Source organism: Caballeronia concitans (assembly GCF_001544615.1).
GTDB classification, from domain to species: domain Bacteria; phylum Pseudomonadota; class Gammaproteobacteria; order Burkholderiales; family Burkholderiaceae; genus Caballeronia; species Caballeronia concitans.
Window position 1 is genome coordinate 170122 of record NZ_FCNV02000006.1, and the last position, 57671, is coordinate 227792.

A 57671-nucleotide genomic window follows, 5' to 3' on the forward strand; every position below is an offset into this window, starting at 1 on the left:
CCGAGCGGCAACAGGCTCCCGCCGATGAACGCCAGATCGGCCGCCGCGTAATACGCGCCGAGTTCGCCCATCGAATCGCCGAGCAGCACCTGCACGTTCGACGCCAAGCGCGCCGGCACATCCGCGCCCGATCCCGCCGCAACGGGCTTCGGCGCCCAGACGGAACGGCGCGCGCCCGTCATGCCCGCCGCCGCGATCAGCGCGGATACTTCATCGAACCGTTGCGGATGACGCGGCACCAGAATCAGCAGCGCGTCCGGCACGTTCAGCGCGGCGAACGCCCGCAGCACGAGCGTCTCCTCGCCTTCGCGCGTGCTCGCCGCGACCCAGACGGGCCGTTCGCCGATGGCCGCGCGCCAGGCCTGCCCGCGCGCCACCAGTTCGGGCGGGGCGGTCATGTCGAACTTGAGATTGCCGAGCACCGCGACATTGCGCGCGCCGAGCGCGGTCAGCCGTTCCGCGTCGGAAGGCGTCTGCGCGAGCACGCGCGTGAAGCCGCCGAACACTTCGCGCACCGCGCGCCCGAACCGTGCCGCGCGCCGGTACGAGCGCTCCGACATCCGCGCGTTCGTCAGCACGAGCGGCACGTCGGCGTGCTTGCATTCGTCGATTAGCGTCGGCCAGACTTCCGTTTCCATCACGATGCCGAGCGACGGCCGCCACGCGCGCAGGAAGCGCCGCACGAGATGCGGCAGGTCGTAGGGAAGATAGCTGCGCAGCACGCGGTCGCCGAACAGGTCGATGCCCGTCGCGCGGCCGCTCGGCGTCATGTGCGTGATGAGCAGCCGCGCGTCGGGATGCGCCTTCATCAGCGCTTCGATGAGCGGCTGCGCGGCGCGCGTTTCGCCCACCGATACCGCGTGCACCCAGATGAGCGGCGCGAGATCGTCGGGGCGGCGCGCGGGGCCGCGTCCGAATCGTTCGCCGATATGCTCGCGATACCCCCGCTCCCTGCGCGACCGGATGTAAAGCCGCAGCACGGCCAGCGGCGCGACGATCCACCACATCGCGCGATAGATCGCCCTCAGCACGACAGCCGAGAACGGCGCCGCCGGCGCGGATGCAGCGCCGCTCAAACGAGCGCCCTGCCCTTCAGGCGCTCGAGAATGCCGAGCGGCGCGTGATCGGGGCGCGCCATCGCCTTGACGGGCAGGAAGAACGTCTGCTCCATCATGAACTGGCCGGACATCACCGCGTGCGACGCCTGATCCGAGAAGCAGATCCACACGCAGCCGGGCGGAAACGGCATCGTCTCCTGCGGCGACGACTTCTGATAATCGAGGTCGGCCTTCATCGCGTCATGCAGATGCAGCATCAGATGGTCATACTCGCTGCGCTTCGTCTTCGTGATGTGCAGCAGGTTCATGAGCCATGCCGATCCCGGCGCCTGCGCCTTGATGGCGGGCAGAAAGCGCTTGGCCATGTCCTCGAACGGCTCGCCCACGCGCCACACGCGCGGCGTGCCGTTCGGGTTCACGTTCGTGAAGACGCGCAGAATGCGCTCGCCGTAGTTCGGGCGCGACGGGAATGCATCGACGTGCAGGCGGCTGTCATCCTTGCGCCACGACGTCTCGCGCGTTTCCACCTGATGCAGCCGCAGGCTCGTGGGCGCGACGCGCAGCTTGCCGTCGTATTCGGGAAATAGGCCGTCGACGAGCGTGCGCGCATTCGTCTGATACCGGCCGATGAGCGAGCGCACCGCCGACTGCATCACGTTGTCGCCCATGACGCCGTTGAGCGCGCCGCCGTTGGGCGCGAGGCTGATGTTTTTGCGCTTCGGGTCGGCGATTTTGGGGTCGAGCAAAGCCTGCTCGCCGCCTTCGATCGCGAAACGCAGATTGGGAAAATAGAGGACCTTGCCGTCTTCCACGGCGGCGAGGAGCGTCTCGCGCGGTACGGACAGGTTCTTGCCCTGCCAGTCGCATGAAGCGACTTCGATGATTTGAGATTCCGTCATGTGCCTTCGAACTTGAGTGGGCTCGCGCACGGCGCTACGCGTCAAGGCATCGAAACATCGAAACGTCGAAGCGCGTCAAAGCAGGCCGAAACCCGCGAGCGCGGCCTTGACTTCGGCGAGCGTCGGATGCCGGCTCGCGTCGCCGAGATTGATCACGTTCGGCGACCAGTAGCCGCCGGTGCGCCATGCGGTCGAGAAATTGTACAACTCGACGGTGGGGCGTTTCAGCGCTGCGGCAATATGCACGAGGCCCGTATCGACGCCGACGGTCGCCGCCGCGCCCTCGATCAATCCGACGACCGCCGGCAGCGAGAGCTTCGGCGGCACGACGGCGGCCGCGCCGAATTCCTTCGCGAGCTTCTCGCTCGTCGCGCGTTCGGCTTCGCTTCCCCACGGCAGCACGATCGATGCCCCGCGCGTGACGAGCGCCTGCCCCAGTTCGATCCACGCGGCTTCTGGCCATTGCTTGTCGGCGCGGGACGTCGCGTGAACGAACACGACATACGGCACCGGCAGATTCAGCCCGAGCGCGGACACGGCGAGCGTCGCGCGGCGCGTGTCGATGCCGAAGTCGATGTCGTCGGTCATCTGCGGGCGCGGCAGATCGAGCGCGGCGGCCACGAGCTGGCGCGTGCGCTCGACGACATGCGTGCGCGGCTCGATCGGCACGCGGCGGTCATAGAAGAAGCGCACGGGCCATTCGAAGCCCGCGCCGTCCGTGCGATTCGCGAGCCCGACGAGCGGCCCGCGCGCCCAGCTCGCGACCCACGCGGTCTTGATGAGCCCCTGGCAGTCGATCACGAGATCGTATTTTTCGGCGGCGAGTTCGCGCCTGAACTTGCCGATCTCACGCCAGTTGGCCGCCGACGCAAAGCCCTTGCGCCAGCGGCGCAGCGAGAACGGAATCGCGCGGCGCACGCCATCGACCAGTTCGACGAGACTCGCGAAGCTCTCTTCGACGAGCCAGTCGATTTGCGCATCGGGATAACGGCGGCGAATGTCGGCGATGGCCGGCATGTTGTGAACGACGTCGCCGAGCGACGACACGCGGACGATCAGGATCTTTTGCACGCTGTGAGGGAAGGCGCGGATCGCGCGTGGAGAAAGAACGGGAAGCGGGGATTTTAGCGCGGCTCGCCGGCGCGCCACGCAATAAAAAACGGCGCGACCTTCCGGTCGCGCCGCTTCTTCACCCGTCAAACCTTAGAACGGCAACTGTGCGTCCGGCTTCTCCGCCAGAATCACGCGGCGGAAATCTTCCTGAATGCGCTTCAGCGCTTCCTCGCTGTCCGCTTCGAAACGCATCACCACGACCGGCGTCGTGTTCGACGAACGCGCGAGACCGAAGCCGTCCGGATACTCCACGCGCAAGCCGTCGATGGTCAGCACGTCGTCCGCGCCTTCGAACTTCGCCGACTTCTGCAGACGCCCGATCAGCTCGAAGTTCTCGCCTTCCTGCAGCTTCAGTTGCAGTTCGGGCGTCGAGAGCGAGTTCGGCAGATCGTTGAGCAGCTTGCTCGGATCGTCCACGCGCGAGAGGATTTCGAGCATGCGCGCGCCCGTGTACAGGCCGTCGTCGAAACCGTACCAGCGGTCCTTGAAGAACACGTGGCCGCTCATTTCGCCCGCGAGCGGCGCGCCCGTCTCGCGCAGCTTCGCCTTCACGAGCGAGTGGCCCGTCTTCCACATGACCGGCTCGCCGCCCTGCTCGCGCACCCACTTCGCGAGATTGCGCGTGCACTTCACGTCATAAATGATCTGGCCGCCCTTGTTGCGCGACAGCACTTCCTGCGCGAACAGCATCAACTGGCGATCCGGATAGATCACCTGCCCGTCCTTCGTCACCACGCCGAGACGGTCGCCGTCGCCATCGAATGCGAAGCCGATTTCCGCGTCCGTTTCCTTCAGCGCCTTGATCACGTCCTGAAGATTCTCGGGATGCGCCGGGTCCGGGTGATGGTTCGGGAAGTTGCCGTCGATGTCCGTGAACAGCTCGACGAGTTCGCAGCCGAGCGCCTTGAACAAACGCGGTGCGAGACCGCCCGCGACGCCGTTGCCCGCATCGACGACGATCTTCATCGGACGCACCGGCTTGATGTCGGAGACGATGCGGTCGAGATAGAGTTGCGACACGTCGAATTCGGTATAGCTGCCTTCGCCCGATTCGAAGTCGTTATTGACGATGCGCTGATACAGGCCCTGGATCTGCTCGCCATAGATGGCCGCGCCGCGCAGCACCATCTTGAAGCCGTTGTAGTCGGGCGGATTGTGGCTGCCCGTCACGACGATGCACGAATCCACGCGACGCTCGCCCGAAGGCAGCGGCAGCGGCACGCTCGCCGCGAAATAGCCGACGGGCGTCGGCACCATGCCGATATCGACCACATCGACGCCCGCTTCGCGCAGGCCGTCCGCCAGCGCGCCGACGAGTTCCGGACCGGACAGGCGGCCATCGCGGGCCACGACGACGGAATCGCCGCCCTGCTTGCGAATCTCGCTGCCGAATGCGCGGCCGATGCTCTTCGCGACATCCTTGTCGACCGTCTTGCCGACGATACCGCGAATGTCATAAGCCTTGAAAATGGACTGGGATACCTGGCTCATAAGATGGCTACCTCTTCTGTATTAATTGATGAATTCTCGGCGATGCAGCCATAAGGGCGTGGCAAGTCGTGGCGAGATGAGCGCGCCCGACTTCGCCAACATGCGCGCGAACGACTGCGAGGCTCATGGGTCGAGCGTCGAACCCTCGCGAACCTGCCAACGAAACGTCGAAGCTCGAGCGAAGGGCGGGCTTCGGTTCGCACTTATAATCGCTGTCTTTCAGCGCTTTCGATGTTGCGCGTCGCGGTTCAAGCCTGCGCATTCAATTCTAATCCAATGCCCAAACGCTCTTTCGCCTCCAGGCCGACGAATGAGTCGCCTTCGCGCGCAACCGCACATAAATCGATCTTTGGCGCGGAATTGTTACGCAACGCGCAGCACGGCGAACAGGTTCCGGTAGCACGCCGCGTGCCCGGCATTGCAATGGGAACGCGCGCATGAAGGTGCTCACGCGATCAGGCAATCCGGACGTCGCCCGCGCGCTCGCGAACATCGTCTGGCTCGGACTCGAACGGCTCACGCAGATTGCCGTGGCCATCGTCATTTCGGGTCTGCTTGCGCGCTATCTCGGCCCCGACGCATTCGGCAAGTGGCAATACGCGAACACGCTGCTGCTCGTCATCGCGCCGATCACATGGGTATGCGGCGCGGAGATTCTCGTGCCCACCATCGTCGATAAACCGCCCGCGCAAACCGGCGCCGTGCTCGGCAGCGCGTTCGTCTTGCGTATGGGCGTGTCGGTCATCGCGCTGCTTCTCACATGGACGTGGATCGGACTCGGCGGCACGGACCCCGTCGTCGGCGCGATGCTCGCGGGGCTTGCCGTCACCATGCTGTTTCGCGAGCCGTTCATCGGCGTGATCAACGCGTGGCTGCAAAGCATGACGTATAGCAAGCCGCAGTTGATCGCGAGCATGACGACGGCCATCGTCAAAGCCGCGCTCGTGTATGCGCTCGTGCGCATGGCGGCGGGCGCGGCGAGCTTCGGCTGGCTGTGGGCGCTCGAAGCAGCGGCCATTGCCGGCGCGCTCGTGCTCTATTACATGCGGCGGCACGGCGGTGCGCTCGGCTGGCGCTTCGACCGCACGCTGTTCAAACACTTCGCGAGCGCGGGCACGGTGTTCTGGATCGGCCTCATCGGCATGTATCTGTTCCTGAAGCTCGACCGTTTGATGCTCGCGCATCGCGTATCGTTCGCCGAACTCGGGCTTTATTCCGCCGCGCAACAGCTCAACGAAAACTGGATCGCGCTTGCGTTGATGCTGTCGCAAACCATCGCGCCCGCGTTCGTTTATCGCGTGACGGAAACCGCGCAACTCAGGCGCAATCTGCTGCGCCTCTTCGCGATGACCGCCGCGCTGATGATCGCGGGCGCGGCCGTGCTCGATGCGCTCGGCGGCTTCATCATCGCGCGCGTGTTCGGGCCGAACTATGCGGGCGCAACGGACATCTTCCGCTGGGCCGTGTGGCTTTCGGTGCCTGCCGGGATAGAGGCGATCGGCAATCTCGTGCTGCTCAAGTATCAAGCGCGCTACGTGCTGCTCTCGAAGTGGCTGCTTGCACTCGCGGTCGCGTTCGCGGTGAACGTGTTCGCCATTCCGCGCTTCAACGGCTATGGCGCATTGATCGGACTGGCGGCGGGCTATGTCGCGGCTGCATCGGTCAACTTCTACTACATTCGTTTCCGGCTGCGCGCATGACTGATCTTTCCGATGTCGCCGTCCTGATGCCCGCGTTCAACGGCCAGGCCGATGTTGAACGCACGCTCGCATCGTTCAGGGAAGCGTCGCGGGTGCGCGTCGTGATCGTCGATGACGGCAGCACGCCGCCGATCGTCGCGCCTTCCATCGACGGCCTCGACATCGAGATCGTGCGCATGGCGAAGAACGGCGGCATCGAGCGTGCATTGCAGGCGGGCATCGACGCGCTCGCCGAACGCGGCGTGCGTTACGCGGCGCGCATCGACGCGGGCGACCTCGCGACGCCCGGCCGTCTCGCGAAGCAGCGCGCGTATCTCGAAGCGCACGCGCGCGTGGCGGTCGTCGGCATGTGGACGCATGTCGTCGCGATGAACGGCGCCCCGCTCTTCGATCTCACGCCGCCCACCGATCCCGCCGCCATTCGCCGCACGATGCTCGCGCGTTCGTGCTTCGCGCATCCTTCGCTGATGCTGCGAGTCGATGCGGTGCGTGAAGTGGGCAACTATCGCGCGCACTATCGCGCGGCCGAAGACCTCGATCTGCTGCTGCGCCTGATGACGCGTTATGACGGCGCGAACCTGCCGGAATTCGGCCTCTATTACGAACTGAACGAAGGCGGCATCAGCGCGACGAAGCGCCGGACGCAAACGCTGTCAACGCTGCGCCTGCAACTGCGTTACTTCCGTGCGGCGAATCCGCTCGACTGGATCGGCGTCGTCAAGAGCATCGCGCATTTGCTGCTGCCGTATCGCGCGCTGAGCGCCGTCAAGGCGAAGCTCTTCAAGGCTGCATCGCGCTAAACGAAAAACACCGGATGAACAACAGACAGTCCAGCCTACGCATCGCCCTCGTGTGCAACACGGCCTGGGCCATTTACACGTACCGGCGCGGCGTCTTGCGCATGCTCACGCGACAAGGCGCGCAAGTGACGATCATCGCGCCGCGCGATCGCACGTTCGAACCGCTCATCGAAATGGGCTGCCGTTGCGTCGAATTGCCGGTGGCGTCGAAAGGAACGAACCCGCGCGAAGACCTGAAGACGATGATGGCGCTCTACCGTGAATATCGCGCGACGCGTCCGCATCTCGTCTTTCACTACACGATCAAGCCGAACATCTACGGCTCGCTCGCCGCGATGCTCGCGCGCGTGCCGTCCATCGCGGTGACGACGGGCCTGGGCTACGTGTTCATTCAGAAGAGCCGCACGGCGCAGGTTGCGAAGCGCCTATATCGTTTCGCGTTCCGTTTTCCGCGCGAAGTGTGGTTCCTGAATCGCGACGACCATCAGGCTTTCGTCGATGAAAACCTGCTCGCGCATCCCGATCGCGCGCGACGCCTGCATGGCGAAGGCGTCGATCTCGATGAATTCGCGCTCGAGCCCTTGCCGCGCCGCGAGGACTTCGTGTTCATCCTGATCGGACGGCTGCTGTGGGACAAGGGCGTGGCCGAATACGTGGAAGCGGCGCGGCGATTGCGCCAGCGCTATCCGCACGCGCGCTTTCAGTTGCTCGGGCCCGTTGGCGTCGATAATCCCAGCGCGATCAGCCGCACGGATGTCGAGCAATGGGAACGTGAGAATATCGTCGAGTATCTGGGCGAAGCGAACGACGTGCGCCCGCTCATAGCCGCCGCGGATTGCGTGGTGCTGCCGTCGTATCGCGAAGGCGTGCCGCGCACGCTGATGGAAGCCTCCGCGATGGGCCGCCCGATCGTCGCCACCGACGTGCCCGGCTGCCGCGAAGTGGTCGAGCACGGCGTCAACGGCTTGCTGTGCGAAGTGAAGAGCGCGGACAGCCTGACCGAGCAACTCGAACGCATGATGACGCTGCCGCTAGAAGCGCGCGAAGCGATGGCGCTGCGCGGCCGCGAGAAAGTCGCCCATGAATTCGACGAGAAGAACGTCGTCGAGCGATACAAGAGCACAATACACGCCATTACCGGCATTTCACTTTGATCTGGGCGTCCCGGAGAACACACGAATGAACGACATTACGAAGGGCAACATCCTCGTCACGGGCGGCGCGGGCTTCATCGGCTCGCACACGTGCGTGGAACTGCTCGATGCAGGCTACGGCGTGGTGGTCGTCGATAACCTCGTCAACAGCCGCGCCGAATCGCTGAAGCGCGTGGAGCGCATCACGGGCAAGCGCGTGACGTTTTATCAGGAAGACGCACGCGACGAAGCCGCGCTCAAGCGCATCTTCGACGCGCACGCGATCACCGGCGTCATCCACTTCGCCGCGCTGAAGGCGGTGGGCGAATCGGTCGCAAAGCCGATCGATTACTACAGCAACAACATCGGCAGCCTGCTCGCGGTGCTCGGCGTCATGCGCGAGCGCAACGTGCGCAACTTCGTGTTCAGCTCGTCGGCGACGGTGTATGGCGTGCCGCAATCGGTGCCGATCGACGAATCGTTCCCGCTGTCGGCCACGAACCCGTATGGCCAGTCGAAGCTCATCGCCGAGCAGATTCTGCGCGATCTCGAAGTGTCCGATCCGTCATGGCGCATCGCGACGCTGCGCTATTTCAACCCGGTGGGCGCGCACGAAAGCGGTCTCATCGGCGAAGATCCGGCGGGCGTGCCGAACAACCTCATGCCTTATGTCGCGCAAGTGGCGGTCGGCAAGCTGGAGCGCCTGCGCGTTTTCGGCAACGATTACGATACGCACGACGGCACCGGCGTGCGCGATTACATTCACGTGGTCGATCTCGCGCGCGGACATATCGCCGCCATTGACGCGCTGAAACGGCTCGATCGCAGCTTCGTCGTCAATCTCGGCACGGGGCAAGGCTATAGTGTGCTGGATGTCGTGAAGGCGTTCGAGCGCGCGTCCGGCAAGCCCGTGCCTTACGAAATCGTGCCGCGCCGTCCGGGCGATGTCGCCGCCTGCTACGCCGATCCGAGCGCCGCTGCATCGCTGATCGGCTGGCTCGCGGAGCACGGCATCGAACGCATGTGCGCCGATCACTGGCGCTGGCAGTCGCAGAATCCGCAAGGGTTCGCTTAAAGTCGCGCCGCGCCCGGCATCGCCGTTCGTTTCGATGAACGCCGGGCGCTGTCATCAACCGGTCCATTTTTCATGCTTAGTTTCGCGCTTGCTTTTCTGGTCTCGCTCGTCGTGACCTTGTTGATCGTGCGTTTTGCACACTTGCAGGAAGGCGTGCTCGGCGACACCGATCTCGCCGGCGTGCAGAAGTTTCACGCGCGGCCCGTGCCGCGTATCGGCGGCGTCGGCATTCTGTGCGGGCTGACCGCATCGGCGGTGCAGTTGCGATGGACTTATCCGCTCGTCGCGGCCGGCATCCTCGGCGTCATCGCGTGCGGCATGCCGGCGTTTCTCTCCGGACTTTTCGAAGACCTGACCAAGCGCGTGACGCCGCTCGTGCGTCTCATCTGCACGATGGCCGCCGCCGGTCTTGCGTATGCGTTATTGGGCATCGCGGTGACGCGCATCAGCGTGCCGCCGCTCGATTTCCTGCTCTCCTACGCGGTCATTTCATGCGCGGTGACGGTGCTTGCGGTCGCGGCGCTGGCCAACGCGGTGAACATCATCGACGGCTTCAACGGCCTCGCATCGATGGTCACGTTCATGATGTTCGCCTCGCTCGCGTATGTCGCGTTCCAGGTGCATGATCCGGTCGTGCTGTCGGGGTCGCTCATCATGATGGGCGCGGTCATGGGCTTCTTCATCTGGAACTTCCCCGCGGGCCTGATCTTTCTCGGCGATGGCGGCGCGTACTTCGTCGGCTTCATGCTGGCCGAATTGTCGATCATGCTCGTGATGCGCAATCGCGATGTCTCCGCGTGGTATCCGGTGCTGCTCTTCATGTATCCGATCTTCGAGACGTGCTTCTCGATCTATCGCAAGAAGTTCATTCGCGGCATGTCGCCCGGCATTCCGGATGGCGTGCATCTGCATATGCTGGTCTACAAGCGGCTGATGCGCTGGGCCGTCGGTGCGCAGAACGCGCGTGAAATCACGCGCCGCAATTCGCTGACGTCGCCCTATCTATGGCTTTTATGCCTGATCGCGGTCATTCCGGCGACGCTGTTCTGGCGGCATACGGTGCATCTCTTCTGCTTCGTCGTGGTCTTCGCGGTCACGTACGTGTGGCTGTACGTGAGCATCGTGCGCTTCAAGGTGCCGCGCTGGATGGTGTTTCGCAGACCGCACACGGTGAAGAAATAACGCGTTCCTTCGCACGACCGACGCCGCCCTTATCAGGCGGCGTTTTCGTTTGGTGCCTTATTTCAGGTGCTTTTCGAAGAAATCGGCGGTGCGGTCATTGGCGAGCTTCGCGGCGGCGGCATCGTAATGCGCGCCGTGATTGCGCGCGAACGCGTGATGGCAGCCGGGATACGTGTACGCCTCGATGTTGCCGCGTCCCTTGATGGCGGACAGCACGCGATTGCGCGCATCGGCATTGATGAACTCGTCTTCCTCGGCGAGATGGATGAGCAACGGAATCTTGATGTTCGGCACCTCGCCCACATGCTGATCCGTGCCGCCGCCGTAATACGATACCGATGCATCGACATCCGTGCGCGCCGCCGTCAGAAACGACAGCAGTCCGCCCAGGCAAAAACCGACCGAGCCGATCTTGCCCTGCACTTGCTGTAGCCCGCGCGCAAAGCCGATGGTCGCCGCGATATCCTCGACGCCCGTGTTCAGATCGAAGGCGTTGTAGTACTTCATCGCCTGCTGCCATTCGCCTTCAGTGCGGTCCGTGAGATTCACGTTCGGCTCGAGCCGCCAGAACAGGTCAGGACATAACGCGACATAGCCCTGACGCGCGTAGGCATCGCTGGTCTCGCGCATGTCCGCGTTGATGCCGAAAATCTCCTGAAGAACGATGACCGCGGGCGCAGGCGTCTGCGCGGGATAGGCCACGTAAGCGTCGAAATCGCCGTCGGGGGTTGAGATGCTGAGCATGTCGGACATGGGGTCTCCTTCCATGAGGGCTGCAGCCTTCTCTTTGATACGCGAAAAACGGCACATGCGCCAGCATTGGTTGGCTGGCGCATGCGATGACAGCCATGTGACGTGTAGAACTTGCCGCTCGATGCTTCAGGCAGGCGCTGGGTCCGGCGCGCCGCGCACCACGTCACGCGCGACGGCAAGATAACGCGCGGCCGTATCGGCGAGCGTGAGGCCGTTGAGCGGCCTGTGCGCGCGCGGTTGCGTGAGCGCGGCGACGAGCGCATCGGCGTAAGCGGCGGTGTCGTCGGGATCGCAGAGATGCACGCCGGGGAAATCCGCTGCGAAAGCGAACGGGCGGATCGTGCTCGCGACCACCGGCACGCCGGACGCCAGCGCTTCCAGAAACGCGATGCTGTGCCCTTCCGAACGCGAAGGCATCGCGAAGACGCTCGACGAGAACAGCAGCTCCGCGACATCCGAACGCGGCCCTTGCAGGCTTACGTTATTCGACAGCCCGAGCTTCTCGACGAGATCGCCCACGGCCGCGTGATACGCCGGATCTTCGATCACGCCGCACAGCAGCAGCCGCGCATCCGGCACGCGCTCTACAACGCGTTGGAAAGCATGCACCGTCGAAAGCTGGTTCTTGACCGACGTATAGCGCCCGATCTGCACGATCTGATTCGACGCATTCATGGCACCGTGCCCCGCACGCATCGAAAAGCGAGACATGTCCACGCCGTTCGGGATCAGCGTCATCGAAGGATGGCGGCCTACCGCGCTCACGTAATCGTCGATATTGGCCGGCGACACCGCGATCACCGCGCGCGCACGACGCGACAGCATGCGTTCGACGCGCCTGAACGTGGCGCTTTCGAAGTCGTTGGTGGCGGAGTGCATCACATAGACGACGGGCGCCGGAAGCGGCAGCATGCGCGCGTAGAACGCGGGGATCGTCGCATGCGCGAAGACCACGTCCGCGCGATAGGCGCTGATGGTGCGATAGAGATTCCACAGCTTGCCGACGCGTCCCGGCTTCCGCTCCGGGAAGAGACACTGCACGCCGTTCGCGACCAGTTCCGCCTGCAACGCGGTGAAGTCGTCGTGCGCGGGCGTGAGCGACGCGATCGCGACCGTCTGCCCGCCACGCTGTTGATGAATCGCCAGGTCTTTCGCCAGCACTTCGGCGCCGGAAAGACGCGGCGCGAGCACGAGATGGATGATGCGCATTACGCCTCCCTGACGCTTTTATAGAGCATCCACGCCGCGGCTGTGCCGAGGCCCGCTGTCATCGCCCATGCAATGCCCGTCACGCCCCACAGATGCGTGGCGATGGGCACCGTGACGCACAGCACGATGGCCTGAAGAATGGACGCGTGCGTCGCGACCTTCGGCATGCCCGCCGCGCGCAGCCACGAGACGAGCACCGCGATGACCGCGCCGATCGCCATGTTGATGACGAAGATCCTGAAGAGCGGCACCGCCGAAAGCCACGCCGGTCCGAGCACGAGATTGAAGAGCGGCTCGGCGGCGAAGCGCAGCACGATCACGAGCACCGTCAGGCCCGCGCCCGCGATCAGCAGATAGCGGCGAAAGAGCTTGCGCGCGCCCGCGACATCACGCCGATGATGCTCGGAGAACGTGGGAAAGAGATACTGCGACATCGCGATGGCCGCATCGGCGAGCAACATCTGCGCGAGCTTCGACGACATCTGATACGCGCCCAGTTGCACCGGTCCGAGCAGCTTCGCGACGACGACCTTGTCGAACTGATTGAGCAGCAGATTGACGACGCTGCCCGCCCAGATCCATCGGCTGAAGTTGACGTAGTGCGAGATGCCCGCGAACGAAAAGCGAATGGGCGGACGCGGCGACATGGCAGTCCACGTGAGCGTGGTCTTGAGCAACTCGCCCGCGACGAGGCCGATCAGCACCGAGTACGCGCCCGCGCCCGAGAGCGCGCATGCAAGGCCCACCGCGCAATCCGTGAACGCCGCCGATGTCTCCACGCCCGCGAGCTTCTGAAAGCCGCGCTGACGCGTGACGATGAAGTACGCGGGCGATGCGATGCCGCGCACGATGGGCAATGCGGCTGCAAGCAGGATCAGGCCGATCGAGCCGCTCATATGGAACTGGCTCGTCATCAACGGCGCGAGCGCGGCAATCAGAAGGCCGATCAACACGCCGCGCATGGCGAGCGTCGCCCATACCGCGCCGAGCTCGTCGTGCGTGGGCGCATTGCGTCCCTGCACGACGGCCTGTGCAAGCCCGGTATCGGACAACGATTCGGCGATCGCCACCGCGAGCAACGCGATGCTGACCGCGCCGATCGCTTCAGGTCCGAGTATGCGGCCGATGGCCAGGAACTTGACGGCGACGAACCCGCGCACCGCCACTTGCTGCAAGAGCACCCAGAACGCCGCGTCGTGCTCGAAGCGCGCGCGTGCTGGCAAGAAAGATAGCCGGACAGATCTCACTCAATTTCCCCGCGCTGCTGTCATTTTCGATTTTCGTGGCACGTCGATAGGTCTATATCGCGCGCGATGCGCCTTGCGTGTCATGCAACGCACCATGCCCGGACGACGGGTGCGCGCACGACGACGCTTGTATTCAGGCGACTGTCGCAAAAGTATCGTGGCCGGCTATGTTCCGGACGACAACGCGTAGTGCATATCGGCCCGGCATGCGCGTTATCGCGGGTTGACGCGTGCTGCAACGTGTCCTCGGCCACATCGCGCGTTGCGAATAAGGGCTGAAATGTGGCCGTTGAATACGCCGACGCGATGTTAGTGTTCATCCGTCCGCGCAACGGACCATGCTTCAATCCACTTCTACATGCCGGGTACGAACTTCATGGCGAAAGAGACCGTCCTCATCATCGAGCCTGATTTCAGCGGCCATCGCTGGCGCTACGCGGAATGGGCCGCGAACGCGTACATGGAAGCGGGCTATCGATGCCTCATCGTGACCACGCCGCGCAATGCCGCGCATCCGCTCGTCAGGAAGATCCATGAAGAAGGCGGCGATGCGCTTCGCATCACGCTCGTTGCGCCGCCCGAGCACGGCGCGCGCAAGGGTCTTTCATCCATCAGCTATATGCGCGCGCATGCGGAGTTCCGTCATGCCTACGCGATGGCGAGCCGCGAGCACAAGGTCGCGCTCGTGGTCGTGCCTTATGTCGATTACTTCCTGCTCGCGCTGCCGTTCCTGCGCTCGCCGTTCGGCACGACGCCGTGGGTCGGCGTCACGATGCGTTCGAACTTTCATCATCATCTCGTCGGCGTGCGCGCGCCGCGCCGGCCGCTCGTCAACGCGGTGAAGTCGAAGCTCTTCGCGCGCGCGGTTCGCGTGGGCGGCATGAAGACGTTGCTGACCATCGACCCGACCTTGCCCGACTGGTGGAAGCGCAACGCGAATCACGCGGGCGGCACGAGCATCGACTATCTCGCCGATCCGTTTCCCGATGCTCACGCGGCGGAGCCATCGGCGGCGAAGCAGAGGCTCGGGTTATCGGACGGCAAGCACGTGCTCGTGTATGGCGCGATCAACGATCGCAAGGGACTGTTCGAACTGATCGATGCGCTCGCCGCGCGCAATGGCGATGCACGCGCGCCCACGCTCGTGATCGCAGGCAAGCAGGACGACGATGCGCGCGACTTGCTGACAGCGGCGGTGAAGAAGCTCGAGCCTGCGCCTATCGTGATGGATCGCTTCATCCCGAGCGAGATGGAGCTGGATCTGTTCTCCGCCTGCGATGTGGTGTGGCTCGGCTATAAAGGCCATTACGGCATGAGCGGCGTGCTCGTGCAGGCGTTCCGCTTCGGCAAGCCGGTTGTCGCGACAGCCGATGGACTTATCGGCTGGTTCTGCCGCACGGGCGACCTGGGGCCTGTCATCGACGATCTCACGCCTCAATCCATCAATCGCGCACTCGACGATGTGCTCGCGCGAAGCACGCAACCTCTCGTTCAAGGGCATCTGCTCGAACGCAATACGCTCACGCAGTTCAAGGAGACGTTGCGCCAGGCGATGGCCTGATCTGGAAACGATAAAAGCCCGTTCCTGCGATAACCGCAGGAACGGGCTTTATTCTTTGTGCATCAAGCCTGCCGGCCTGCCGCCTCCGGCACTTCGGCCTTGCGCTTCGCGGGAAACAACGCATCGCGAATGCGCAGGAACGGGAACTCGATCGCGCGCGTCGTCACATAGCCCACCACGATTGCAATGGCGAACTGCGCCAGCATGATCGCGCCCCACGCGGGAATGGCCGGCAGATGCCACGCGGCCGCCTTGCGGATGAGCATGTCGCCCGGTGCGAGCGCCAGCGAATGCCACAGATAGATGCCATACGAATACACGCCGATCCACCCGATCACGCGATAGAGGATCGACCCGCGAATGCGTCCCGAATACTCGACCGTGAGCACGATCAACGCGCAATAGCCGATGGCCTGCACCGTATAACCGATGCTTTGATCAACCGACGCGTTGCGCGTGCCGAACACGAGCCAGAGCACGAGCCCCGCGACCGCCGCGATCAACAGGCCCTTTCGCTGCGCAATGCCGCGATACACGCCGGGCTTGAGCCAATAGATCGCGGCGAGCATCACGCCGAAGAGCAGGCTGTCGATGCGGTATTGCGTATAGAAGAACGTGCCTTCGAGATCGCCGTTATAAACCGCGACGCTGCGCCCGATCAGCACGGCGACGCAAATGGCGCCGAGGACCGTGAGTATCGTGTTGACGCGCGTTTGCCAGCGCGAGAACAGGATGAGCAAGAGCGGCAGGAACAGATAGAAATGTTCCTCGACCGCAAGACTCCATGTCTGCGCCACCGACGAGCCGAAGTAGTTCTGCATGTGCGTGAGGTTCTGCACGAGGAACGTATCGGTCGGATGACGCCCCACGATCACATGAAACAGAATGAGCGCGTAGTACGCCGGCCATATCTTGAAGATACGGCGCACGATAAAGCGCCCGGCATCGATACGCCCTTCCTGCGCGTATTGCCTGAGCAGCAAGCCGCCGACAAGAAAGCCGCTTAGCGTGAAGAACAGATTCACGCCTTCGTGGCCGAAGTTCTTGAGCGGATACTCGATGGCGGCAATGAAGGCGCTGCCGGTCGGATACGAATGGAAGTGAAACCCCATCACTGCGATGATGGCAAGTCCCCGGATGAAATCGAGCTCAATCGATCGATTGGGTCCTGGCATGCGTGTCACGCCGAAAAGGCTCATGGCCTTCCCCCTGTCTGCGAAGGTCTTGTTTATGTTGGATGCCTCGCCGCCCGGGTTCCTCATATCGGCGCACGCACGCGCATCGCTATTTGTCGTGGTCTCACGCCGGTTCTCCGGCAGTCCAATGTTCGTTGCAGACGGCTGTCGCGGTCCGCCAGAATCACGCGCCTAAACGACACCGCAACACGCGCTGTGCGGCCTTGGCAACACATGCGCGAACCGTTCGATGCGAGCGTGGTGAGGCGCACATGGCCATCCGTCGATTCGCGCCGAAGGCTAGTCGCTAAACGCCGCCGCTTTCGCGAGCGCTTTTGGCCGCTGATATATTCGACTCACAAATACGGGGTACCCGGGGACCATCGCACGAGCTTCAGCCGAAGCTCACGACACGCGAATCCAGGCTTCCAGGGCACGCAGCGGCATCACACCGCGACGCCATCTAAAAGAGAACGCCATGCGCAACAAGTTCGCCGTCGTCTGGATCTGGCTTTTTCTGCTTCCGCTCGCATTCGACTTCAAGGCCGCGGAAACCGCCAGCAAGGCCATTCAGATTCTGCTCACCGTGCCCGCCATGGGCGCGGCCGTCGCGCTATTGATGATCGCGCCGCGCTTTGCGCATCGCTCGCGCTTGCGCACGCTCGTCACATCGCTCCTTCTCATCACGATACTCGGCAGTGCCGCGACGCAAGTGCTGCAAGGAAACGACTCGGGCAACTACATGCGCGTGATCCTGCCGTTCATGCTGATGCTGCTCGGCTATTTCGTGGCTTGCCGTCCGTGGGATTCGCAGCGGCTCGAACAGATCGAACGCGCGATGTTCTGGTCGATGGTCGCATCGCTCGTATTCAGCTTCGCCTATGGCATGGCGACCGGCGGCGGCCTCGAGAACGTGCGCTTTCGCATCGTGTCGGTCACGTTCCTCTGTCTGCAAGGGCTGCTGCTGCATGAGTTCGTCGTCGCGAAACGCATCACCAAGTTCACCGTGCTGCTCTTTCTTGCGACGGTCGTGATCGAGCTGCTCAGCGTCACGCGCAGTCTGCTCGTCGGCTCGCTGCTGTTGTTCGTGTTCGCGACGTGGCTCGCCGCGCCATCGCCGAAGCATCTCTTCAAGGCGGGCTTGCGCGCACTCCTGATCGCCTCGCTGCTCGGCGCGATGGTCGCCGCATCCGCTGCGTTCTTCCCGGCCGTCGCGGAACACTGGTCGCAGCGCATGTCGTTCGCGAAGGCCACGGAATCCGGCCGCGATCCGACCACCATCACGCGTCTTGCAGAAATGAAGGACCAGTACGACCAGACGATGTCGGACACGCTCTCGGTCTTCGTCGGCAAGGGCTACGGTCACGACTATCGCTATTCGCCCGATTACCTGCCGGACCTCGCAGGCCAGTTCACGCCGAAGGACTTCTACGCGATCAAGGAATGGGCGGCGGGCCATAACTTCTGGATCTATCAGTTCTTCGCGGGCGGACTGCTGTTCGGCGTTGCGTTGCCCATTGCCTTGCTGTGGGCGCTGTATCGCGGCTCGATGGCGTATCGCTCATGGCGGCGCCGCTCGCCCGACGCGATGTATCTGCCGGTGCTTGGCCGCGCGCTGCTCGTGGTGGCTGCGCTGCCCGCGACGTCCGTCGGCGGCAATCCGCTCGGCAATCGCTTCTCCGGCATCGTGTTCGGCGTCGCGCTCGGCCTTCTCGTCGCGGCGTTCGGACGTATCGCACACAACATGCGGATGCGCGCGGAGCATGCATCGCAACTGGCATCGTTCAAAAGGCGATATTCCGGCATGCGCCCGGACATGTATGCGCATGACGAGCCGCTGTCGGATCTGCTGCCCGCGCATGCAGCGCAAGCGCCGGGCATCGCATACGAACGTCACAATGAGCCGCCGTCGGGCGCGAGTTCGCTCGCACCGTCCGCGTGAAGCCAGCGAGAACGGAACGTCGCGTCATGAGAATTCTGCATCTGCTATCCACCGTCGATCCGCGTGCGGGCGGTCCCACCGAAGGCGTGCTGCAAAGCGGCCTCAGCATGCAGGCGATGGGCCATGAAATCGAAGTCGTATCGCTCGATGCGCCGGACGCGCCCTATCTCCGCGCGTTCGGCTTGCGCCTGCATGCGCTCGGTCCGTCGCGCGGCTTCTACGGGCTATGCCCGCGCCTCGTGCCTTGGCTGCAAGAACATGCACCACGCTTCGACGCGATCATCGTCAACGGGCTGTGGCAATACCATAGCTTCGGCGCATGGAAGGCGCTGCGCGGCAGCAAGGTGCCGTATTACGTGTTTCCGCACGGCATGCTCGATCCGTGGTTCAAGCGCACGTATCCGCTCAAGCACTTGAAGAAGTGCGTGTATTGGCCGTGGGCCGAATATCGCGTGCTGCGCGATGCGAGGCGCGTGCTCTTCACGACAGAGGAAGAGCGCCTGCTCGCGCGCGAGTCGTTCAGGCTTTATCGTGCGAATGAAGAAGTGGTGTCGTTCGGCACGCGTCAGCCGCCCGCCGATTCGCCTGCGTTGCGCGATGCCTTTCTCGCGAAGTTTCCGCAGCTCCGGGCCAAGCGCGCGATTCTCTTCCTCGGCCGCATTCACGAAAAGAAAGGATGCGACCTGCTCTTGAAAGCATTCGCCGCCGTCCGCGATATCGATCCGCGCGCGCATCTGGTCATGGCCGGCCCCGACGATAGCGACTGGGCCGCGCAATTGCGCACGCTCGCGAAGGATCTCGGCATAGAAGACCGCACGACATGGACCGGCATGCTCACGGGCGATCTCAAGTGGGGCGCGTTCCGCACGAGCGACGTGTTCGCGTTGCCGTCGCATCAGGAGAACTTCGGCATTGCGGTCGCGGAAGCGCTGGGATCGAAGCTGCCGGTGCTCATCTCCGACAAGGTCAACATCTGGCGCGAAGTGAAGGAAGACGGCGCGGGCATCGTTGCAACCGATACGCTCGACGGCACCATCGACGCGCTATCGACCTGGCTGCGCATGGACGCACGCGCTGCCTCGGTCATGCGCGAACAAGCGCTCGATACGTTCATGCGGCGCTTTCACGTCGATGCGATGTCGAAGGACCTCGTCCGCGTGCTGCGCGATACGGCGAACACGCGCGACGACGGCATTACACGCGGCGCATTGTCCGCGTCATTCGAACGCTAATCAGCGGCCGGATTGAAGGAAGTTCGCGAAGCGGTTCTGCACTGCGATGATCTTGCTCGCGCAATCGTCGAAGTCGGAACCCTTCGCGCTTTCGGGGCCGTACATGCCGCGGCATTGCGCATAGAGCGAGATCGTCGCGCCATCGCCTTTCGCCACGCGCGTGGCCGAATACACGGGCTTGCCGGAGCGCGAAGGCACGTCGCTTTCGATCGCGACGGCATCCGCGCGAATCACCGGCTGATTCGAGTTCTGCTCGATATAACGCTTCGTCAGATCCCACATCGCATTGCATTGCGCGGCATCGCGGCACTGGACGCTCGCGCTGCGTTGCGCCGCCTCGAGCGATTGCTGCGAGCGCGCGAAACCCTGCGCTTGCTGCGCTTCCTTCTCGGCTGAAGAACAGGCCGCGAACATGAGCGGCAGGAGCGATGCAAGTGCGATGACTGTAAGCTTGTTCACGTGCGGACATTCCGAAGCAAAAGGACGGATGCCGATTATAGCCAGCAAAGAAAACGCCGCCGGTCTTCCGAACCGGCGGCGCCCCCTTCCCCAACTGCCAGGCTGCTACGCCAGGTCTCCTCGCATATGCATTGCAGACGCCGCCATCGGCAGCGCTTCGGCTTCTTTCTCATGACGCATCGGCTTGCCCGATGACGTGACGATGGTCGGCGCGGTATCGTCGCTCTTGATGACGCGTTGCAGATGAGCCGCCAGCCGCAAGGTCAACGCCGCGATGGTGATCGTCGGGAAATTCGCGCCGACGGTCGGGAACACCGAGCTGCCCGCCACATAGAGGTTGCTCATGCCGTGGATCTTGAGGTTGCGGTCCACCACGCCGTTCTTCGGCGAATCGTGCATGCGCGTCGTGCCCATGTGATGCCACGTGCCTTCGAGTTGCGCGGGCCACGGCTTGCCTTGCAGCGGTTCGTCGAGCGTGACGTCCGCCACGCCGCCGCGCCGCAATTCAGCCGCGAGATGCGCGACCGTGCGATCGAACGTGCGCTTGACCAGTTCGGTCACCTGCCAGTCCACCTTCACGCGATTCATGCCGAGCGCGTCTTTCTGCCCCGACAGCGTCACGCGGCTGTCGCGATTCGGCTCGGCCTCGACGATCGTTTGAATCTTCACGTCGGTGATGAGCGGACGCGGCTGCAACAGGCGCGCAAGACCGAAGCAGGCGGTATCCACGGGGTTCGTCATCATCGTGACGAGATCCGCCGCCATGCTGTAGCCGGGCTGATCCTTCTTGAGCATGGCCTGCTTCGCGCGAATCAGCGCTTCCGATCCCTTCGTGTTCTCGCCGCGGAACACCGAGTAGAACCACGAGCGCGCGTTGAGCAGCTTCTCGCGTTTCAGCACCTTTTGCGTGAGCGCGAACTGCGACGAGATGAACGTGCCGTTCGCGGAGACCGCCTTGTTCTGATAGTGATACTTGATGTCGTAGAGCTTGTTGCGCGCCCATTCCTTCTTGAAGTGCACGCTCGCCGACATGATGCGCGGATGGTCCATGAAATAGCGGCCGACGAGGTCGTTGCCGTTGCCGAGACCGGCCGCCTGCACCTTGTTCGACGAAAGCAGGAGCCGCGCATTCTCGATGCCGCCCGTCGCGAGCACGAACACCTTCGCGCGAATCGCGAAGCGGCGGCCCGTCAGCGTGCCGACGTCGATCTTCGTGACCGAGCGCGCGTCGCTGTCGGTGTCGATGTTCATCGCGTTCGCATGCAGGAACACGCGCACGTTCTTCGCCGCCAGCAAGTCCTTGCGATACACCTTGCCGAAGCGCACCGGCGGGCTGAACTGCGAGATCGTGTCGCGCACGTTGCCGCTCGGGAACGGGTGACGGCGCACGTCGGACCGGTTGATCGCCGTTTCCCAATGCGCGGGATCGAAATTGTTTTCGCCCAGTTGCAGCAGCGCATGCGTGCGCTCGTAGTACGGGCGCAGTTCTTCGAGGCCGAAGGGCCAGCCGCTATCGGTCACCCAATCGCGCTTTTCGAAGTCCCACGGATCGAGCGGACGGCACCATCCGCCCCAGCAGTTGCTGCTGCCGCCGAGAAAGCGGCTGCGGCAACCGTCCGCGAATTCGTAAGGAACCCCAACGTTTTCCCCGCGATACAGGTCGCGCGTTTCGTTGTCGGCGCGGTATCCGCCGCTTTCGAGCAGACATGCGCCGATGCCCTGCTTTTCAAGCTCCAGCGCCAGCGTGATGCCGGCGACACCCGCGCCGATAATGCAAACCGTGGTCTCGATGACTGCGCCTTCTTCAACGTTCCGGCTGTCGATGAACATTGCCCCGTGCTCCTTCTTGTTATGCCTTTAGCGATGCCGCCCTGCCGCTCGCGATGCATCGCGCTCGTGCTGCGTTGCCCATGCGTCGGGCGTCGTATGTCATGCGGGAAAGCGCTTCCTTAAGAACCGCACCGGATTGCCGCCGTACACGCCTTCCGCTTCCAGCGAGCGGTGCACCACCGAAAGCGGCGTGACGAGTGCCGAACGTCCGATGGTGACACCCATCTGCACGACGCATTTGGATGTGATCCACACGCCGTCCTCGATCACGATCGGCGCGACCTGCAAATCCATGTTGCCCGCCGCATCGTGCGATCCCGTCGTCAGAAACGTGCCTTGCGAAATGCACACGTTCGAGCCGATGCGAATGTCCGCCTGGTTATAGATCCACGCATTGACGCCGAACCAGCAGTTGTCGCCGACTTCGAGATTCCACGGCGCTTTCACGCGAATGGGATGCGGCATGCGACAGTTCCTGCCGATGCGAGCGCCGAACGCCCGCAACAGCGCTACACGCACGAACGAAACCGGTATCAGCTTGTTATTGATGAAGCATGCTTCCACGAAGAACCACAGAAGCTCCATGACGAAGCCGCGCTTCGCCACGAAATTGCCCGGCCCCGCGAGCGAGAGATCGATTACACCGCCGCGCCTGACGCGCGCATCGGGCATGTGGTTGCCGCGCTCATCGCTGGCCGCGCCGATGCATCGCTCGTCGATCGCTCTGTCCATGAAATCCCCGCTCGCGTTGCTTATCGCTTATCGCTTGTTGCTGGTCGCTTATTGCTTATCGCTTGTTGTTCTGCGCATCGCCGGCGTTCATTGCGCCTGACCCGATACGGTGAACCGATTATCAGCGAACGCCAAAAAGCGCCATGTGCGCCATGACACGCATGGCTGCATCGGCAAGACTTTTGGCGGTCGCGGTCGGAGCCCTGCCTTAAGCTTCTTTCGTGCGCATGCAATTCATCATGCCGCGTGAAGTAGCGTACCGATGCATCCACACCGCGTCTGTATAAAGCTCAACGAAACATTAGAGAATGCATGCCGTTCACTTGCAACAAGCCACGGAGAATCCAATGAAACACGAGCTGCGCGCGGCGATCATGCCGCTTGTATTGGCTGCGCTGGTCGCATCGCCCTTGGCGCATGCAGGCAATTTCTCCGATGCAGCGCTCGTCCAACAAGCGGGACCGGGCGTGCCATCGGAAATGGATCTGCTTGGCAGCCCCGACCGATACGCCGATCCCTACGGCGCGCCGGTCAACGGCAAAGGCGGCAAGCGCGGACCGATCACCAATGCGCAGACGGCGCAAGGCATTTCGCCCACCGACAAGCTGCTCGCGAAACAGAATGGCTATGTGGATGACGCGGGCGCGGGCCCGCAAGTGCGGCGTGCCGGACGCAATGCCGACGCGAAGGCGATGATGATGCCCCAGGGCGCGGCGGCCACGCTTTATCGCACGCCGAATGGAATGAAGCCGCCGGCGGGCGCCATGCGGCAGAGGGAGATTTACAAGTCGCCGTATTGATGCAGCATCGGCCGTTCAGCGCGCTTCGGCGCACCGAACGGCCGGCGCATCGTTCACTCGATCTTCTCGACTTGCGGCAGGATGGGCCCGCGTTCCTTCATGCGGACGATGGGCATCTCGACGACATCGCTTGCACGCGTGACGGCTGCATCGCCGACGAGAGACTTCAGGCGCTCTTCGAGGCGCGCGAACACCGCCTGCGGCGAGAGCCGTTCCTGTGCAAAGAGTCGCCCTTCTTCGCCATAACGCGCACGCAATGCGGGATTGCGAACGAGCATGGTGATCGCGTCGGTCAATGCTTCGACGCTTTCCGGTTCGATCACCACGCCGCGCCCCGACACCGCTTCATACAGCTCGGTGCCCGGATGCGCCATCGCCACCACCGCGCGCGCGCTCGCGAACATGCCGGTGAGCTTCGAAGGCATCACGAGATCCGCGACATCGCCGCGTTGCGGCAGCACGTGAATGTCCGCGAGGTTCAGCAGTTCGTTGAGACGCTCGACCGGCTGAAGCGACAGAAAGCGCGTGTTCGGCAGATCGGCACAACGCTTCTGCAATTCGGCCTTCGTCGCGCCGTTGCCGCAGAACACGAACACGACGTCATCGCGTGCAGCGAGCGCGGCGGCGGCTGAAGCCAATACTTCGAGGCCCTGCTTCGCGCCCATGTTGCCCGAATAGAGCACGACCTTCGCATGTTCGCCGATGCCGAGTTCGCGCCGGAAGGCACTCGGGCGGTCGATCGGATAGATGGCGGTCGTATCGACCCAGTTGGGCAGATGGAAGGCATCGGCAGGCGCCACGCCCTTCTTCACCGCGCGCTCGACCATTTTGTCCGAGATCGACGACACCACGTCGAAGCGCCGCATGAGCCAGCGTTCGAACGCAAGCGCGCCACGCGCCGCGCGTGCGTTCTTGAGCAGACCGAGATCGAACGCTGCGTCTACTTCGAAGTCCTGAATATGCAGCCAGGACCGCGCGCCCGTCAGACGCGCGAGCGCGAGCGCGCCCGGTGCATTGGCCAGGCTCGGCGCAATGGTCATCACGACATGCGGACGCCAGAGTCCGTGCATGAGCACCGCCGGCAGCGAGCTGAGCGCGAACGAGCACAGATGCAGCATGCGCTTCGCTCCGCTCGGTTTCTTCGGCACCCACAACGGCGCGCGCCAGAGACGCACGCCCTTGCGCGTCTCGAAGCGATGCCGCCAGCTCGCATAGCCATCGCCGACTTTCCATTCCGGATAGTACGGCGGTGCGCAGACGACGCGCACGTCATGGCCGCTTTGAGCCAGCGCTTCCGCCATTTCCGCCGTGTATTTGCCGGTTCCCGTCAGTTCGGGCGCGTAATTCAGCCCGTAGATCAGTATTTTCATGTGGTCCCTCGCCCGACAATCGCGCTTCGAGTCCCGGGCGTGTCCTCGTCGCCCGGCAAAGCGCCAGCCCTCGATCCCCGCGTGTGTGCCGTCCTCCTTCGTCCGTGCATACCGACTCATCGAGTCATCAGTTCGTCAGCAGCAGCGCACAGCCCCGCGCAATGCTCGCTGCAGCCGACGGCGGATCGAAGCGCTGAATGACATCGGTGCAGCGCCTCGCGACGCCCGCCGTATCGGCGAACGCTTCGATCGACTTGAGCATGGTTCGATGCAGGCTGCCGACATCGCCCGCCGGGAACGCGTACCCCGATACGCCTTCCACCACGAGTTCCGGCACGCAACCGCAACTCTCGCTCACGATGACCGGACAGCCATGATTCAACGCTTCGTTCGTCACGAGCCCCCACGGTTCGCGCTTGCTCGGCAACACCATGCACGTCGCGCCGAAATACTCCCGCGAGAGCGGCGCGTCCTGCAGGCTGCCGAGAAAATGCACCGCGTCTTGCAGGCCCGCATCCGCGACCTGCTTCTTCAGCTCATCGCCGAGCGGCCCCGTCCCGACGATGCGTAACTCCGCTTCCGGCACGCTCCGCTTCAACAGCTTGAACGCATCGACGAGCGTATCGATACCCTTCTCCGCCGACAAGCGCCCGACGAACAGAAACACCGGCTTGTTGCCCTGCCGATGCGCAAGCCTGTCCGGCACGACCTTCTCCGGCGAGAACGAGCGCGGCAATGCCGCGGCCTGGCACGGAATGAAGATGTTTTCCTGCTTCGCACCGAGCGACATCAGATACTCGCGGCTGCGCGTGCCGAAGGCGAAGTACCCATCGCATAGCGAAAAGAACACGCGCTTCGGAATGGACGTCAGCATGCGGCGTGGATTGTCGCGCGCGGTCGAGTCGCAGAACACGGCGCGGCGCTTGCCCGTCACGATGCATGCGGCCATCATCGCCCAATACTCGGGACGGTGATAACCCGGCAAAACCACGAGATCGGACTTGGCCTTCAGCACTTCCCAGACGAGGCGCAGGGTCATGCGCCATGTGGGCACGTCTTCATAGCATCCGCTGTAGAGCTTCTTCATCGGGTAGCGATGAAACGAGTAATCGACATCCGAAAAGCCGATGCGATCGTGCTCCGTATCCGCGATCTGCACCATCGAGTACTGGATGGGACCGGACCCCGAGATGTTGTGCAGCGCGGACAACACTTCCCCTTTGTGCCGCGACCACACCACGTTATGAAAGATGGTCACTGAAGCTGACATTATTCTTTTATCCCCGCGAAAGGATGCGGCGCGACTCAGGCAGTCACCAGTGTCCGCGGCATCGAAGCATAGCGTTCAAGGAAGTCCCCGTACGTCGCGCGTATGCCTTCCTCGAGCGCGATCGACGCCTTCCACCCCATGCTTTCCAGTTTCGATACATCGAGCAGCTTGCGCGGCGTGCCATCGGGCTTGCTCGCATCGAACACGAGTTCGCCTTCGAAGCCCACGACGCGGCAGACCGTCTGCGCCAGCTCGCGAATGGTCAGGTCATCGCCGACGCCGACGTTGAACACGCCTTCGTTCACGTCGCTTTCCATGAGGAACGCGGCGGCATCGGCGAGATCGTCCACATGCAGAAACTCGCGGCGCGGCGAGCCGGTGCCCCAGACGGGCAGCGTCGCATCGCCACGCAGCTTCGCTTCGTGCGCCTTGCGCATCAGCGCGGGCAACACGTGGCTGCTCTTCAGATCGTAGTTGTCGTTCGGGCCGTAGAGATTCGTCGGCATGAGCGAAACGAAGTGCGTGCCGTATTGACGGTTGTACGCCTCGCACATCTTGAGGCCCGCGATCTTCGCAATGGCATACGCTTCGTTGGTCGGCTCCAGTTCCGATTGCAGGAGATACTCCTCCTTGATCGGCTGCGGGCACGCCTTCGGATAGATGCACGACGACCCGAAGAACACGAGCTTCGACACGTTCCAGCGGCACGCCGCATGGATCACGTTCGTTTCGATCGCGAGGTTCTCGTAGATGAACGAGGCGGGCATCGTCGAATTCGCGAGGATGCCGCCCACGCGCGCCGCCGCGAGAAACACCACGTCGATCTGATTCTCTTCAAAGAAGAGATTCACGCCGCCCTGATCGGTGAGGTCGAGATGCGCCTTCGTGCGCGTCACGATGTTCTCATAGCCGGCCGCTTTCAGACGCCGCACCAGGGCCGATCCCACCATGCCCCGATGCCCCGCCACGAAGATTCGTGCTTGCTTGTCCATGGCGTCTTACTCGTGATGTTCGAGAGCCTTGAAGCCGGCGAGCGTGACGAGCGCGTCGCGTCGTGCGATCTGATAGTCCGCGCGCACCATTTCCTTCACGAGCGACTGGAAGGACGTGGCCGGACGCCAGCCGAGCTTTTCGTGCGCCTTGGTCGGATCGCCGAGCAGCGTTTCGACTTCGGTCGGGCGGAAGTAGCGCGGATCGACGCGCACGATCACCTGTCCCGGACGCAGCTTCGTTTCGCGGCCTTCCACGCGATCGACGATACCGATCTCGTTCACGCCCTCGCCTTCGAAGCGCACATGCACGCCGAGCTCGGCCGCGGCCTGCTGCACAAACTCGCGCACGCTGTATTGCACGCCCGTTGCAATGACGAAGTCTTCCGGCTGCTCCTGCTGCAGCATCATCCACTGCATCTCGACGTAATCGCGCGCATGGCCCCAGTCGCGCATCGCGGAGAGATTGCCGAGGAAGAGGTCGTCCTGCAGTCCCGCTGCGATACGCGCGATCGCACGCGTGATCTTGCGCGTGACGAACGTCTCGCCGCGCACCGGCGATTCGTGATTGAACAGAATGCCGTTGCACGCGTACATGCCATACGCTTCGCGATAGTTCACCGTGATCCAGTAGGCATAGAGCTTCGCCACCGCATACGGGCTGCGCGGATAGAACGGCGTGGTTTCGCGCTGCGGAATCTCCTGCACGAGGCCGTACAGTTCCGAGGTCGATGCCTGATAAAAGCGCGTCTTCTTTTCGAGGCCGAGAATGCGGATGGCTTCGAGGATGCGCAATGCACCGAGGCCGTCGGCATTGGCCGTGTATTCGGGTTCTTCGAACGAGACCGCCACATGGCTTTGTGCAGCCAGGTTGTAGATCTCGTCGGGCATCACGCGCTGGATGATTCGCACGAGGCTCGTGGAATCGGTCAGGTCGCCGTGGTGCAAAAAGAGTCGCTGGTCCGGATCGTGCGGATCGCGATAAAGATGGTCGATGCGGTCGGTATTGAACAGTGAACTACGGCGCTTGATGCCGTGTACCTCGTAACCCTTGTTGAGCAACAGTTCGGCCAGATAAGAGCCATCCTGCCCCGTGATGCCCGTGATCAAAGCAACTTTGCGGTCCATGCATAACCTCTCGTTCTCGTTCTGCGGTCTGAATTGCGGCGCGTGACCACGCGCCGCTTATTTTTCTTGCGGCCTTGCTTGTTTTTATTCGGCGATGCTTTCGTAGCCGTAATAGCCTGCGTATGTGCTGCCCATCAGGATCTTCGACTGGGGCACATCGGTCAGCAGAACACCCTTCATGTTCACGCCGCCGTGATGCAGGCGCTTCATCGTCTCGCCGATTTCCTGCACCTGATTCTTGCCATGCCGCACGACGAGCAGGCTCGTGCCGGCATGCTTCCCGATCACCGTCGCGTCGGTCACAGCGAGTACCGGCGGCGTATCGACGATCACGAGGTCATAAAGCTGCTTCAGTTGCTCGAGCACTTCGCCCAGACGATCGCTTGCGAGCAGTTCCGACGGATGCGAAGGCAGCGAGCCCTTCGTGATGAGGTCCACGCCCGGCAGCACGTCATGCAGGATCGCGCTTGTGACATCGGCGCCCATCAGCACATCCGACAGACCCGGCGAATGACGCACGCCGAAGTGCGAGTGGATATCGCCGCGGCGCATGTCGCCGTCGATCAGGAGAACGCGCTTTCTCGTCGATGCAACCAGCGTCGCGAGATTCGCCGACAGGAACGACTTGCCGGCTTCGGGACGCGAACCCGTGAGCATCACCACGTTGTTGTGCGCATCGGCCATCTGCAGTTGCAGCGACGTGCGAAGACCGCGAATGCCTTCCACCGCTGCATCTTCCGGCGCCTGTGCGGCGAGCACGTGCAGCCCTTCGCGGCGCATGCCGACCTTGCGTTGCAGACGCAGTTGCTCCGTGCTGCGCGGCACGATGGCGAACACACGCACGCCGAGTTGCTTCTCGATCTCTTCCGGACGCTCCACGCCGCCGTACAGCGACTTGCGGACGAACGCGAACAGGATGCCGAGCACGAGGCCCACGCCAGCCGAGATCAGGATGACGATGAGACGCTTCGGACGCACGGGATCGTCGGCGGCCTGTGCGTAGTCCACGACGCGCACGTTGCCGATCTGCCCCGCCTTCGCAATGCGCAGTTGCTGCGCGCTGTTCAGCAGGTTCGTGTACAGCTCCGTATTCACGCGGACGTCACGCAGATAGCGCAGCGCGGTCTGCTCGGTATCGGGCAGCGTCGACACGCTCTTGCCAAGACGCGTTTGCGCACCGGACAAGGCACCGATCTGCGCGTCGAGCGCCTGCACCGAAGGATGATTCGGCGTGAAGCGTTGCGACAGTTCCGCGCGCTGCTGTTGCAGGTCCGAGAGCTTGGTCTTGTTATCGACGATCTGCTGCAGCAGCAGGCGGCTTTCCTCGCTCAAGTCCACCGTGCCCTGGCGATTACGGAACGTGTTGTAGCGCTGCTCCGCATCGTCGAGCTGCTTCTTCAGAACCGGCAGTTGCTGGTCGAGGAACGCGAGCGTGTGCTCCGCTTCCGCCGAACGCTTATCCGCATCTTGCTGCACGAAGCGGTTCGCGATGTTGTTGACGATCTGCGCGGTCTCCTTCGGGTTGCGCCCTTCGAGACTCACGCTGATGATGCCCGACTGCAGCGCGGTTTCTGCAACGGTCAGACGCTGCTGCAGGTTGTCGATGGTCGTGAGCGTCGAGAAGCGCTGCACGTCGAAGTGCACGCCCGGCGCGCCGACGAGCTTCTCGATCTTGAGCTTCACCGGACCATAGGCCGTCATGCCCGATGCTTCCTGGCCGACCTTGCCCGTGAGGATGGCGACGCCGTCCGGATCGTTCAACACGTATGAGCCGTTCTCGCCCGCGACGACGGTGAACTTCTTCTCGTACAGTTCCTTCGGCGTGTCGAAGAGCGGCACGTCGATCTGCTCGTTGCCCCATGCGAACTGCGACAGGTAACCCGCCGGCATCTGCATGTTGAGCATCGAGACCGCGCTTGCGATGGCGCCGCCGATCACCGGCACGGTATGCGGCACCGCGCTGATGTCGAGATGAAGGCGGCGCACCGTGTCGTCGACGACGAGGCGCGAGCGCAGCAATTCGATCTGCGCAGCCGTGGTCGATTTCGCATCGAACATCTGCGACACGGCTTGCACCGCGTTGACGTTCGCGTTCGCGTTGTTGTTCGCGTTGGTTTCTTCGGTCTGAATCAGCGCGTCGGCCCGGTAGGTCGGCGGCGCGATGAATGCGTACGCGGTCCCCAATGCGACCACCGCGAGCATTACGACCGTTACCAGCTTCCAGTTGCCGAAAACGGCCGCCAGATAGTCGGACAATCGCAACTCGTCGCCGGTCGAGACGTCCGAGTAGCGTGCATCAAAGTTTATGGCCATGGTCTCGCTCGCTTATTTCTTTGAAAAGTCGCACAGGAACTACGGCGCGCCCCGCGCGCGCCGCTTGAAGCCAGAAACGAAGTCTTACTTGGTGATCACCGCCGCCGTCAGACCCGCGTTGATGGCCGGCAACAACAGGTTCAGCACGCGGCTGAAGCGAACCAGACCGTTGTTGTCCACGTAGACGACGTCCTTCGGCTGCAGCTCGAAGCTGTTCGCGAGCAGCATGGACACAGGCGAACGCGCATCGAGTTTGTAGACCTCGGGGTTGTCCGTCTGGCCGTTGCGAATCACGTACAGCTCCTTCGGATCCGACGTCTCGGCGTTGAAGCTGCCGGCCTGCGAGATCGCATCCGAGAGCGTCAGCTTGCCGTTGCGCATCGGGATCACCGTTGCAGGCTTCGTCACTTCACCCATCACGTACACGCCGTTGTCTTCGCGCGAATCGATGCGCAGTGCATCGCCCGGCTTGAGCATGATGTCCGAAGGACTACGACCCTTCGCCGTCATGCCTGCCATGTTGATGTGATAGGTCACGCCGTCACGGATAAGCGTGACACGGCTTTGATCCGCCGTCGGTGCGAAACCGCCCGCACGGCCGATGGCTTCGGTGAGCGTCATCGGAATGTCGTTGATCTGCTGCGAGCCGGGCGTGCGCACTTCGCCGTCGATATAGACCTGCGATGCACGGAACGATGCGACGCGCACCGTCAGTTGCGGCTTCACGAAGACCTTCGACAGCTCCGAGTACAGCTCGCGCTGAACCTGCGATTCCGTCTTGCCCGCGACATGCAGCGCGCGGTTGACATACGGGAACTGCAGATTGCCGTCCGCATCGACGACGAAGCCGGGCGCGGCATCGGAGGTACGCGTCTGCGTTGCCGGCTGGCCGAGCGCAGCCACGAGTTCGGGGTGATCCCAGACCGTGATCTGCAGCACGTCGCCCGGTCCGAGCACGTAGGCCTTCGGCTTGCCATAGAGGCCCGCGTTCGGATCGACGGACTGCGAAGGCTGCGCGGCCTTCAGCTTGCGCACGAGCGAGAGGTCGATCGGCGTGATCGGAATGTTCACGGCCGTGGCCGTATCGCCCTGGTCGTTCGACGTTTCGGCGAGCGCGGCGGGCTTTTCCATGTGCATGCCCGGCGCGAGCGCGCAGCCCGCGAAGATCACACAGAGCGAAGCAGCAGCCGCCAGGCTCGAGAGCCGGAAGACGCCCGACACGTTGGTATTGGCGGCCATGGATGTGGTGCCCGGTTGTTGTTGGTTGTGCATGATGGTCGTCCCCTGCATCAATAAGCGTTGGTGTGGCGTAGTCCCTTGAAGATCGTCGCGGCGATGATTTTCATATCGAGGCCGAACGACCAATTACCCAGGTAGTACAAATCGTGAGCGACGCGTCCTTCCATTTTTTCGATGAGATCGGTTTCTCCGCGAAAGCCGTTGACCTGGGCCCAGCCGGTGATGCCCGGCTTGATCCGGTAACGATGGATGTACCCCGACACGACCTTCTGATAAAGGTCGTCATGCTCCAGTGCGTGGGGACGCGGGCCCACGACCGACATGTCGCCGAGCAGAACGTTGAAGAACTGCGGCAGCTCATCGAGGCTGGTACGGCGCAGGAAGGCTCCGACACGGGTCACGCGCGGGTCGTTGCGCGTGGCCTGGCGAACCACCCCGGCCTGTTCCGTATGCAGGCGCATGGAACGGAACTTGTAGATACGGAAGACGCGTCCATCCGCGCCCTTGCGGCGCTGCCTGAAGAACACCGGACCACGCGACGTCAGCTTGATCGCGATGGCGATGCCCAAGAGCAGCGGCGATACGGCGATGATCGCGGCGAGCGCGAACACGCGGTCGAAGATTTCCTTTTGCAGCAGCGCGCTTTGCGAGATCGGCGATGCAACGAGGTTGATCGCGGTTTCGCCGATCAGGTCCGTCGTGCCGGCTTCGAAAAGCGCGAGGCTGCGCACGTCGGGCATGAAGCGCACGTTCACGAGCTCGTCGCGGAACTCGTTCACGAAGCGATGAATGGTGCGTTCCTCCGACAGCGGCAACGCGAGCCACACTTCATGCACGTTGTGCGTGCGAACGTAGTTCACGAAGGCATCGTGATCTTCGAACACGGGCACGCGCGTGTTGAGCCGGCCCGATTCGGGCGACACGTTGAACGCGGCGCTCGCACGGAAGCCCGAATTCTTCGCGCGTTCCAGCTTCCTGACGATGGAATTGCAATGCTTGCCGCATCCGACGATCGCGACCTGATGCAGGTTCATCCCTGCATTGCGCATGCGTGCGAGCACGACATGCGTGAGCAGCCTGCCGCCGATCATGAGTCCGCCGGACATTGCGGTCCAGTAGGCGAACCACAGGCGCGACACGTAGTCGATCCTGTGCAGCGAAAACATCAGTGCAAGCGCACAGCCTTGCACCACGAGCCAGCCAAGCGACACCTGGCAGGCCAGCATGACCTTGCTACGGCCGCGCCATGATTGATAGACGCCGAAGCCCGGAAACAGGGCAAGCGAGAACGCTGCCGCAAAAGCGACGAACACCACCGAATAGGCGGGCGCCGTTATGTCCTCGAACCTGATCTGCGACGCCACCGCCGCGCCGCCCACGATCATGGCGACGTCGAACAGGCGCGCGAGCAATCCTTGTAAATCGCGCATCTTTTCTCCCCGAACGAAATCGATCCCGCCCAGCTACCGTTATGTCTCCTCCCTCGCATCCGGTCTTGTGTGCTGCACGCCGTTTGCGAGGCCCCGTCCCTCATCCGCTAGCCGATGCGATCAGCTGCGGCCATACGTGTCGTCGAAACGAACGATGTCGTCCTCGCCGAGATAACTGCCCGACTGCACCTCGATCATTTCGAGCGGTACCTTGCCCGGATTCTCGAGACGATGGCGGACGCCCAGCGGAATGAACGTCGATTCGTTCTCCGAAAGAAGGAACTGTTCTTCGCCGCGCGTGACGAGCGCCGTGCCGCACACGACGATCCAGTGCTCCGCGCGATGGTGATGCATCTGCAGCGACAGCTGCGCGCCCGGCGCCACCACGATGCGCTTCACCTGGAAGCGTTCGCCATGCTCGATCGAGTCATAGAAGCCCCACGGACGGCGCACCTTGCGATGCGTGTCCGCTTCGGGCGCATGCTGCTCGCGGATGCGCGCGACGAGGCCCTTGATGTCCTGCACGCGCGAACGGTCCGCGACGAGCACCGCATCGTCCGTTTCGACGACGATGATGTTGGTCGTGCCCACGCATGCGACGAGGCGTCCGCCTTCGGAGCGCGCATAGCTCGAGGTCGCGCCTTCGAACACCACGCGGCCGCTCGCGACGTTGCCCGAGTCGTCCTTGTCCATCGCGTCCCACACGGCGTCCCACGAGCCGAGATCCGACCAGCCCGCGACGAGCGGAACGACAACGCCTTCGCACGGCGCGTTCGGCGTGCCGATGTGCTCCATCACCGCGTAGTCGATCGAATCGGACGGCGCGCTGCCGAACTGGGCTGCATTCGGACGGAAGAACTTGCCGTCGTCCTTGCCTTCGCCGAGCGCCGCGCAGCAGGCTGCGTGCATGTCGGGATTGAGCTTCTGCAGCGCGGCGAGCCACACACTTGCGCGCACGACGAAGATGCCGCTGTTCCACCAGTACGTGCCCGCTGCGACGTATTGCGCGGCGAGTTCGGCGGCGGGCTTCTCGACGAAGCGGTCGATCTGGTGCGCGCCGTCGTTCAGCGCGCCGCCCAGGCGGATATAGCCGAAGCCGGTGTCGGGGCGCGTCGGCGGAATGCCGAGCGTCGCGATGGCGCCGCGTTCCGCGTGTTCGGCGGCGATCGCGATCGCGCGATGCAGCGCCGGGATGTCCGCGATCGAATGATCGGCGGGCATCGCGACCATGATCGCGTCGCGGCCGTCCTTGCATGCGGCGAGCGCGGCGAGCGTCAGCGCGGGCGCCGTGTCGCGGCGTGCCGGCTCGACGATGATCTTCGCGGTGACGCCGCTTTCGCGCGTCTGTTCTTCGGTCGTGAAGCGATGTTCTTCGCCGCAGACGATGATCGGCTCGCCCGCGACATCGAAGTCGCCGGTGAAGCCTTTCATGCGCGATACGGTCGCCTGAAGAAGCGAGTCGCGGCCGACCACGCCGATCAACTGCTTCGGGAACTGCTCACGGGACATCGGCCACAGGCGCGTGCCCGAGCCGCCGGCCAGAATGACGGAAACCAGCCGGCGGCAAGGCGTGGCCGTCGTGGCCAAACTCGTCTGTGCATCGCTGCTGCTTACCATCACTCCGCCTTCCGTGCGTGTCTCATTGCTCATCGTAGGACTCCTGCCTGCATGTTCGTGCGCGGTTCACGTGCAATCCGTGCCGCCCGAGAATGATTGGGCCCCGGACCAAGATGGTCCGGCCAAATGTTCGACGCTAAACGCCACCCCTGTCCGCTACCCCACACAGAGGGACGCATGGTGCTAAGGCCTTGCTGTCTCCTGGCCCTTCTGACGCGTCCGGCTTTCAGCCGTTTGCCTCACGCCGGCTTTGCATCCGGTATTCGGTCGGCGAAATCAGAAGGCGCTTGCGGAAAATCTTGGCGAGCCGGTCGCCATTGCCCATGCCGCTGCGGCGCGCGATCTTGTCCACCGGCAACTCGGAGTCGGTGAGCAGCGCGCACGTCACGGCAAGGCGTGCCTGCAGCAGATAATCGGATGGCGTGATGCCCATCTCGATCTTGAAGCGGCGCAGGAAGTTGCGCTCGCTCATCGCGGCCACCTGCGCCGCATCCACGACGGAAATCGGCCGCTCGCAGTTGTCCTGGAGCCACCGCGCCGCCGCGCGAATCTTGTCGCCCGCCGATGCCGCGCCGCTGTCGCCCAGGATCGACACGAGCTTCGCGGCGGAGCCGGGCATGAGCCGCTCGGCCACGCTGCGCGATACGTCGAGGCCCAGGTCGCGCTTGACGAGCATGAGCGCGCCCTTCATCGACTCGTAGCGGTCGCCAGCGTCGCCCTGCTGATCCTCGCGCACGAGCTGGATCATCGCGTTGCCGTAGCGCGCCTGCGCATCGTGTGCGTGACCGATGCCCGCGGCTTCGAGCACCTTGCGGCCTTCGGAGATGGACTTCATCACCGTGGTCTTCGCGTTCACGCGGCGCAGCCATTCGACGATGCGTTCGTCCTTCGCGGCTTCTTCCGCGCCGCGGCCGCCGGCCACGAAGAGCGCGTCGAAGCCGCCGTAGTGACGCGCGTCGAGGCCGTCCGTCCATACGCGGACCGACGACGAGCAGGCGACGTTGCCGCCTTCGACGGACAGAAAGCGCACGTCGTACGTGCAGTCCGCCTTGGCCTTCACCGACGACAGTTCATTTGCCATGTGAAAGACTTCAGCGACGATTCCCGCGCCCAGTAGCGAGAATCCGTCGAACAGCAAAATCGCAATGCGTTTCACCTCGGCCTGCGACGGTCTCGTCGAGGGAGGCATCCAACCCATCACTGCGGGTTCGAGAGTGGCGTAAGGCATGGTCATCCTCTGCAGCTTTGTTTCCAGGGTGCGGAAGAGTTACTCGGCCATTGCGTTGCATCAAGGCGTATCCCGAACTGCGCCGGGTTGCCGTGACCGATGGGAACGAGAGGTTGGCGGAATCGGCTCCGCTGGTGTGAATAATAAGCAGACAAAGATTTCCGTGGGCCGTATTTTCGCGCTTAAACCACAAAATCTGTTCTGATATGAGGGTGACCGCACATTGATAACCCTCTCGCTCAATCGGATTGAACTTCTTTCAATGCCGGACATCGCGAATTCATTAAATCTTCATACGAACGAACGTTTCATTCATCGGAAACGGCTGGCTTCTTTTGCATATACGCTGCCGACCGAATGCCTGGAAGCCTTGTCACGCGCGGCTGTGCGGCTTATCGCACGTTGCGGCGCCCCGCACGCGGCATTCAAAATTGATTCATCGATGAAACATCGGCGCGGATAACGCGTCCTCTTCGCGCCATGTGAATCGGAAATTTTTGGTTTATGAACGGCCAAATTGCAACAAGCGATTTACGCATTCTATGCAAGGTATTTAATCCGTCATTCTACTTTTTATTAATCGAAGTGCATTTTCGATTTACCGCAGCAAAACTGAATAGACGCGCTTTTAAATTGCTTTGCGAGTATTTATTCACCGACATAATCGGGTATTTTGATATGAATTAAGATGCTGCGGCGCGCAAGGGTCGAACGCCCGCGAGCCGCCCTGTTCAAAGGGGTCGCGGACCGGACGTTTCCGCCAAAACCTAGTTCATTTGCGGCGGCGCACCGATTTGGGTAATTACGAACGAGCGGATGTTAAGCGGTTCAATCGTCCGGGGAATAGCGGAAAACCAGAACGAAAAAATTGCGGTCCGCGGACGCTTTCAATCACAACACGCAATCGTCTGATGCATCGGTCAACTTTGCCGGTTCCGTCGGCCGCAGCAACAATTTGGCGCACGGGGGCGTGTGTTTCACATCTGAAAAGTAGGCCGCCGCTGGAATGACGCATTCATCGGACGAAGGACAGGCGCACGTGCGCGCGCGCACGGTTCGCCTTGCGCGCGGCAGTCATCGTGGGCGCTTCCGCACGGCTCGAGTTTCGCACGATGATTCCATTCCCTTCCGCCCGCCGCGTGACGGCAGCCATCGCCCTGCTGCTGACGATGACCGCCTGCGACAACGCCACGTCCGACGAAGCCGCCACGCACGCTATCGCCAACACGCGCGCCACGTTCGATACACCGCCGCTACGCTGCGACGCGCCCGCTTCGCCCGAAGCTGCGGGACGCGACGGTCCCGCGATCGAAGCCGATACGCCCGGCAGCGACGGCACGCGCATGTTCGCGCTGAACGCGCCGCTGCGCATTGCGATCACGACGCGCGCAAGCTCCGCCGATGCGGTCAGCTGGGAGATCCGCGACGCGTGGAACGTCGTGAAGGCGAGCGGCCGCTTCGCCGTCGATGCGAAGCCCGGCACGTACACGCTCGCGTGTTCATCGCGGGCGGCGGGGTATTTCGCGGTGAGCGCATCGCTCGAATCGGAGAAGAGCGCGTTGCCCCAGCGCGGCACGCGGCCCGCCGGCATCGCGACGTTCGGCGTGCTGCCCGATGTATCGGCGGCGCTGCCGGCCGTGACGTATGCGCATCCGGATCAGCATCGCTTCGGCGGACAGGGCGCGGCGTATCTCAAGCCGGGCGAAGGATGCTGCTCGGGCGACGGTTATCGCCCGCTCTATCCGGATCTCGGTCTCACGTGGGTCAACGACAATCGCAACTGGTACATGACCGAGGAGAAAGGTCCGCACGCGTTCTCCGCGACCGCGGACAATCTCGCGCCCTTCTTCAAACCCGGCGATCTGCTGCGCCTCATTCAGCTCGACGGCATTCCCGCATGGGCGAGTCCGACCAAAGAGACGACGCACAGCTACGCGCCTGCATCGGCATTTTTCGATGCCTACCGCGACTACATGAAGCGCGTAGGCGAGGAATCGAGCACGGTGCGCAAGCGCTGGTTCCCGCAACAGGCGCACAACTACTACCAGGTCACGTGGGAGCCGGATTACGAAGGCGGCCTGCCCTGGCGCGATTCGGATGCGAACCTCGTCGCGATGTACAAGGCCACGCACGAGGCCATTCATGCGGGCGATCCGAACGCGGTCGTGATGGGGCTGACGCTATCGAATCTCGCTTCGAACACGACGTGGCTCGAGCGTCTCGCGCCGCTTGGCATCGGCAAGTATCTGGATGGCGTGAGCGTGCACGGCTACTACGACGTGGGCACGTCGCCGTCGCATCCGCCGGAACGTTTCGATGCGGATGCCTCCACGTCCGCCAAGGCGATGCCCGCCGCGATGCGCGCATTGCGTCGCGCGATGACGAACATCGTGAAGCCGGGCGCGAAGCTCTTCGTGACGGAGACGGGCGTGAGTTATGACATCGGCAGCAAGTACGGCGCGCATACGCCCGACTGGAACGTGCTCTATGCACAGGGCGCGGTGGTCGCGCGCGCGCATCTGATCCTGCTCGGCGAAGGCGCGGACGTGAGCTTCGTGTTCTATAGCGCGGATCCGCCCGAAGTGGGTTATGGCGTGTTCTTCGATCTCGTGAATGCGGCGGGCGGTTATGGTCAGAAGCAGATCAGCCCGAAGCCTGCCGCGATGGCGGTGGCCGCGATGACGCGCATCATCGACGGCACGACGACGCTCGGTTATATCGACGGCACGCCCAGGGGCGTCTATGCGTATGCGTTCCAGCGCCTGAATGGCGGCAAGGTGGTGACGGCGTTGTGGACGCATCGCAATGCAACGTGGCCGGGGCCTGATGGCTTCGATGCGACGCATGCCGTGAATTACGCGCTCGCCGTCGATGCGCCGGGCACGTCGGGCACGGTGACGCTCATCGACATGATGGGCAATGCATCGTCGAAGCGATACAGCGATGGACGCGTGACGCTCACGTTGAGCGAAGCGCCGGTGTATGTGGTCTCCGATAACGCCGCCGCGATGCGTGCGCACGTGACGAAGCCTGCGGGTTATGTCGGGCAATGACGCGCCAGTGAGGGACGTTCGGCCGATGGCATGCGCTAGCGATCTTTAGTCGGTTATGACCAGTGCTGCGGCTGACTGCCGCATGCACGCGCGCGCTACACTGAATTTGCGCTGAGTCTGATGAAAAAACGGGGACCGGCATCCATCATCCATAACGATCAAAACAAAAATGACCAACGCAACGGCGCTGCTGAGCGAAGCGGACTTCATGACGGTGGTGCGGCTGACTCCGCTCGTGTCGATCGATCTCATTGTTACCGATGGCAATCGGCGGGTGCTTGTGGGGCGGCGTCGGAACCGGCCTGCACAGGGGACGTGGTTCGTGCCGGGCGGGCGCATTGCGAAGGACGAATCGCTCGACGCGGCGTTCAGGCGCATTGTGCACAATGAGCTTGGCGTCGCCAGTGTGGAGCGGTCATCGTCGCGATTCTTTGGGGTGTTCGAACACTGCTATGACGATAATTTTTCTGGTGCTCAAGGGTTTGGTACGCACTATATCGTGCTCGCTTATGCGATGAGTCTATCGGGCGCCGTCCCTATCGGACGGTTCGATCAGCACAGTGAGTATCAATGGTTGCACCTTGAGGATCTGCTCGCGCAGAACGACGTGCATGAGAATACTAAGGCTTATTTTCGTTAATTTGCTTCTTTCTCTCGTGCAAGGGTTTTTGATTAGGTTGCCGAATTATTTTTGGTGAACTTGTTTTCGCGTCGGTCTATTGGCTCGCCCCTCCCCGGGGCGGGGGTCACTTTCTTTGCTGCTGCAAAGAAAGTAACCAAAGAAAGCAGCTTTCTTGGCCCAAAGCACTACCGGCGTGACCACTCCGTAGTGCCACGTTGGCACTCAGTTTGAATCAACCTTGAATCACCCTCCACGCCCACTGTGCGCCACCCCATGCGAGCCCCCAGGCTCGATAAAACCATCGCGCACATCGCACCACGCACAGCACAAACTCACAGAAACCTACTGATCATCGCCATCAATGCATGCGCCCTTGCTTGGTGTGCGTGGGTTGCCGGGCTTAGGCTGCCGGGCTTGGTCTGCCGGGCGTGACTTGGCGAGCTTGGTTAGCGATTGGAGATTTGCTGCGTGGATTCGTTTTTATCTTGCGTGAGCGGTGGTCTTCGATGGGTGTTGTCGAGCCGGGGGGCTCGCGTGGGGTGGCGCTCAGCGGGCGTGGAAGGTGATTCAAGGTTGATTCAAGCTGAGTGCCAATCTGGTTCTACGGAGTGATCACGCAGTCAGTGCTTCGGGCCAGAAAAGCTGCTTTCTTTGGTTACTTTCTTTGCAGCAGCAAAGAAAGTGACCCCCGCCCCGGGGAGGGGCGTGCTAATAGACCGACGCGAAAATAAGTAGAGCAAATCCCACTGGCCCGAGAGGCCACCCCCCCCCGGGGCAGGAAGCACAAAAGCAAAAAGCTCAAGCCTCAGCAACAGGCAAAGGCACGACATCAGAAACGCTCTCGGCATCGAGAACATCCTCAACAACCGCCGGAGGCAAGAACTGACCTTTCAGATATTCTTCGAACTCGGTTCGAACCTCAGGATGTCGGAGTGCAAACTCCACAGTAGCCTTGAGATAACCCAGCTTGCTGCCGCAATCGAACCGCTTCCCGCGATACCGATACGCCAGCACCTGCTCCTGCGAAAGGAGCGTCTGAATCCCGTCGGTCAACTGAATCTCGCCGCCCGCGCCGGGCTTCTGGTTCCGCAGGAATTCGAAGATCCGCGGCATCAGCACATATCGCCCGACCACGCCGAAATTCGAAGGCGCCACCGCCGGCTCAGGCTTCTCCACCACACGCGACAGCTTGAAGAGTCCATCGTCCCAAGGCTTGCCTTCGATCACGCCATACGAACGCGAATCCTTCCGATCGATCTCCTCGACCCCAATCACCGACGAATGATAGTGATCGAATACATCGACCATCTGCGCCAGCACAGGCGGCTGGCCATCCAGCAAATCGTCCGCGAGCACGACAGCAAACGGCTCATCGCCGACGAGCTTCTCCGCGCACAACACCGCATGCCCGAGGCCGAGCGCCTCGGCCTGCCGCACGTACATGCACGTCACATGGCTCGGCAAAATACCGCGCACGAGTTCGAGCAGCTTCGCCTTGCCGCGTGCTTCGAGCTCGGCCTCGATCTCATACGACTTGTCGAAGTGATCCTCGATCGCGCGCTTGCTGCGGCCCGTCACGAAGATCATCTCCGTGATGCCCGCGGCCATCGCCTCTTCGACCGCATACTGAATCAGCGGCTTGTCCACCACCGGCAACATTTCCTTCGGGCTCGCCTTCGTTGCGGGAAGAAATCGCGTACCGAGTCCCGCCACCGGAAATACCGCTTTGCGCACTTTTAGCATCGGCTCACCTTGTTCGTTGAATGTGCAAAGCGACCGCGACGCTTGATCGAGCGTTCGCAGCCGCCTCTTGTTGGGTTGTCGCCGTCGCCGAATTCGTCAGACGACACGAGTAGCGTCAGCTTATTCGCCCGATATCGAAATCATCTGCCAACACTTCGTCATTTTCAGACTGGCGACGCGACGGCTGTTCGGTGCCGCGTATAGTGCGACGCATGTGAGCTTAGTTTTCCCGCTTCGACGTTCCTGCCCGGAACAAGGGGGATGAAAGCAACCGTCTTGCATGAGACCTACGCGGCACGCCGGTGACACGCTCGTGACATCCGCTGCGCCCGCCACGGTCGACAGGAGAAAGTCGATGGTATATGCCAATGGTATGGGCCGGCTGCAAGTCGTGCGCCCGCCCGAGCCCGGCGCGCGGTCCGCCGACATGGCAAAGCGGATCGGCATTCTGGTCTTCGAGGACTTCTCTCTCGTCGAAGTCAGTTCGATCTCCGAGGTCTTCTCGCTTGCCAATGAGTTGTGCCCCGCGCCGGACGATTCGCGCGGCCAACGTGAGCAACCGCACGCTTCTTCAACATCGTTTGCAGAAACGCCGAACTATTCGCTGCAGTTCGTGTCCAGCGAAGGAGGCAGCGTCGCGAGCAGTTGTTCCATGCGCGTCTGGACCGAAAGCCTCGACGCGCGATGGATGAACGAGTGCGACGCGCTCTTCATCGCGGGCGGCCCCGGCGCACGGCGCGCGCGCCACGATGCGCTGCTGAAGAAGCAGCTCGGCCGCATCGCGCCGAAGGTTCCGTTCATCAAGGCAATCGGCGAAGGCGCCCACCTTCTCGCGGCATCGAATCTGACGCTGCAGAACCGCTCGCTCGATTTCGCCGATGAACCGGCGGCGGAAGCCATGTCGCCGGCATTGTCGAATGCGCTCTTGATCGCCGAGCAGACGCTCTCGCTCGACGACCCGAAAGGGCCGATCGCCGCGGCGCTGTCCATGGTCAAGCGCGATTACGGCGCGGCGGTCGCGCGCGAAGTATCGGAACGATCGATACCCGGCGCGTGGCAAAAGCTCGCCATGGTGCTCGACGACACCGACGGCGGCGGCGTGCGTCAGAAGATCGACGCGGCCGCGCGCTGGATCCGCGAGAATTACGTGCGGCCGATTTCGATCACCGATGCCGCACGCGTCGCCGCGATGAGCGAACGCAACTTTCTGCGTCGCTTCAAGGCGCAAATCGGCCTGACGCCGTCGGAATACTTGCTGCGCGCGCGGCTCGATGCGAGCTGCATGCTGCTCGCCGCCACCGATCTGCCCGTGGACAAGATCGCGCGGCGTTGCGGCGCGGGCAGCGGCGACGGCCTCGCGAAAATTTTTCGCAAACGGCTCTCGATCTCACCGACCGAATATCGCATGGCGGGACGCCGCAAACAGGCGGACAGCTCGTAGCCGTTTCAACACTGCGATACCTAAAACGGACACGTATGGAAACAAAGGTACTCTGGATTTGTTCGAACCTCGGGGATGCGGCGCTGACATTGCCGCTCGCGCTCGTCTGCGCGTTGTGGCTCCGCACGGTGGATTTTCGGCTCGCGCTGCGCTGGGCCGCGCTGCTCGGCGCAGGCATGGGGCTCGTCGGCCTGTCGAAGATTCTCTATGCAGGCTGCGGGCTCGAAGTCTCCGCCCTCAACTTCCGGATGATCAGCGGGCACACGATGCTCGCCGCATCCATCTACACGGTCGCGGGCGCGCTGCTGTTCGGCAGCCTCGGCGGCGCGTGGTATCGGCTGGGCGCGGCGGGCGGCCTCGCGCTCGCGGCCATGATCGGCGCGAGCCGCATCATTCAGGATGCGCATACGCCGAGCGAAGTCGTCGCCGGCTGGATACTCGGCGCCGCCATCGCCGCGATGCTGCTCGTGCGCGTGTTCGAGCAGCCGCGCAAGATGCCGCGCGCGGCGGTCGCGGGCGTCGGGCTGCTCGCGGTGTCGTCGATTGCGTATGGGCATCACGCGCCGTTTCAGGCGCTCATCGAACATTACTCGTGGTGGCTCTGCCGGGGCCTCGGCCTCTCCTGAGCAAAGCGGCGAGGTCGTGAGTATGATGCCCGCTTGATTCGCAGGCTCATACACGCCGCGCGCCCGATGACGGTTCGTCACGCGCGCGGCCAAGACTTCGGACATCGAGCATGGACCGCTTCCTCGCAATGAAAGTGTTCGCGCGCGTCGTCGAATCGGGCAGTTTCTCGAAAGCCGCCGACGCGCTTCGCCTTCCGCCCGCGAGCGTGTCGCGCACGCTGCAGGCGCTCGAAGCGCATCTCGGCGCGCGGCTCCTGAACCGCACGACGCGCAGCATCAGCATCACCGAAGACGGCGAAGCCTATTACGAGCGATGCGTGCGCGTGCTCGGCGAAGTCGACGACATGGAAGCGTCGCTGTCGCATTCGAAGCTGAGTCCCAAGGGCAACGTGAAGGTCAGCCTGCCGCAAGTGATGGCGAAGAGCACCATCATTCCCGCGCTGCCTGAGTTCTTCGCGGCGTATCCGGATATCGGCGTCGAATTGCTGTTGACCGACCGCCAGGTGGATCTCGTCGAAGATGCGGTCGATTGCGTCGTGCGCGTCGGCGCGATCGGCGATGTCGGGCTGGTGGCGAAACGCATCGGCGCCTATACGCAGATCACGTGCGCATCGCCGGGATACATCGAACGATATGGCGAGCCGCACACGCTCGACGATCTCGACCGGCATCTCGCCGTCGGCTACGTGCTCAACAAGTCGGGGCGCGTGCGGAACTGGGAATTCGTCGTCGATGGCGAAGCGCGCAGCATCGCGCTCAAGCACAAGATCGCCGTCAACGATGGCGATTCATACATCGCATGCGGCCTCGCGGGACTCGGGCTGATCCAGAGTTCGAGCTACACGCTCGCGCCTTACCTGCAAAGCGGCGCGCTGCGGCGCGTGCTGACGGACTATCCGGCGCATCCGCGCGTGGTGTCGGTACTGTATGCGGCGAACCGGCATCAGCCGCGCCGCGTGCGCGTGTTCATCGACTGGGTCGCGGAGTTGTATGCGCGGTTGCCGGCGTTTCAGCAAGACGCGAAGGCGCAGTGATACTTCAGCCCGCCGCCTCGCGTCCGGTCGCTGCGTTCGCTGCCTTGGCGACCTGCACGCTCTGCAATACAGGCGCGACAGCGGTCTGATATTCGGGCACCCAGCGGCGCAGATCGCGGCGCACTTCGTCGTCCGACAACACGCGATGCTGCATCAGCCAGGGCAATAGCTCGTCGATGAACGCATCCGGCACGCCCCGCGCCTGCGCGATCCGCAGCTTCGGATGCGGCGTGCGCGTGGTGGTTTCGTCGTCGGCAAGGAGTTCTTCGTAGAGCTTTTCGCCGGGACGCAAGCCCGTGAACACGATGCGAATCTGCTCTTCGCTATAGCCGTAGAGCCGAATCAGGTCGCGCGCCAGATCGACGATCTTCACCGGCTGCCCCATGTCGAGAATGAAAATCTCGCCGCCCCGCCCCATGCTCGATGCCTGCAGCACGAGTTGCGCGGCCTCGGGAATGGTCATGAAGAAACGCGTAATTTCGGGATGCGTGACCGTGACAGGACCGCCCTTCGCGATCTGCTGCTGGAACTTCGGGATCACGCTGCCCGCGCTGCCGAGCACGTTGCCGAAGCGCACGGTCTCGAACTGCGTGCGCGGCGCGGTCTGCTGCAGCGCCTGACACGCCATTTCCGCGAGACGCTTGCTCGCGCCCATCACGTTGGTCGGGTTGACGGCCTTGTCGGTGGAAATGAGCACGAAATGGCGGACGTCGTGACGAATGGCCGCACGCGCGACGCGCAGCGTGCCGAGCACGTTGTTGCGCACGGCCTGCCACGCGTTCTGCTCCTCCATCAGCGGCACGTGCTTGTAGGCGGCGGCGTGGAAGACGATATGCGGCGTGAAGCGCGCCATGGTCTGATCGAGCAGCAGCGAATCCTTCGCGTCGCCGACGACCGGCACCACCGACAACTCCGGAAACCTCTCGTGCAGCTCTTCGATCAGGCGATACATCGCGTATTCGCTGAGATCGTAGGCAATGAGTTGCGCCGGCGAAAAGCGCAGGATCTGGCGGCACAGCTCGGAGCCGATCGACCCGCCCGCGCCCGTCACCATGACGACGCGACCGTGCAGCAATTGCTCGACGTGCGGCATGTCGATCTTGACAGGCTCGCGGCCCAGCAGGTCTTCGAGGTCGATCTGCCGCACGCGCGACAGGAAACCGCCCTCGCCCTGCGTCAACTGATTGAGCGCGGGCAGCACCATCACCTTGACGCCCGCGCGCACGCACAATGTGGCGACGCGGCGCTGTTCATCGACGGAAGCGGACGGAATTGCGATGATCGCGTAATCGGTCTTGTACTGCTCCGCGATCTTCGCCAAATCGCCGAACGAGCCGAGCACTTTGTGGCCGAGCACTTCGCGGCCTTGCTTGGAGGAATCGTCATCGAGCAGGCCGACGAGACGCCATTCCGACGAACGCGCCAGTTCGCGCGCGAGCATCGCGCCGGCCGTGCCCGCGCCGAGCACGATCACGGGCTTGCCCTGCCCGACCAGACCGCCATACAGATAAAACTCCTTCCCCGCGCGATACAGCGCACGCGCGCCGCCCATCGCGAGAAAGAGGAACAGCGGCTCGACGATCAGCACGGACCGCGGGATGACAGGAATCGGCTGCAGCAGCACCGCGCCGATCATCACGACGAGCGCGCCGACCACGACCGACTTCGAGATGCGCATCAGGTCCGGCAGGCTCGCGAACACCCACATGCCGCGATACAGCCCGAACACGCGGAACATCACGCCGTAGACGGGCAGCACCCAGATGAGCGCGACGAGCGCGCCGTGCTCGAACTCCGGCGGCACCGAACCGTTGAAGCGGATCAGGTAGGCGACGAGCCACGTCGCCGCCACCGAGAGAAGGTCGAAGGTGAAGGCGCCTGCGGAAAGCCACGAAGCCTTGAATCGAATCATCCGCGTACACCTCGAGATTGTTCGGATAGATGCGCCCGATGGCGCCGCCAGCTTGCATCGACGACGAGACCCGCCGCCACGAGCACGATGACCCACGTCGCGACCGCCGCCCACTGCCCCGCCGGCGACCACGCGAGCGCTCCGTTGGCGAGCGCGACGCCCGCGAGCATCAGCGCGTACCACGCGAGCGCGGTCCGCGCGTGGCCGGCGCCCATCTGCACCATGCGTTGATAATAGTGCTCGCGATGCGCCTGCCAGAACTTCTCGCCGCGCGCGAGCCGCCGCAGCAGCGTGACGGACGCATCCGCGATGAACGGCGCAAACACGAGCGCCGGGAACCACACCGGCCACGTACCTTTCAGCCAGCCCCAGTAACCGAATGCTCCTGCAAGGAATCCTAGGGGAATCGACCCCGAATCGCCTAGGAAAATCCGTGCCGGATGGAAATTGAAGAGCAGAAAGCCTGCCGCCGCCCCGGCGATCGCCGCGCTGGCGATGCCCAGATCGATTTGCGGCACCGGTCCCGAGAGCGCGGCGACGGCGTAACCGCCGAATCCGAACAGCGCCATGCCGCCCGCGAGGCCGTCGGAACCGTCCATGAAGTTGTAGAGATTGACGAGCCAGACCATCAGGAAGCCGACGGCCACGAGCGCCCACCACGGCGCCGGCGCGGGATTCAGCGCAATCAACAGCGCGACCGCGACGACGTGCGCGCCGAAGCGCACGCGCGCGGGCAAGCCGCGACGGTCATCGATCTGCGATACGGCGGCGAGCGCGGCGGCGAGGAGCGCGGCGAGCCACATCGAGCGCGTGAGCATCAACATGGCGATGACGCCGACCGGCACGATGCCCCATCCGCCGACGCGCGGCGTGGGACGCGTGTGCAGAGAACGATCGTTCGGAATGTCCGTGGCGAGCCGCCAGGCAAGCCCGGTGCGCAGCAGCAGGAACAGGATCAGCGCGCACGCCGCCAGCGATGCCGCCGCGACGCACAGTGCGGCGATCCAAGGCGAATCGACGACGAAGGGGGACAGCGGGGCACTCATTTCCCGGAATTGCCTACGTTTATGTTCTTTTGACTAGGCGAATCATGCCGGTTTCCGGCCGATCCGCGTGTTACTGCCGCCTTTCGGGTGTTACGGGACGTTAGCCTTTTTCCGAACGCTCCCGGTTCCTCAGAAACCACGCGGCGGTGGCAGCCAATCCCGCGTCGAGCGAGAACGGAGGGCGCCAGCCTAGCACATCCCGGATATGGGACGAATCCACGCACAAGCTGCCCGTAAGACGCTCGATCTGCGCCGTTTTGCCCGTCAGCCGCCCCGCCGCTTTCAGGATGCCGACTGGCACCGGAACCAGGCGCGCCGGCCGGTTCAGATGATGCCCGAGCCGGCGCGCGAGTTCGGCGACGCCGGGATCTTCGCCATCGGTGACGTGGAAGAGCTGGTTCGCGGCGCGCGGATGTGTCGCGCATTCGACGATCGCGCTCGCGAGGTTGTCGACGTAGACGAGGCTTCGTTGCGCCGTGACCGCGCCGATTGGCAGCGGGATGCCTTTCGCGATGGCGCGCATCAGCGCCAGAAAGTTCGCGCGCACTTCGGGGCCGTAGACGAGCGGCGGGCGCACGATCACGATCTCCAGCCCCGTGCGCGCGCCGAATTCCTGCAGCATGACTTCGGCTTCGGCTTTGGATACACCGTAGGGATCGGGCGGACGGCGTTCGTCGGTTTCGGTCAGCGGTCGGCCGTCGTCGAGTTCCGCGAGCGCCTTGATGCTGCTCACGAAGACGAAGCGCGTGGCGCCGGCGCTGTGCGCGGCGTCGGCGGTTTTGAGCGCGCCGTCGACGTTGACGGCGCGGAAAGCGGCGAGCGGATCGGCGGCGGCGTCGTTCATCACGTGGACGCGCGCGGCCAGATGGATCACGGATGCGCAGCCTTCGAAGACGGCGGGCGTGATGGCGTCGAGCGAGTTTATTCGGACGGAATGCGGGCCCGCGCTCTGACGAACGATGCCGAGCGGTTCCCTGCCCCCATCGAGCAAAGCGCGCGTGACCGCACGTCCGACGAAACCGTTCGCCCCCGTGATGCCGATGCGTTCGCTCATAGCCACTTCCATCCGAACCGGTTGAAGAACTTGTACGCCGACGCGATGAAGAGCTTGATGTGCGTCCAGCCCTTGCCCGCCGCGTCGCCGCCATGATGCAGCACGCGCACGGAAGGCACGTAGGCCACGCGCGCGACATCGTGTGCGCGCAGGCTCAGGTCGTAGTCTTCGAAGTAGAGGAAATAACGCGGGTCGAAACCGTTGAGCTGTTTCAGCACTTCGGTGCGGAACAGCATGAAACAGCCGCTGACGATGGGCGGTTCCCAGACGATGTTTCTATCGCCGATGACGTCGCGCATTTCGTATCTTGCCAGTCGCGCTTTGAATGGCTTTCTCAGGCTTCGCGGGAGGAAGCCGCGGATGAAGAGGTCGAAGACGGTCGGGTAGCGGCGGCAGAGGAACTGCTGGCTGCCGTCGTCTTCCAGGATGAACGGGGAAAGCAGGCCGACTTCCGGGTGCGCATCCATGAAGGCGATTGCCTGCACGAGCGCGTCGCTTTCCAGTTCGATGTCGGGGTTCAGGATCAGGTGGTAGCGGCTCGATGTGCGTTCGATGGCGAGGTTGTGGCCTCGGCCATAGCCGACGTTGCCCTGGCCTTCGATGACGTGCGTCTTAAGCGCCGTGTCGCCGGCAACCTCGGACAGGCTGAACCCTTCGTCCGTTCCGTTGTTGATCAGATACAGCGGCGCAGAGACGCTGAGATCCGCGGGAAACACACAATGCAACGCGTTATCGAGCGTTATCAGCGTGCGTTCAAGAAGCTGCCGATGCGGCCGGTACACAACGAGGGATACGCTTATCAATTGAGCTGAGCTTGCGCTGGCGTATTGGGAGTTCAACTGCATCCTTAGCGACTGAGTTCTGAACGCGCCACCCTACTGTCGGACGACGCAGCCGACATTTTCCCTGAAATGAGCCGCGCGTAGGAAATAATCAAACGCGGCTAATGCCGGCGGGATGGATGCGCCGCCCCTGTCGAAGCCTGCGAACCTCGGTATTTCCCACAAGGTGCTCGTCTCGACGCTCTTCCAAACGTTAGTCAATTTTTCCGCGGGGCAGATGCTTGGGGAGCAAGCAGCGTATGAAGGTTGTGGCTATGGCAAACGCACGGCCTGCTCTCTCTGATTGGCATAACGCGACTTTCACCGCGTCACCATCACGTTGAAAGAACGACGTCTGCCTCGGAGCTCCGATGTAGAGGGACGATTCTGAACAGGTGGACCCAACTGTTCAGATGGCGCCGAAATAGGTTGACGTACCAAGTCCCTCGACGTACTCGCTGCTTCAACGTCATCTCTTTTTCGGATCCTTTATTGTCGATCACAGCGACCAATACACCTGGCATATTCCGGTCATTCTTTTCGCAATTGGCATCTTCCCGGACCAGCAAGATGCCGCAGGTTCTAGCATAAGGTAGCTCCGGTGCGGTGACCGGTACGCATCGCTTCCCCTTTCACGATGAAATTGCACGCACAATGACTCCATCACTGGTGCACCACAAAACCTCCTGCAATCAACGACGCGGACATGCGTCGTTGTTATCAGCGTTTAACGCCGCAGCCCGCGCTCTCTCTTTGCTCTTCTCTAATAGCGTGCAGCGCAAATCCGTTAAATTAATGCGCCTGCGACTTTTGGATGCTGCTTCCGCGAGGGCCTGCGGAGCCTGAGTGCTGCTGGACACACGCGTGCTATGACTCGCAGTTCCCAACGAAAAGGAGGAGCGACTGAGGATACGTCCGCGCGGACGCCACCGATTAGCTTTGTATTTGTCACGACCGATCGCGATCTGTTCAAGCAATTTAGCCGGGGAGGGCTGCTTGCCAGTAAGCCCGCTCATCCGATAGCATGATCCCGACTGCAGTGAGCGACATACTGGACAAGTCGATGGCGAGGCATGCGCGGCGCTAAACCCGAAACGATCGTTATTCAATAACACACGTCACGTAAGCAGCAATGCCTAACGGCGACCCAATCGCACACTACGCAGCCACTCGGGATATCTGAGACTTCACGTGTAGCCAGATTGATAACTGCCGTTCGAGATATTTGCGAAATTTGCTGTCGCCATTGCGTGCAAAGGTAGTAACTGTATTGGTTGTCGCATGCCGCCAATGGCCGAAAATAAGCACAGTGTCGTTTCGCTTGAGCGAATGCAACCATTCAGCTTGATTGGTCCATGCCGTGGCGTGCGCGAGTTCTCCTACCATCGGGTCACGAGAATATGAGTGCACTGCAGACGACTTCATATGCAAAACATACAACGACCGACCATGTCTCTCGATAGTCTCAATATTGGCTACCGTGCCCACAAGCGTGACCGGAAAAGAAGTTGCAGTCTTACCGAGCCAACGATAGGCTGCGAGAAATCGCGCTTCCTCGTAATAGAAATCCTCCCAATTGACTGACATCCCATCGAAGACGAATTCGAGACGGTCTCTAAGACCGGAATTGCTCGCACACAAACTTCGAAGTTCTATCACTCGCTTCGCCGCGTTAATGTACGCCGACAGAAAACGGCGGGAGTCGCTTGAAAAGAACGCACTGCCGTCTCCTGCCATATCGGCCTTGCGAGATATTTTCGGACGCTTTGAAAGCTTGTCCACGTCGCGTATATCAGCGATTGCGAGCAGACGAAAACGATATTGTCCGCGTTCGATGGCCTGCAAAAGACCGAACGAACGACGCGCAATGATTTTCAGTTGCTCCTCGACATTGAACATGCACCGCGTGTTATGCGCCACCTTCGGAAACAAGCGGAAATACGCCTTGACCGTGCAGGCTTTGCCCCGACTCTCGCGTGCGTGCTGCGGAACGTAACTGACGGGCGCGCTGCAATTCACACATCTCAACGGCGGAGGCTCTTGGAGAGAACCGATCGTCTCGGCGGAGACTTCTTGCCCATCCATTGTTCTAGCCACCCACATTCTTGCAGCCATCTTTTTCCCTCCTTGTTCGTTCGCGAAACACGGTGAAGACCATGCAATGACGCGATGATTTGATGCCACTTCCTTTTCCTTCAGCGCCGGCGAGTCAACCCTGGCGTCTCTGCGTGCACTGACCCCAAGACGGAATCACGGGGCGGATACGAAAGTGCGGGCGACGGGTCGCTTGGTGAAGCCTCGGCTGGCACCTTCCGAAAGCGACCGCGCTAGCCCGGCGTCCATCTTTTTCCGCGCGATGCTGTTTTTGCGGTAGGGTCGCGTCGGTGCTCTTCGGTTGTGGCAGCGGTGACGGTGATGAGCGTCCCGTTGCCGACGGACACCGCTCGTCAACAACGACAACTGAATTCGTGGGCACCGGAGGCACCCTCGCCCTTGCACCTCAATGTGCGTCGGTCTTCTAATCCCTGCCCTCGTAGGCCGGGCAAAGCAGAGCATCCCGGTTTAAGTACGCCGACGACCGAGGCGGGACAACGCCTTAGAGATTGACGTTGAGAAGATTCTTTCGCGGGAGCAACGAAGCGCGCACTGCGGCGTAGGGCCCGACGGCTATGACGACCGGAATTCTCAGCAAGACGTGAGTGCCCCGATTCATTGGACCCGTAAGTGGCGCGAGCGGAATCGCCAGTCGTTAATGAGGCAGACCACGCCAAGCGGCGTGGTCTGCACAAACAACGTCGATCGACTTTGAAATCAACGTCGCGTCGACGAACGGCCGAACCACTGCTACGAAGAAGCCAATAAGGCAAGCTTCAGCATCATCGTCACGTCGATTCGTGATCACCCGGAAAGCACATATGTCCGATGATGAACAGAGCCGCGGACGTGACGCAAAGCAACGCGGTTTCAACGATGACACCTGCGTCCCAGTCCTTGCTTGACTGAACGAGGTAGCACGCGCCGATCAACGAAAAGGCACTCAGCATATGGGCGAAGCGCCGGTTGAGTCGCCGTTGAGCGCGATTGGGAGTTGCGACACTTTTCAGCGTCGTGACTAGACGCTCACCGAAAGGCAGCTTGGCCCCCACCGCAAATTCGCCGTCGGGGGCGCCTGTCACGCGATAGATGACGCCGTCTACCGAAACTCGAATCGACGTGCGGTGCTCTGTCTTTTCGAGCTCGGTAAGCATCGCGCTCAAGCGCGGCGGCAGCAAAATCCCGGATGACGCCTGAACGACAACGCGGTCGGTCAGGATCAAGCCACCTGCATAGCGGACTTCTAGTACGGCGAGTTTCATAAAGCCTCCTTGGCTAAGAAAGTAGCGGCCTTCGGCGGTTTGCCAGGCCAGACTACGGTGGTGAAATAGGACAGCGGTGGATCGTGCGCGACGCATAACTGATCGCGCAGCGAACCAGCGTGGCGCGCGAGATGCTGAAAACGGATGACGAGCAACGTCCTGCGACCACGGGTGCGCAGGGGTGGCCGTCGAACAGATAACTGTGTTGGTGCGAGACAACGGCTTCGTTCCGGCCGCAAGCGCGCTTGTCTTGCACGGAAACACGAAGGACGACGCGACGGGGGACCAGCGCTCGTTACAACGATGGGAAACGGTGGCGGGTCGCTCAATGAACTCGCGTGCGAGCCGGGACTGCAATTGCCCCGAGCCGCCAGGTATAAAAGGAGTGGCAAGCGCGCGTCAGCCGTGCGCTTGGCTAAGGTCGATGCGTGAATACGCGGTGGGTGCAACGAATATAGCGCGCCCATTGGAAGGTTTCCGCTCGAAAGCTTCGTAAAAACGGCGTCTTTCCAGTCTGATGGCGGATATCGATTTCACGGAGCGGGCAGCTCAGGCGGCGGTTGCCGTTCGAGCGCGATAGAGATCGGTGTGCCCGACGCTGCGCCACGGACAACGTTCGAGGGTTGGCTCCGGTTTAACGTGGCGGGCGCGCTGCGATATAACGAAACAGCGATTCCGGGTACCGGTATCACGGGCGCGAGCGCCCGCGAGAGCAAAGCCAGTCGATATGGCAAGCGAGGTTGTCCACATCTAAATAGCGCCGGTGCGTTGCGCGGAAGCGGTTCAACCTCGTGCGCACGAAGTAGTGCACGTCTGGCAAGGTCAAGACGCCATCCGGCACGGTCGGATGCAGGCTGCCGCCCGCTTCGCCTAGAACGGCGATACTCTCGACCGGACAGTCGTGCTGAGACAGCACCGACCGCAAATGCCGCACGGCCGGCTTCGCTCGGCGCAGCGGCGACGTATGAATCGTCACGTCGCCACGGTCATCGACGACGGCCAGTTCATCTTCGTTGGTTCCCGGTTTGACCAGGCCTGTCCAGTGGAGGTGGTTCACGACGAACACGCCAAACGGTGTGATCGCGAGGCAATCAACCTGCGTTGTTGGATTCTTGGTGCCCGGCGCGTGTTCGAGCTCGATTGCATGGCGCACATGCGCTCGGCCATCGCACGCATGCTGAAAGATCGGCGCAATGCGCATCAGCAACGCGCGGCTCACGCGTGGACGGTTTTTCGCTGCGTTGGTCGCGTCTTTCCTTGTCCTGCGGGAATGGCTGAAGGTTTCGTCAGCGGCGCTGGCCGTCTCGTTCGGTAGGTCGTGCGTCGGCATTCGGTCTTGGTCGTGCTTTCTCATTTGGTCTCTCGGCTTTCGTTGATGGGGGTGACTTCTAAGGGAAGTCATCGCATGCCACTGCGATCTCATTTGCAAGTCAGGCCGCCAACCGCGCGGCCACCTCTGGCGGCATAGCTCGACCGAGCATCATTGAGTGAGGCGAGCGGTAATGGGCGAATAAGAAGGTGGGTAGGTTGCGCTACGAGAACACCGCCAGGCGAACCTACGCGCATTGACACTCGTGCGGCTCGCTCTCCAGCAGCAAGCTTCGCAATGCCGCGATGCGTTGCTGCTGAGTTGGGATGAGGCAAGTCTTTTGCTTGATGCGCTCGAGCCGTGCGAGCCAATACGACTGAGGCAGGTAGGCATGTAAAGACGCGCCGTGCGCGCCAGCGACGTGACGAATCACCGCTTCAAGATGTCGGATTTCGGCGTCCGCGCATCGTGCGGGCAGACGCACCGTTGGGGACGGGATGCTGAGGGCAGACGGACCTGTTGATCGAGGTAGGCCTTGCCGGAGGGGATGCTTGCGCGCTGCGTGCACTGGGGTGCGAGTGCGTTCGCGTTCGGACGTGTGTTCGATCGAACCGCGAGCATGGGTCGGCGCCGCTCGCTGGGCGGAATGCGCGCGGCAGGAACGTTTTTGTATTGGCATGTCTGCACTCATCTCGTTGGGACAAATCCAGCATGCCTGCTAGTTCACGATGTCAAGGCATAGGGACGGCATGGGACCGGATTTCGGTCCCGGGGTTCGCCTCCAATACCTTCAGCCTGCGACGGCTCCGCCGCGCTCGGCGGTCGCCCACGTGTATAAGACGTCGCTTTACCACCCGCGCCGGCGCAAGGTTGGTTTGCGCTTGCATGGAACTTTAGTTATCAGTCGACGCACCAGCCGTCATTACCATTCGTAATCTAACTAACAAGTCCGCCAAAGCGATGTGTGGCGGCCCGTTCTAGCCATCTCCGTGATGCGAGTTTCGCCGACTAGCGCTCACGCTCAACACAAGAACAAAGCGTCGGTTGAGTCAAGTCGCCGCTGCGCGACGTTGGGGGTTACAACGCTACGGCACACTGGAGCGTCGCACGGAATCGCTCGCGAAACTTCAGGCGGAACCCTGCATTCGCCGCCAAACAGAATGACTTCACCGCTCGTGACGATGGAATGCGTCGGCGGAATCGAGTATTCGTTGGCGGGCCGCCACAGCCCTACTTGCAAGCGCTGAGCAGCAGGTCGGTCATTTCGGTGCGCTCAAAGTTCCAGCCCTTGCAATATGCTGCGTTCCGACGGATGCGGAAGAAGTGTCCGAGTTCCTTCGTCGTAACAAGCGACGTCGGCAGCCCGCGAACCAATGTGCAGCGCTCGTCGTCAAAGACGGCGAGCGCCTCAATCGAACCTGGGAAGTCGGCGAAAAGCGCTCGAAGGAAGCCCACCACCGCCATCGTGCATCTTAACGGCGATCGGTAACGGCGGATGCCGCCGGTTGCGTCTTGCACTATCAGACTATGCTGATCTTCGCCGCGGCTGACGAAACCATCGCACTCCATCCGGCTGATGACAAACACACCAATGCCGGTCACCACCACGAAGTCTGCTTGAGCCACGGGACCAGTCATCCCTTGCGACGTCATGACCGTAAGCTGTTGAACAATGTGGGCATGGTCAGCACCAAGCGATGACATGACATCGCCCAATTTTCTAGTGAACGTTTCAATCTTTCGTTGTCGTTCCTGTAGCGTTGTATCGCTTGCGTTTCCCTTCGGTTGGCCGAGCAGGGCCCGCGTGGGGATGAAGGGCGCATCGTGCCAGTAACCACAGGTCGGGCATTGCTCTTGAATACTCGTCTTTCTAGATAGTGACATGGGAGGTACTCGCTGGGTTGCAGAGTCTGTCGGATTCCGCCGTTGAAGCAATGAGGCCTTCTATTACGTGGCGGGCCGAGCTGATATGTGACAGCACGGGTCAATGCTTACCCTGCATTGGTCTGTTGCAACACGCTCGCAATCGCCGGTATATGCCTTCCGTATCGACTCGCCGATAGAAACCGCGCATCTGCTCTTCCTTAACTCTCAAGAAGTGCTGTAGCTCGCACAGCTTCAACATGTTGAGCGGGAGCGTCTTTGCGAGTTGACAGGCGGGGTTGTCAAAGATGGTGACGGCCTCGACGGGAAATGCCAAATCTCTGAGGACGAGCTTAAGCGCGCCCGCAACGGGGGTGGGATCTTGGTAGCTGAAAACTTCTCGATTGCCCAGTCCGTGGCTTGCGCCGAGTTCCCCACGCTGCTCGTCGCTGGTGATGAGTCCGCTGGCGCTGATGCGAGCAATGACGAACAGTCCGAAGGAGGTCACGAGGACGCTATCGGCGCGCATCACTGGAGTAGCAGACGGCCGACCTACAAACACGCTCAATTCCTCTTCCAGAACAAAGTCGTCTCTTAGGAGACGAAAGAGGATGCCGTTCAGGTGATGTGCGAAGTCAATGTAGCTGTGCCGTTTCGCAGTCAATTCGTCGAGGTTACCTAGATATCCCCGGTAACCAAGGCGTAAATGTATGGCCTTGGAGAGTTCGTCGCTTCTTTGGTGATCACAGTGCTCGCACACATGCATTGGTACTACCTCCTTTTTAGTCGTCCGCTACACCCCGTGATGAAACCGGGTGCAGCTCAGCACTGAAGATAGTAGAGGGCGTCAGTCGAGCGATTACGGACAATGGTGACGAATTTAATATCTCTTTCCCTCACGCGACCATAATATCGATCGCAAAAAGGTGGTTTCCCACGAATGCGGCCTTTCGTCGATTTCGGTCGGTGTGGCCGAGCGACTATCGCCGGGACGCGGAAACCGTCGCCAGAGAGCGTTAAGCAGCACGGCCGGCATGTTGCGCGTTGTGTCTGTCGCCGGCCTTGCGGCGGTGGTGACATTCGACGTTGAACTCGAAGATCGTCGAGTGATGCACAAGCCGGTCGTGTTCCCCGACCCCGGCATGACGGTGGCCGCCATCGTCAGAAGACCTTTTCGCTCGTTCCTCTCAGCAATCAGCTCGAACAGAACGCTGGTCTTCAGCTGATCCTTGCGGGCGTACGAAAGATCGTCGAGGATGATCAAATCAAAGCGATCGAGCTTGGCCAGCGCGGAAGGCAACTGCAGGCTCTGGCGCGCGGCCTGCAGTTTCTGGACGAGCTCGCTGGTACGCAGGAACAGCGCGCGGTAGCCGACGTCGATTGCGATTCAGTACGTGTCGTTCGATGCGTCGCTTCGCGCTTGGCGCTTGGCGCGTTCGGCCAGCTCGTGCTCATCCAGTGCGCCGAGCAGGCGTGTGGCCGGCAAGCCTTCCTTATCCGTGCGCTCGGCGAACTCACGCCATAACCTGCTGATCGTTGGCAAGCGTAGCTCGTTGAGCATCAGGGCCAGCCGGCCACCATCATGCGGGGGCGCGTTCATGGGGCCATCGCCCGGAGCAGTTTCTCATAGACGGCAACGGGCGGCATCTGAACCTCCACCTCAGGGCACCGGGCCTCACGGGGTGCGTACTGCTCACGAAGCGCTTTGAGATCGGGAAGCTCGCCGGCTCCGAGCAACGCATCATCCTGCCCGGCTGGTACCGCCTCCACGCCGTGCTGGCCTGTGAGCTCAAGCAGGCCGACCATCGTCTTGCAT

At 62.4% G+C, this 57671-nt stretch carries 46 protein-coding genes (1 of these 46 running past the window's edge); 14 read left to right on the forward strand and 32 right to left on the reverse strand.

The annotated features are described in order from the left end of the window. From waaA to AWB72_RS16435, 4 genes are all read right to left on the reverse strand, one after another. Positions 1–1031 carry the 5' portion of a lipid IV(A) 3-deoxy-D-manno-octulosonic acid transferase gene (waaA, locus tag AWB72_RS16420; RefSeq protein ID WP_040050879.1) on the reverse strand. 283 nt of this gene lie to the left of the window's left edge, so the window shows 1031 of its 1314 coding nt (coding positions 1–1031); its start codon is at positions 1029–1031; the stop codon falls past the left edge of the window. Between the two features lie 41 nt (positions 1032–1072). Further along, complete coding sequence (gene kdoO / locus AWB72_RS16425; protein WP_087128288.1) at positions 1073–1957, reverse strand: Kdo hydroxylase KdoO; 885 nt, start codon at positions 1955–1957, stop codon at positions 1073–1075. A 75-nt stretch (positions 1958–2032) separates the two neighbouring features. Further along, complete coding sequence (gene waaC, locus AWB72_RS16430; RefSeq protein ID WP_040050767.1) at positions 2033–3028, reverse strand: lipopolysaccharide heptosyltransferase I; 996 nt, start codon at positions 3026–3028, stop codon at positions 2033–2035. Between the two features lie 132 nt (positions 3029–3160). Continuing rightward, the gene (locus AWB72_RS16435; protein WP_040050768.1) at positions 3161–4561 is read right to left on the reverse strand and encodes a phosphomannomutase/phosphoglucomutase; all 1401 of its coding nucleotides are present in this window, start codon (positions 4559–4561) and stop codon (positions 3161–3163) included. Positions 4562–4998: 437 nt separating this feature from the next. Here AWB72_RS16435 and AWB72_RS16440 point away from each other — a divergent pair, with 437 nt between their 5' ends. The 5 genes from AWB72_RS16440 to AWB72_RS16460 all read left to right on the forward strand — a co-directional run bounded on the left by AWB72_RS16440 (position 4999) and on the right by AWB72_RS16460 (position 10451). Then, positions 4999–6261, forward strand: a complete 1263-nt coding sequence (locus tag AWB72_RS16440; protein ID WP_040050769.1) for an oligosaccharide flippase family protein — start codon at positions 4999–5001, stop codon at positions 6259–6261. After that, the gene (locus tag AWB72_RS16445) at positions 6258–7061 is read left to right on the forward strand and encodes a glycosyltransferase (RefSeq protein WP_087128290.1); all 804 of its coding nucleotides are present in this window, start codon (positions 6258–6260) and stop codon (positions 7059–7061) included. Before AWB72_RS16440 ends, AWB72_RS16445 begins: the two co-directional genes overlap by 4 nt. Before the next feature lie 14 nt (positions 7062–7075). Then, a complete protein-coding gene (locus AWB72_RS16450) occupies positions 7076–8215 on the forward strand; it encodes a glycosyltransferase family 4 protein (protein ID WP_087128291.1) in 1140 nt (379 codons plus the stop codon). Positions 8216–8240: 25 nt separating this feature from the next. After that, on the forward strand, positions 8241–9269 hold the full coding sequence (gene galE / locus AWB72_RS16455; RefSeq protein WP_087128293.1) for a UDP-glucose 4-epimerase GalE: 1029 nt from the start codon (positions 8241–8243) through the stop codon (positions 9267–9269). 72 nt (positions 9270–9341) lie between these two features. Next, positions 9342–10451, forward strand: coding sequence for an MraY family glycosyltransferase (locus tag AWB72_RS16460; protein WP_040050773.1), 1110 nt, complete (start codon positions 9342–9344; stop codon positions 10449–10451). A 57-nt stretch (positions 10452–10508) separates the two neighbouring features. Here AWB72_RS16460 and AWB72_RS16465 read toward each other — a convergent pair whose 3' ends face one another. The 3 genes from AWB72_RS16465 to AWB72_RS16475 all read right to left on the reverse strand — a co-directional run bounded on the left by AWB72_RS16465 (position 10509) and on the right by AWB72_RS16475 (position 13660). After that, entirely contained in the window at positions 10509–11204 is a 696-nt protein-coding gene (locus tag AWB72_RS16465) for a dienelactone hydrolase family protein (protein WP_040050774.1), read from the reverse strand. A gap of 126 nt (positions 11205–11330) precedes the next feature. Continuing rightward, positions 11331–12413 (reverse strand): glycosyltransferase family 4 protein, encoded by a 1083-nt coding sequence (locus AWB72_RS16470; protein ID WP_087128294.1) that lies wholly within the window; start codon positions 12411–12413, stop codon positions 11331–11333. After that, on the reverse strand, positions 12413–13660 hold the full coding sequence (locus AWB72_RS16475) for an oligosaccharide flippase family protein (RefSeq protein ID WP_087128296.1): 1248 nt from the start codon (positions 13658–13660) through the stop codon (positions 12413–12415). The genes AWB72_RS16470 and AWB72_RS16475 overlap by 1 nt, the downstream gene beginning before the upstream one ends. A 376-nt stretch (positions 13661–14036) precedes the next feature. On the opposite strand from AWB72_RS16475, the gene AWB72_RS16480 reads away from it, so the two are divergent. Beyond that, positions 14037–15221 carry a glycosyltransferase gene (locus AWB72_RS16480; RefSeq protein ID WP_244285649.1) on the forward strand — a complete coding sequence of 395 codons (1185 nt, stop codon included), beginning with the start codon at positions 14037–14039 and terminating at the stop codon, positions 15219–15221. A 62-nt stretch (positions 15222–15283) separates the two neighbouring features. On the opposite strand, the gene AWB72_RS16485 is transcribed toward AWB72_RS16480, so the two are convergent. Then, positions 15284–16420 (reverse strand): acyltransferase family protein, encoded by a 1137-nt coding sequence (locus AWB72_RS16485; protein WP_040050778.1) that lies wholly within the window; start codon positions 16418–16420, stop codon positions 15284–15286. Positions 16421–16874: 454 nt separating this feature from the next. On the opposite strand from AWB72_RS16485, the gene AWB72_RS16490 reads away from it, so the two are divergent. Next, positions 16875–18338, forward strand: a complete 1464-nt coding sequence (locus AWB72_RS16490) for a hypothetical protein (RefSeq protein ID WP_040050779.1) — start codon at positions 16875–16877, stop codon at positions 18336–18338. A 26-nt stretch (positions 18339–18364) separates the two neighbouring features. Further along, the gene (locus AWB72_RS16495) at positions 18365–19570 is read left to right on the forward strand and encodes a glycosyltransferase (RefSeq protein WP_087128299.1); all 1206 of its coding nucleotides are present in this window, start codon (positions 18365–18367) and stop codon (positions 19568–19570) included. On the opposite strand, the gene AWB72_RS16500 is transcribed toward AWB72_RS16495, so the two are convergent. The 3 genes from AWB72_RS16500 to AWB72_RS16510 form a co-directional block, all read right to left on the reverse strand. Continuing rightward, positions 19571–20029: a hypothetical protein gene (locus tag AWB72_RS16500; protein ID WP_244285651.1), complete on the reverse strand. Its 459-nt coding sequence runs from the start codon at positions 20027–20029 to the stop codon at positions 19571–19573. A gap of 105 nt (positions 20030–20134) precedes the next feature. After that, positions 20135–21859 carry an FAD-dependent oxidoreductase gene (locus AWB72_RS16505; RefSeq protein ID WP_087128300.1) on the reverse strand — a complete coding sequence of 575 codons (1725 nt, stop codon included), beginning with the start codon at positions 21857–21859 and terminating at the stop codon, positions 20135–20137. Between the two features lie 99 nt (positions 21860–21958). After that, on the reverse strand, positions 21959–22531 hold the full coding sequence (locus AWB72_RS16510; protein ID WP_244285660.1) for a DapH/DapD/GlmU-related protein: 573 nt from the start codon (positions 22529–22531) through the stop codon (positions 21959–21961). A gap of 407 nt (positions 22532–22938) precedes the next feature. Here AWB72_RS16510 and AWB72_RS16515 point away from each other — a divergent pair, with 407 nt between their 5' ends. Further along, complete coding sequence (locus AWB72_RS16515; RefSeq protein WP_087128303.1) at positions 22939–23391, forward strand: hypothetical protein; 453 nt, start codon at positions 22939–22941, stop codon at positions 23389–23391. A 53-nt stretch (positions 23392–23444) separates the two neighbouring features. Here the strand turns inward: AWB72_RS16515 and AWB72_RS16520 are convergent, their stop codons facing one another. The 9 genes from AWB72_RS16520 to AWB72_RS16560 all read right to left on the reverse strand — a co-directional run bounded on the left by AWB72_RS16520 (position 23445) and on the right by AWB72_RS16560 (position 35975). Then, positions 23445–24761 carry a glycosyltransferase WbuB gene (locus tag AWB72_RS16520; protein WP_087128304.1) on the reverse strand — a complete coding sequence of 439 codons (1317 nt, stop codon included), beginning with the start codon at positions 24759–24761 and terminating at the stop codon, positions 23445–23447. Positions 24762–24888: 127 nt separating this feature from the next. Continuing rightward, positions 24889–26031: a glycosyltransferase family 4 protein gene (locus AWB72_RS16525; protein ID WP_040050783.1), complete on the reverse strand. Its 1143-nt coding sequence runs from the start codon at positions 26029–26031 to the stop codon at positions 24889–24891. 35 nt (positions 26032–26066) lie between these two features. After that, positions 26067–27023: a GDP-L-fucose synthase family protein gene (locus AWB72_RS16530; RefSeq protein ID WP_040050784.1), complete on the reverse strand. Its 957-nt coding sequence runs from the start codon at positions 27021–27023 to the stop codon at positions 26067–26069. Positions 27024–27029: 6 nt separating this feature from the next. Beyond that, positions 27030–28148 carry a GDP-mannose 4,6-dehydratase gene (gmd, locus tag AWB72_RS16535; RefSeq protein WP_040050785.1) on the reverse strand — a complete coding sequence of 373 codons (1119 nt, stop codon included), beginning with the start codon at positions 28146–28148 and terminating at the stop codon, positions 27030–27032. Positions 28149–28232: 84 nt separating this feature from the next. Further along, positions 28233–30461 (reverse strand): polysaccharide biosynthesis tyrosine autokinase, encoded by a 2229-nt coding sequence (locus AWB72_RS16540; protein WP_040050786.1) that lies wholly within the window; start codon positions 30459–30461, stop codon positions 28233–28235. A gap of 84 nt (positions 30462–30545) precedes the next feature. Continuing rightward, positions 30546–31700 (reverse strand): polysaccharide biosynthesis/export family protein, encoded by a 1155-nt coding sequence (locus AWB72_RS16545; protein WP_040050883.1) that lies wholly within the window; start codon positions 31698–31700, stop codon positions 30546–30548. Between the two features lie 50 nt (positions 31701–31750). Next, a complete protein-coding gene (locus tag AWB72_RS16550; protein WP_040050787.1) occupies positions 31751–33130 on the reverse strand; it encodes an undecaprenyl-phosphate glucose phosphotransferase in 1380 nt (459 codons plus the stop codon). Between the two features lie 120 nt (positions 33131–33250). Then, positions 33251–34747, reverse strand: a complete 1497-nt coding sequence (locus AWB72_RS16555; protein WP_087128306.1) for a mannose-1-phosphate guanylyltransferase/mannose-6-phosphate isomerase — start codon at positions 34745–34747, stop codon at positions 33251–33253. 226 nt (positions 34748–34973) lie between these two features. Next, positions 34974–35975 carry a GlxA family transcriptional regulator gene (locus tag AWB72_RS16560; RefSeq protein WP_087128388.1) on the reverse strand — a complete coding sequence of 334 codons (1002 nt, stop codon included), beginning with the start codon at positions 35973–35975 and terminating at the stop codon, positions 34974–34976. A gap of 1112 nt (positions 35976–37087) precedes the next feature. Between AWB72_RS16560 and AWB72_RS16565 the strand changes: the two genes are divergently transcribed. Together AWB72_RS16565 and AWB72_RS16570 are read left to right on the forward strand one after the other, a co-directional pair. Next, positions 37088–39028, forward strand: coding sequence for a hypothetical protein (locus AWB72_RS16565; RefSeq protein WP_244285652.1), 1941 nt, complete (start codon positions 37088–37090; stop codon positions 39026–39028). 187 nt (positions 39029–39215) lie between these two features. Then, positions 39216–39668 carry a GDP-mannose mannosyl hydrolase gene (locus AWB72_RS16570; protein ID WP_040050886.1) on the forward strand — a complete coding sequence of 151 codons (453 nt, stop codon included), beginning with the start codon at positions 39216–39218 and terminating at the stop codon, positions 39666–39668. Between the two features lie 780 nt (positions 39669–40448). On the opposite strand, the gene galU is transcribed toward AWB72_RS16570, so the two are convergent. Further along, positions 40449–41393, reverse strand: a complete 945-nt coding sequence (gene galU / locus AWB72_RS16575; protein WP_087128307.1) for a UTP--glucose-1-phosphate uridylyltransferase GalU — start codon at positions 41391–41393, stop codon at positions 40449–40451. A gap of 355 nt (positions 41394–41748) precedes the next feature. Here galU and AWB72_RS16580 point away from each other — a divergent pair, with 355 nt between their 5' ends. The 3 genes from AWB72_RS16580 to AWB72_RS16590 all read left to right on the forward strand — a co-directional run bounded on the left by AWB72_RS16580 (position 41749) and on the right by AWB72_RS16590 (position 44494). Beyond that, positions 41749–42834, forward strand: a complete 1086-nt coding sequence (locus tag AWB72_RS16580; protein WP_040050789.1) for a GlxA family transcriptional regulator — start codon at positions 41749–41751, stop codon at positions 42832–42834. A gap of 35 nt (positions 42835–42869) precedes the next feature. Further along, positions 42870–43460, forward strand: a complete 591-nt coding sequence (locus AWB72_RS16585) for a phosphatase PAP2 family protein (RefSeq protein WP_040050790.1) — start codon at positions 42870–42872, stop codon at positions 43458–43460. Positions 43461–43570: 110 nt separating this feature from the next. Further along, on the forward strand, positions 43571–44494 hold the full coding sequence (locus AWB72_RS16590) for a LysR family transcriptional regulator (protein WP_087128309.1): 924 nt from the start codon (positions 43571–43573) through the stop codon (positions 44492–44494). Positions 44495–44498: 4 nt separating this feature from the next. Here the strand turns inward: AWB72_RS16590 and AWB72_RS16595 are convergent, their stop codons facing one another. From AWB72_RS16595 to AWB72_RS29430, 11 genes are all read right to left on the reverse strand, one after another. Next, complete coding sequence (locus tag AWB72_RS16595) at positions 44499–46406, reverse strand: polysaccharide biosynthesis protein (protein ID WP_087128310.1); 1908 nt, start codon at positions 46404–46406, stop codon at positions 44499–44501. Continuing rightward, positions 46403–47452, reverse strand: coding sequence for an MraY family glycosyltransferase (locus tag AWB72_RS16600; protein ID WP_087128312.1), 1050 nt, complete (start codon positions 47450–47452; stop codon positions 46403–46405). Before AWB72_RS16600 ends, AWB72_RS16595 begins: the two co-directional genes overlap by 4 nt. 100 nt (positions 47453–47552) lie before the next feature. Continuing rightward, a complete protein-coding gene (locus AWB72_RS16605) occupies positions 47553–48506 on the reverse strand; it encodes a UDP-glucose 4-epimerase family protein (protein ID WP_087128313.1) in 954 nt (317 codons plus the stop codon). Then, entirely contained in the window at positions 48503–49351 is an 849-nt protein-coding gene (locus AWB72_RS16610; RefSeq protein WP_087128315.1) for a glycosyltransferase family 2 protein, read from the reverse strand. The genes AWB72_RS16605 and AWB72_RS16610 overlap by 4 nt, the downstream gene beginning before the upstream one ends. 1134 nt (positions 49352–50485) lie before the next feature. Beyond that, positions 50486–51511 (reverse strand): hypothetical protein, encoded by a 1026-nt coding sequence (locus tag AWB72_RS16615; RefSeq protein WP_159459372.1) that lies wholly within the window; start codon positions 51509–51511, stop codon positions 50486–50488. A 698-nt stretch (positions 51512–52209) separates the two neighbouring features. Then, a complete protein-coding gene (locus AWB72_RS16620; protein ID WP_087128318.1) occupies positions 52210–52683 on the reverse strand; it encodes a hypothetical protein in 474 nt (157 codons plus the stop codon). A 688-nt stretch (positions 52684–53371) separates the two neighbouring features. Then, positions 53372–54037 (reverse strand): nuclease-related domain-containing protein, encoded by a 666-nt coding sequence (locus AWB72_RS16625; protein ID WP_159459373.1) that lies wholly within the window; start codon positions 54035–54037, stop codon positions 53372–53374. 1185 nt (positions 54038–55222) lie between these two features. Next, complete coding sequence (locus tag AWB72_RS16630) at positions 55223–55876, reverse strand: hypothetical protein (protein ID WP_143754635.1); 654 nt, start codon at positions 55874–55876, stop codon at positions 55223–55225. A gap of 100 nt (positions 55877–55976) precedes the next feature. Continuing rightward, positions 55977–56621: a hypothetical protein gene (locus AWB72_RS16635; RefSeq protein ID WP_143754636.1), complete on the reverse strand. Its 645-nt coding sequence runs from the start codon at positions 56619–56621 to the stop codon at positions 55977–55979. Positions 56622–56735: 114 nt separating this feature from the next. Continuing rightward, entirely contained in the window at positions 56736–57242 is a 507-nt protein-coding gene (locus AWB72_RS29680) for an ATP-binding protein (protein WP_342065765.1), read from the reverse strand. Next, a complete protein-coding gene (locus tag AWB72_RS29430; protein ID WP_244285653.1) occupies positions 57243–57455 on the reverse strand; it encodes a P-loop NTPase family protein in 213 nt (70 codons plus the stop codon). It lies immediately after the preceding gene. Between the last annotated feature and the right edge of the window lie 216 nt (positions 57456–57671).

Bases quoted from the DNA above. Each gene is read 5' to 3' on its own strand.
- kdoO (WP_087128288.1), bottom strand. From the start codon at position 1,957: ATGACGGAATCTCAAATCATCGAAGTCGCTTCATGCGACTGGCAGGGC.
- AWB72_RS16435 (WP_040050768.1), bottom strand. From the start codon at position 4,561: ATGAGCCAGGTATCCCAGTCCATTTTCAAGGCTTATGACATTCGCGGT.
- AWB72_RS16440 (WP_040050769.1), top strand. From the start codon at position 4,999: ATGAAGGTGCTCACGCGATCAGGCAATCCGGACGTCGCCCGCGCGCTC.
- AWB72_RS16445 (WP_087128290.1), top strand. From the start codon at position 6,258: ATGACTGATCTTTCCGATGTCGCCGTCCTGATGCCCGCGTTCAACGGC.
- AWB72_RS16450 (WP_087128291.1), top strand. From the start codon at position 7,076: ATGAACAACAGACAGTCCAGCCTACGCATCGCCCTCGTGTGCAACACG.
- galE (WP_087128293.1), top strand. From the start codon at position 8,241: ATGAACGACATTACGAAGGGCAACATCCTCGTCACGGGCGGCGCGGGC.
- AWB72_RS16460 (WP_040050773.1), top strand. From the start codon at position 9,342: ATGCTTAGTTTCGCGCTTGCTTTTCTGGTCTCGCTCGTCGTGACCTTG.
- AWB72_RS16465 (WP_040050774.1), bottom strand. From the start codon at position 11,204: ATGTCCGACATGCTCAGCATCTCAACCCCCGACGGCGATTTCGACGCT.
- AWB72_RS16470 (WP_087128294.1), bottom strand. From the start codon at position 12,413: ATGCGCATCATCCATCTCGTGCTCGCGCCGCGTCTTTCCGGCGCCGAA.
- AWB72_RS16480 (WP_244285649.1), top strand. From the start codon at position 14,037: ATGGCGAAAGAGACCGTCCTCATCATCGAGCCTGATTTCAGCGGCCAT.
- AWB72_RS16485 (WP_040050778.1), bottom strand. From the start codon at position 16,420: ATGAGCCTTTTCGGCGTGACACGCATGCCAGGACCCAATCGATCGATT.
- AWB72_RS16490 (WP_040050779.1), top strand. From the start codon at position 16,875: ATGCGCAACAAGTTCGCCGTCGTCTGGATCTGGCTTTTTCTGCTTCCG.
- AWB72_RS16495 (WP_087128299.1), top strand. From the start codon at position 18,365: ATGAGAATTCTGCATCTGCTATCCACCGTCGATCCGCGTGCGGGCGGT.
- AWB72_RS16505 (WP_087128300.1), bottom strand. From the start codon at position 21,859: ATGTTCATCGACAGCCGGAACGTTGAAGAAGGCGCAGTCATCGAGACC.
- AWB72_RS16510 (WP_244285660.1), bottom strand. From the start codon at position 22,531: ATGCCCGATGCGCGCGTCAGGCGCGGCGGTGTAATCGATCTCTCGCTC.
- AWB72_RS16515 (WP_087128303.1), top strand. From the start codon at position 22,939: ATGAAACACGAGCTGCGCGCGGCGATCATGCCGCTTGTATTGGCTGCG.
- AWB72_RS16520 (WP_087128304.1), bottom strand. From the start codon at position 24,761: ATGAAAATACTGATCTACGGGCTGAATTACGCGCCCGAACTGACGGGA.
- AWB72_RS16525 (WP_040050783.1), bottom strand. From the start codon at position 26,031: ATGTCAGCTTCAGTGACCATCTTTCATAACGTGGTGTGGTCGCGGCAC.
- AWB72_RS16530 (WP_040050784.1), bottom strand. From the start codon at position 27,023: ATGGACAAGCAAGCACGAATCTTCGTGGCGGGGCATCGGGGCATGGTG.
- gmd (WP_040050785.1), bottom strand. From the start codon at position 28,148: ATGGACCGCAAAGTTGCTTTGATCACGGGCATCACGGGGCAGGATGGC.
- AWB72_RS16540 (WP_040050786.1), bottom strand. From the start codon at position 30,461: ATGGCCATAAACTTTGATGCACGCTACTCGGACGTCTCGACCGGCGAC.
- AWB72_RS16545 (WP_040050883.1), bottom strand. From the start codon at position 31,700: ATGGCCGCCAATACCAACGTGTCGGGCGTCTTCCGGCTCTCGAGCCTG.
- AWB72_RS16550 (WP_040050787.1), bottom strand. From the start codon at position 33,130: ATGCGCGATTTACAAGGATTGCTCGCGCGCCTGTTCGACGTCGCCATG.
- AWB72_RS16555 (WP_087128306.1), bottom strand. From the start codon at position 34,747: ATGGTAAGCAGCAGCGATGCACAGACGAGTTTGGCCACGACGGCCACG.
- AWB72_RS16560 (WP_087128388.1), bottom strand. From the start codon at position 35,975: ATGCCTTACGCCACTCTCGAACCCGCAGTGATGGGTTGGATGCCTCCC.
- AWB72_RS16565 (WP_244285652.1), top strand. From the start codon at position 37,088: ATGATTCCATTCCCTTCCGCCCGCCGCGTGACGGCAGCCATCGCCCTG.
- galU (WP_087128307.1), bottom strand. From the start codon at position 41,393: ATGCTAAAAGTGCGCAAAGCGGTATTTCCGGTGGCGGGACTCGGTACG.
- AWB72_RS16580 (WP_040050789.1), top strand. From the start codon at position 41,749: ATGGTATATGCCAATGGTATGGGCCGGCTGCAAGTCGTGCGCCCGCCC.
- AWB72_RS16585 (WP_040050790.1), top strand. From the start codon at position 42,870: ATGGAAACAAAGGTACTCTGGATTTGTTCGAACCTCGGGGATGCGGCG.
- AWB72_RS16590 (WP_087128309.1), top strand. From the start codon at position 43,571: ATGGACCGCTTCCTCGCAATGAAAGTGTTCGCGCGCGTCGTCGAATCG.
- AWB72_RS16595 (WP_087128310.1), bottom strand. From the start codon at position 46,406: ATGATTCGATTCAAGGCTTCGTGGCTTTCCGCAGGCGCCTTCACCTTC.
- AWB72_RS16600 (WP_087128312.1), bottom strand. From the start codon at position 47,452: ATGAGTGCCCCGCTGTCCCCCTTCGTCGTCGATTCGCCTTGGATCGCC.
- AWB72_RS16605 (WP_087128313.1), bottom strand. From the start codon at position 48,506: ATGAGCGAACGCATCGGCATCACGGGGGCGAACGGTTTCGTCGGACGT.
- AWB72_RS16610 (WP_087128315.1), bottom strand. From the start codon at position 49,351: ATGCAGTTGAACTCCCAATACGCCAGCGCAAGCTCAGCTCAATTGATA.
- AWB72_RS16620 (WP_087128318.1), bottom strand. From the start codon at position 52,683: ATGAAACTCGCCGTACTAGAAGTCCGCTATGCAGGTGGCTTGATCCTG.
- AWB72_RS16625 (WP_159459373.1), bottom strand. From the start codon at position 54,037: ATGAGAAAGCACGACCAAGACCGAATGCCGACGCACGACCTACCGAAC.
- AWB72_RS16630 (WP_143754635.1), bottom strand. From the start codon at position 55,876: ATGTCACTATCTAGAAAGACGAGTATTCAAGAGCAATGCCCGACCTGT.
- AWB72_RS16635 (WP_143754636.1), bottom strand. From the start codon at position 56,621: ATGCATGTGTGCGAGCACTGTGATCACCAAAGAAGCGACGAACTCTCC.
- AWB72_RS29430 (WP_244285653.1), bottom strand. From the start codon at position 57,455: ATGAACGCGCCCCCGCATGATGGTGGCCGGCTGGCCCTGATGCTCAAC.